This is a genomic window from Stenotrophomonas testudinis, assembly GCF_024499815.1.
Classification (GTDB): Bacteria; Pseudomonadota; Gammaproteobacteria; order Xanthomonadales; family Xanthomonadaceae; genus Stenotrophomonas.
This window is the reverse complement of record NZ_JAMOKY010000004.1, coordinates 113300-170242: the sequence shown is the minus strand read 5'-3', so window position 1 is coordinate 170242 and position 56943 is coordinate 113300. Positions and strand designations below refer to the sequence as shown.

Here is a 56943-nt window from a genome sequence, read left to right as displayed (position 1 = left end):
TCCTCGATTACTCGCGCATGGAAGCCGGTGCGCTGCGCCTGGCACCGGTGCCCATGCCGCTGCGGCCGCTGTTGGAAAGCGTGTGCCGGCTGCTGTCGGCGCAGGCCACCGCGCGTGGTCTGGACCTGCAGGTGGAGATCGATCCGCGGCTGGCGCAGGCGCATGAGTTTGATGGCGTGCGCGTACGGCAGATCATCTTCAACCTGCTCAGCAACGCCATCAAGTTCACCGCGCAGGGCAGCGTGCGCCTGCAGGTGGATGTGCTCGGTGCCACCACCGAAGAGGGCAGCCAGCCGCTGCGGTTGACCGTCTCGGACACCGGCATCGGCATCGCGGACGAGCAAATTCCGCACCTGTTCGCACCGTTTGCGCAGGCCGGCGCACACATCCATCGCGAGCACGGCGGTACCGGCCTTGGCCTGAGCATCTGCCACCGGCTGGTGCAGAAAATGGGCGGCGAGATTTCCCTGCACAGCGTGCTGGGCCAGGGCACGCGGGTGGAGGTGCTGCTGTCGCTGGTGGAGGCGCGTGCCGATGACGTGCAGGCGCTGCTGTCCGAGCAGGAACAGACCGCGCTGCTGCCGCCGGCGCTGCGCGAGGCCCGCGTGCTGGTGGTGGAGGACCATCCCACCAACCAGGCGATGATGGCTTGGCGCCTGCAGCAGCTGGGCGTGCCGCATGTGCTGGTGGACGACGGCCAGCAGGCGCTGGACCGCCTGTCGGTGGAGACGTTCGACCTGGTGATCACCGACTGCCGCATGCCGGTGCTGGATGGCTTTGCCTTCGCCCGCCTGCTGCGCGAACGCGAAAGCCGCAACGGCCAGCCGCGCCTGCCGATCCTGGCGCTGACCGCCAGCGTACTCAACGATGATGCGCGGCGCTGCCGCGATGCCGGAATGGACGACGTGCTGTCCAAGCCGCTGTCGCTGGCTACGCTGCGGCAGGCCTTGCTGCGCTGGCTGCCGCAGGCGGCGGCACTGGAGGCCGAGCCGACGGCTGAGGCACCGGTACGGGCCAGCGAAGATGCGCCCGCGCTGGAACTGCCAGACCTGGCGGCCCTGCAGCAGCGCTTCGGCTCACTGCAGGTGGCCACCCAGCTGCGCGACAGCCTGCTGCAGGCCAGCGCGGCGGACATCGCGCAGCTGCAGCGGGCGATGGGTGAAGGTGACCGCGCCAGTGCGATCCAGCAGCTGCACCGCATGGGCGGCGCGTTGGGGTCGGTGGGGGCGCGTGGCCTGGCAGAGCGTGCGGCGGCGCTGGAACACCAGCTGCAGCAGGCCAGCGATGCCGATGCGGCGCCGGTACTGCAGCAGGTCGGCCAGTTCGTGCAGCACCTGCAGCAGCAGCTGCAACGGCTGGCAGGCTGAGTGGCCGGCTACTGCGAGGCCTGCTCCTGCAGGTAGGCGATCACCAGGGCGCGGCGTTCGGCACTGGGGAAGGCGTTGTACATGCGCGTGCCCGGCACCACGTGGGTGGGCGACTGCAGGAAGGTGTCCAAGGTCTGCGCGCTCCACACGAAGCCGGCGCGGCGCATGCCATCCAAGTAGGCGTAGTCGGGCAGGCTGCCGGCGCGGCGGCCGATCACCCCGTGCAGGTTGGGGCCGAAGCGGTGGATGCCACCGGCCTTGACCGTGTGGCAGCCGGCGCAGATCTCGAAGGCCTGTTGCTGGGCCTGCAGGCGCGCCTGTGCGGGCGTCAGCGGTTCCGATGGCGTGCGCTGGCAGGCGCTGGCCACCAGGGCGAACGTCAGCAGCAGGGGCAGTCGAAGGGCGCGCATGGGCGGGCAGGATAACGGCGTGCCGCCGGCAGCGGGCTGCGACATGCGGTCGCAGCCCGGCGCCATCACATGCCCGAGTAGTTCGGGCCGCCGCCGCCCTGCGGGGTCACCCAGACGATGTTCTGGGTGGGGTCCTTGATGTCGCAGGTCTTGCAGTGCACGCAGTTCTGCGCGTTGATCTGCAGGCGCGCACTGTCACCTTCGCCGACGAACTCGTAGACACCGGCCGGGCAGTAGCGCGCTTCCGGGCCGGCGTACTCGGCCAGGTTCACCTGCACCGGCACGCTGGCGTCCTTCAGCGTCAGGTGGCTGGGCTGGTTTTCGTCGTGGTTGGTGCTGCTCAGGAACACCGAGCTGAGACGATCGAAGGTCAGCACGCCGTCGGGCTTGGGGTAGGCGATGCGCGTGTGCTTGGCCGCCGGTTCCAAGCAGGCGTGGTCCGGCGTGCTGTGGCGCAGGGTCCACGGCGGGTTGCGCACGCCCAGCTTGGGCAGCAGCCACTGCTCGATGCCGGTCATCAGCGTGGCCACGGTCTGGCCCTTCTTGAACCACTGCTTGAAGTTCTTGGCCTGCTGCAGCTCGGTGAACAGCCAGCTGGCTTCGAAGGCCTTCGGGTAGGCGTCCAGTTCATCGTGCTGGCGGTCGGCAGCCAGTGCATCGAAGGCTGCATCGGCACACAGCATGCCGGTCTTGATTGCGGCGTGGCTGCCCTTGATGCGGCTGACGTTGAGGTAGCCGGCCTCGCAGCCGACCAGCGCGCCACCGGGGAACACCGTCTTCGGCAGCGACATCAGGCCACCGGCGGTGATGGCGCGGGCGCCGTAGCCGATGCGGGTGCCGCCTTCCAGGTGCTTGCGGATGGACGGGTGGGTCTTGAAGCGCTGGAATTCCTCGAACGGGCTCAGCCACGGGTTCTTGTAGTCCAGGCCGACCACGTAGCCGATGGCGACCTTGCCGCCGTCGGCGTGGTACAGGAACGCGCCGCCGTAGGTGTCGTTGTCCAGCGGCCAGCCGGCGGCGTGCACCACCAGGCCCGGCTCGTGCTTGGCCGGGTCGATCTGCCACAGCTCCTTGATGCCGATGCCGTAGGCCTGCGGGTCCTTGCCTTCATCCAGCTTGTAGCGGGCGATCAGCTGGCGACCGAGGTGGCCGCGCGCGCCTTCGCCGAAGATCGTGTACTTGGCATGCAGGGCCATGCCACGCTCGAAGGCGGGGCCGATGCTTCCGTCCTTCTCGATGCCCATGTCGCCGGTGGCCACGCCGACCACTTCACCGTTGTCGCCGTACAGCACCTCGGCGGCGGCGAAGCCGGGGAAGATCGCCACTTCCAGTGCTTCGGCCTGCTGCGCCAGCCAGCGGGTCACTTCACCCAGGCTGATGATGTAGTTGCCTTCGTTGTGGAAGCACTCCGGCAGCAGCGCGTTGGGCGTGCTGCGCGCGCCGGTCTCGCTGAGGAACAGGAACTCGTCGCGGGTGACCTTCTGCTTCAGCGGTGCGCCGCGATCGGCCCAGTCCGGGAACAGCTCGGTCAGGGCGCGCGGGTCCATCACCGCGCCAGACAGCACGTGCGCGCCGGGTTCGGAGCCCTTTTCCAGCACGCACACCGACAACTCGCGGCCGGCTTCCACCGCGCGCTGGCGCAGGCGGATCGCGGTGGCCAGGCCGGCCGGGCCGGCACCGACGATCACCACGTCGAATTCCATTACTTCACGCGGGGGCAGGGCGTTGGCTTCAGCGCTCATCGATTGCATGACTCGTGGGTAGGGCCGGCATCGGGGCCACCGGCGGTGCCTGGGAATCGCGCGTGCGGCCACGAGCGAAACGGTTGTTTGAATGTGTCAGGGTACCGGGCCGCGCGTGATCGAGCTAGATAGACGCCGTTCACCGCACGATTGCTGCAGCGCAGCGTAATGTCCCGGCCCCGAATGACCGACAATGGACCGGTCCTGACTGCGCGTGAGTGCCATGGCTTTGCATCCGTACGATCTGTTCGATGTCCGTTCCCTGCTCAGCGAGGAAGAGCGCGCGGTGCAGGACAGCGTGGCCCGGTTCACCAATGAGCGTGTGCTGCCGATCATCGGCGATGCCTTCGACCAGGCCCGCTTCCCCGAGGAGCTGGTGCCGGAAGTGGCCGCACTCGGCCTGCTCGGCGCGACCCTGCCGGCCGAATACGGTGGCGGCGACCTCGGTGCGGTCAGCTACGGCCTGATCTGCCAGGAGCTGGAGCGCGGCGATTCGGGCCTGCGCAGCTTCGTGTCGGTGCAGAGCTCGCTGTGCATGTACCCCATCTACGCCTACGGCAGCGAGGAACAGCGCCGCCAGTGGCTGCCGGCGATGGCCCGCGGCGAACTGATCGGCTGCTTCGGCCTGACCGAGGCGCACGGCGGCTCCGACCCGGCCAGCATGAAGACCCGCGCGGTGCGCGACGGCAGCGACTGGCGCATCAACGGCAGCAAGATGTGGATCACCAGCGGCCCGGTGGCCGACCTGGCCATCGTCTGGGCGCAGACCGAGGACGGCATCCAGGGCTTCGTGCTGGAAAAGGGCATGGCCGGTTTCACCACGCAGGAGATCAAGCACAAGATGAGCCTGCGCGCCTCGCTGACCGGTGCGCTGTACTTCGATGACGTGCGCGTGCCCGACAGCCACCGCCTGCCGAACGTGAAGGGGCTGAAGGGCCCGCTGGGCTGCCTGACCCAGGCCCGCTTCGGCATCAGCTGGGGCCCGATCGGTTCGGCCATCGCCTGCCTCGATGAGGCGCTGGGCTATGCCAAGGAACGCGTGCTGTTCGGCCGACCGCTGGCCGCCACCCAGAGCGCGCAGATCAAGCTGGCCGAGATGGCCCGCCGCATCACCACCGCACAGCTGCTGGCCCTGCAGCTGGGCCGCCTGAAGGAAGCCGGACAGCTGCAGCCGCAGCAGGTCAGCCTGGCCAAGTGGAACAACTGCCGCATGGCGATCGATATCGCCCGCGAATGCCGCGACCTGCTCGGCGGCGCGGGCATCACCACCGAGCATGTGGCGATCCGGCATGCGCTGAACCTGGAATCGGTGATCACCTATGAAGGCACCGAGACCGTGCACCAGCTGGTGATTGGCCGGGAGCTGACCGGGATCAGCGCGTTCTGACGGTCTCCGGTTTCCTGGCGCGATACGGGGGAGCCGAGCGCGGGCTCGGCTCTACAGGAGCGTACGTGTAGAGCCGAGCCCATGCTCGGCTGCTTCCTTTCACGCGCCGCCGGCAAACCCGTGCTGGCGCCAGGCCTCGTACATCACCACGGCCACGGTGTTGGACAGATTGAGGCTGCGGTTGTCCGGGCGCATCGGCAGGCGCAGGCGGCGGCCTTCGGGCAGGGCATCGAGCAGGTCCTGCGGCAGGCCGCGGCTTTCCGGCCCGAACAGGAAGGCATCGCCTTCTTCGAACGCCACGCTGTCATAGCGCACGCTGGCCCGGGTACTCAGGGCGAACAGCCGCTTGGGCGCGATGCGCGCCAGCGCGGTGTCCAGGTCGGGGTGCACCTGCAGGCGCGAATACTCGTGGTAGTCCAGCCCGGCGCGCTTGAGCTGCTTGTCTTCCAGTGCGAACCCGAGCGGTTCGACCAGGTGCAGCTGCGCGCCGGTGTTGGCGCAGAGCCGGATCACATTGCCCGTGTTGGGCGGAATTTCCGGTTGGAACAGGATCACGTGGAACAGGGGCGCGGCATTCATCGCTGCAGTGTACCTGCGACCGATGCCGCCATTACGGCGCACGCCCTGCGCGGGGCAGGGCGGACGCCGCTTACGGGCGCAGCAGGACCTGGGCGGTTTCGGTGGCCAGGGCCTGCAGATCGGCAGAACTCGGGCGCACCTGCAGGGCCGGCAGGTTGGTGATGACCTGGTTGGCGACGCTGGTGGCGGCGGCGGCCAAGGTGGCGGCGTAGCGCTGGGCTTCCAGCTCGGCGGCCAGGGCCACGCGCTGTTCCAGGCTCGGGCGCACTTCGACGGCGGCCAAGGTGGTGATCGGCAGGGCAGCGGCGACCGGGGCGGCGATGAATCCGTCGCGCTCGGCCAGCTGGTCGGCGCTGGGGCGCACTTCCACGGTGGCGAGGGTGACGATGCCGCTGGCCTGTTCCCAGGCCTGCTGGGCCAGCTGGTCGGCGGCCGGGCGGACCTGCACGGTGGACAGGGTCTTGATGGATTCGGAGGCCTGCACCGACGAAACAACCGCGGTGCCGGCAATCAGGGCGATGGCGATGGCAATGGTCTTGGTGTTCATGACGGGGCCTGTTTAGTGTTGGTGAGCGGTGGTGTGGTAGTAAGGTAGAACACCAATTATGGGCATGCAAGGAAAATCTTCAATTTCCTGCTTTTGTTCAGCATCCAGTCATTTTTTATCTGAAGCCCTTCCTGGCACGGGAACTACAGAGCAATCCCCGTGCCAACTACAGGCAATTGATTTGAAAGGGTTTTGAGGCGGACGAAGAGTGTCCGCAGGGCGGACACCTGTCCGATCGAACGGCGGTGGACACTGTCCGGACGATGAACCGGGCGGCCCGTGACCGCCCCGAAGCGGGCCCGGGAGGCGCTCGGCGGCAAACACCCCCAGTGACTGGTGGCGGATACCGGCCCCCGCGCCCGCGCGCTAGGATCGCGATTCACCAACGTGACCAAGGATCCGGAAATGTCTCTCGCCCTGCGCCCGCGCACCGCGCTGCTGGCCGTCGCCCTCAGTAGTGCCCTCGGCACGCTTGCGCCGACCGCCGCACTGGCGGCCAAGCCGGCCGCCGCCACCAAGGTCGATATCCCGTTCGAGCAGTTCACCCTGCCCAACGGCCTGCGCGTGATCGTGCATACCGACCGCAAGGCGCCGATCGTGGCGGTCAACATCTGGTACCACGTGGGCAGCAAGGACGAGCCGGCCGGCCGTACCGGTTTCGCGCACCTGTTCGAACACCTGATGTTCCAGAGCAGCGAGAACCACGACGGCGAGTACTTCGAGCCCTTCAAGCAGGTCGGTGCCACGGGCCAGAACGGCACCACCAACACCGACCGCACCAACTACTTCGAGAACGTGCCGACCACCGCGCTGGACATGGCGCTGTGGATGGAATCGGACCGCATGGGCCACCTCGTCGGTGCGATCGACCAGGCGGCGCTGGATGAGCAGCGCGGCGTGGTGCAGAACGAGAAGCGCCAGGGCGAGAACCAGCCCTATGGCCAGGTGTGGGAGAAGATCAACCGTTCGCTGTACCCGGTCGGCCACCCGTACCACCACAGCGTCATCGGTTCGATGAACGACCTCAACGCTGCCTCGCTGGATGACGTCAAGACCTGGTTCCGTACCTGGTACGGCCCCAACAACGCGGTGCTGGTGCTGGCCGGCGACATCGACCTGGCCACCGCCAAGGAAAAGGCCGCCAAGTACTTCGGCAGCATCCCGGCCGGCCCGACCATGGCGCAGCCGAAGGTGGACGTCGCCAAGCGCGATGCCGACACCCGTGAAGTAATGAACGACAAGGTGCCGCAGGCGCGCATCTACCGCGCCTGGAACGTGGCCCAGGTCGGCACCACCGACATCGACCAGCTGCAGCTGCTGGGGCAGATCCTCGGTGGCGCCAAGTCCTCGCGCCTGAGCCAGCGCCTGCAGCACCAGGACAAGCTGGTGGACAACATCAGCGCCGGTGCCTACGGCTCGCAGCTGGGCTCCAACTTCATGGTCATGGCGACCGTGAAGCAGGGCCAGGACCCGGCCCAGGTCGAGAAGATCATCGACGAGGAGATCGAGCGCCTGCTGAAGGACGGCCCGACCGCCGACGAGCTGTCGCGCGCCAAGACCGGCTTCCGCGCCGGCTTCATCCGGGGCATCGAGCGCATCGGTGGCTTCGGCGGCAAGGCCGACGCGCTGGCCGAGTGCGCGGTCTACACCGGCGACCCGGGCTGCTTCCGCACCTCGCTGGCCAACATCGACAAGGCCACCGCCGCCGACCTCAAGCGAGTGGGCGCGCAGTGGCTGGACAAGGGCAGCCACACCCTGGTGGTCGAGCCGGGTGAGCGCGTCGCGCTGCAGGAAGAAGCCTCGGCCACGCCGAAGCCGTTCAACGTGCCGGCCGTGGACAGCAAGTACAGCACCCTGCCGGAACAGGTCGACCGCAAGGCCGGCGTGCCGCAGACCCGCGAGTTCCCGCAGCTGAAGTTCCCGGCGCTGCAGCGCGCCACCCTGAAGAACGGCACCACCGTGGTGCTGGCCGAGCGCCACGAGATTCCGGTGGTGCAGTTCAGCTACCAGTTCCCGGGCGGCTTCACCGCCGACCAGGGCCGCAAGCCGGGCACCGCCAACTTCACCATGAACCTGATGACCGAAGGTGCCGGCAAGCTGGGTTCGCTGGCCTTCGCCGATGCGGCCGACGCGCTGGGCGCCAGCCTGGACGCGGGCGCCGGCCTGGATTCGGTGACCGTCGACCTGTCTGCGCTGAAGGAGAACCTGGTGCCGTCGCTGGCGCTGTACCGCGACCTGCTGCGCGAGCCGCGCTTCGAGCAGGGCGAGATCGACCGGGTCAAGGCCTCGTGGATCGCCGGCATCAAGCAGGAGAAGGTCAACCCGAACGCGGTGGCCATGCGCGTGCTGCCGCCGCTGCTGTACGGCAAGGGCCACCCGTACGCCATTCCGTTCACCGGCAGCGGTGACGAAGCGGCGATCACCAGCCTGGGCCGCGAAGACCTGGTCGACTTCCACCGCGATTGGCTGCGCCCGCAGGACGGCACCCTGATCGTGGTCGGTGACACTACCCTGGCCGAGATCGTGCCGCTGCTGGACAAGCAGCTGGGCGACTGGAAGGCCAGCGGCGATGCGCCGGTCATCAAGGCCAGCACCGCCGTGGCCGTGCCGACCGCTCCGCGCGTGTTCCTCATCGACCAGCCGGGTGCGGTGCAGGCCAACCTGTTCGCCGGCCAGGTGGTGGCGCCGTCCAGCGACACCGGCTCGACCCGCTTCGACATCGCCAACGGCGTGCTCGGCGGTGACTTCACCTCGCGCCTGAACATGAACCTGCGCGAGGACAAGCACTGGTCCTACGGTGCCCGCAGCAGCGCCAGCAGCACCGTGGGCCAGCGCCCGTGGATGGCGATGGCGCCGGTGCAGATCGACAAGACCGGTCCGGCCCTGGCGGAGATGCGCAAGGAGATCGCCGAGTTCGCCGATGGCAGCAAGCCGGCCACCGAGGCCGAGGTCAACCGCATCCGCAACATCCAGACCCTGAGCCTGCCGGGCGCCTATGAGACCGCCGCTGCGGTGGCCTCGACCATCGGCAGCATCGTGCAGTTCAAGCGTCCGGACGATTACGTCGTGCGCCGCAAGGCCGAGATCGAGGCGATGACCCCGGCGCAGGTGCAGCAGGCCGCCGCCGCGATCAAGCCGCAGGGCCTGACCTGGGTGGTGGTGGGTGACCTCAAGCAGACCGAAGCGGCCGTGCGCGCGCTGAAGCTGGGCGAAGTGACCGTGATCGACGCCGAAGGCAACCCGGTCAAGAAGTAAGGGATGTGCCTGCCCGCCCCGGCGGGCAGGCCTCCTGTGGTAGCGCCGGGCCATGCCCGGCGAGCGCGTAGCGCGGGATCTGGACGTCTTCGAAGAACCGCCGGGCATGGCCCGGCGCCACCGCCCCCCACCCCCGGCTACCCCCGATTCAGGCTGTTCAGGCAGAATCGCCCCATACCCTTCCAGGATCTGCCCATGCGCTTTCTGCTGCTGTCGTCCCTGCTGCTCACCGTCACGGCCTGCACCTGGGTGCCGATGGAACCGGCCGGCAAGACCGTGCGCGTGCTCCCGGCGGGCCCGCTGCCGGCGGGCTGCATCACCAAGGGTGAGGTCGTGGTGACCGTGAAGAGCAAGGTCGGCTTCTACAACCGCAACCCGCTGCGCGTGCAGGAAGAGCTGGAAACCCTGGCCCGCAACGAGGCCCCCAGTGCCGGCGCCAACGCCGTGCAGGCCGCTGCGGCCCCGGCCGATGGCAGCCAGCGCTTCGCCGCGTTCCAGTGCCCGCCGCGCTGAGCGCACACCATACGGCCAAGGCTGAATCCGTAAAGATGCGGTTAAAGCCCCGGAGTTATAGAATAGCGCCCCCTTTTGCCTGAGCCTTGGCGCTAACCTCGATGCTCTTCAAGAATGTCTCGATCGCCGGCCTGGCACACGTGGACGCGCCGCATACGCTGACCACCAAGGAAATCAACGAACGGTTGCAGCCGACGTTGGATCGCCTCGGCATCCGCACCGACGTGCTCGGCGATATCGCCGGCATCCACGCCCGCCGCCTGTGGGACCACGGCGTCCTCGCCTCCGACGCCGCCACCATGGCCGGCCGCAAGGCGCTGGAAGATGCCGGCATCACCGCCGGCCAGGTCGGCCTGCTGGTCAACACCTCGGTCAGCCGCGATTACCTGGAACCGTCCACGGCCTCCATCGTCTCCGGCAACCTCGGTGTCAGCGACGAGTGCATGACCTTCGATGTCGCCAATGCCTGCCTGGCGTTCATCAACGGCATGGACATCGCCGCACGCATGCTTGAGCGCGGTGACATTGACTACGCGCTGGTGGTGGATGGCGAGACCGCCAACCTGGTGTACGAAAAGACCCTGGAACGGATGACCGCCCCGGACGTCACCGCCGACGACTTCCGCAACGAGCTGGCCGCCCTGACCACCGGTTCGGGTGCCGCCGCCATGGTGATGGCGCGCTCGGAGCTGGTGCCCGACGCCCCGCGCTACAAGGGTGGCGTGACCCGCTCGGCCACCGAATGGAACCAGCTGTGCCTGGGCAACCTGGACCGCATGGTCACCGACACCCGCCTGCTGCTGATCGAAGGCATCAAGCTGGCGCAGAAGACCTTTGCCGCCGCCAAGATCGCCCTCGGCTGGGCCGTGGAGGAACTGGACCAGTTCGTCATCCACCAGGTCAGCCAGCCGCACACCGCCGCGTTCATCAAGAACTTCGGCATCGACCCGAAGAAGGTCATGACCATCTTCGGCGAGCACGGCAACATCGGCCCGGCCTCGGTGCCGATCGTGCTGAGCAAGCTCAAGCAGCTGGGCAAGCTGAAGAAGGGCGATCGCATCGCACTGCTCGGCATCGGCTCGGGCCTGAACTGTTCGATGGCTGAAGTGGTCTGGTAAGACCCCCTGTAGAGCCAAGCCCATGCTCGGCTCACGCGCCCAGCGCGGTTCCACCGCGGCCTGACCGGAGAGCAGCCGAGCATCGGCTCGGCTCTACACTGCGCCGCGATTCACACTAGGTGCTCCGCATGCGCGATCTTCCCGGTTACCCCGCCCACCCGCAGCGTTTCGAGGTCCGTCCCGGCCTGTCGATGAGCTATCTCGACGAAGGCCCGCGCGACGGCGAGGTGGTGGTGATGGTGCACGGCAACCCGTCGTGGAGCTATTACTGGCGCACGCTCGTGGCCGGCCTGTCGGACAAGTACCGCTGCATCGTGCCGGACCACATCGGCATGGGCCTGTCGGACAAGCCCGACGACCAGCGCTACGAATACACCCTGCAGTCGCGCGTGGATGACCTGGAGGCGTTGCTGAAGCACCTGGGCATCACCGGCCCGGTCACCCTGGCCGTGCACGACTGGGGCGGCATGATCGGCTTCGGCTGGGCGCTGTCGCACCACGCGCAGGTGAAGCGCCTGGTGGTGCTCAACACTGCCGCCTTCCCGATGCCGGCGGCCAAGAAGATGCCGTGGCAGATCGGGCTGGGCCGCCACTGGAAGATCGGCGAGTGGATCATCCGCACCTTCAATGCGTTCTCGTCCGGTGCCTCGTGGCTGGGCGTGGAACGGAAGATGCCGGCCGACGTGCGCCGCGCCTACGTGTCGCCGTACAACAGCTACGCCAACCGCATCAGCACCATCCGCTTCATGCAGGACATCCCGCTGTCGCCGGCCGACAAGGCCTGGTCGCTGCTGGAGCGCGCCGGCCAGGCGCTGCCGTCCTTCGCCGACCGCCCGGCCTTCATCGGCTGGGGCCTGCGCGACTTCGTGTTCGATCATCACTTCCTGGAAGGCTTCCAGGCTGCGCTGCCGAAGGCCCAGGTGCACGCCTTCGAGGACGCCGGGCATTACGTGCTGGAAGACAGGCACGAAGTGCTGGTGCCGGAAATCCGCGCTTTCCTGGACGCGAACCCGCTCTGAGGGTTGTGCGGGGTCGGATCCCTCTCGCAGAGAGGGCTCTGACCCCATCCAGGCAATCCGGGGTCAGAGCCCTCTCTGCGAAACGGATCCGACCCCAGGCCTCAGGCCGCGATCGGGCTGTTGTCGTTGCCTTCCCAGTCCGCCGCGGTCAGCGGGTCCAGGCCATAGGCGATGCGTGCCTTGTCGCACTGCGGGCTGGCCTTGCCGTATTCCCACGACGCATCCACCTCGCGGCACACGCTGGGACGGTTGGGGTGGATGGTGCAGCGCGAATACACGCCGATCTGCGCGTCCAGCGCCACGCACCGCACCGGCTTGGAGTGCGTGCCGCGCATGCACAGGCGGTGCGGGTCCAGCACTTCGGTCAGCTGGTGCGGCACGCCGCCGGGGGTGACCTCGTCCGATTCCATCCAGTGGAAGGCCACGCGGTATTGGGTGCAGCAGGCGCCGCAGGTCATGCAGGGATGTTGCATGGGCAAGCCGCCTCGGGCGGCAGTGGGAATCGGGACGAGGCAGCGGATTTTCCACGAAGCGGGCGGCCGCGCAAGAAATTCCGTAAGCGGCGACAATGAACGGATGAACGGACCCTGCAATATCGCGGCGCGGCTGCCTGAACTGGCCCGCGAACGCCCTGACCAGATCGCCATCCGTTGCCCCGGCCGGCGTGGGGCCGGCAACGGCATGGCCGCCTACGACGTGACCCTGGACTACCGCCAACTGGACGCCCGCAGCGACGCCATGGCCGCCGGCCTGGCCGGTTACGGCATAGGCCGCGGCGTGCGCACGGTGGTGATGGTGCGGCCCTCGCCGGAGTTCTTCCTGCTGATGTTCGCCCTGTTCAAGCTGGGCGCGGTGCCGGTGCTGGTCGACCCGGGCATCGACAAGCGCGCGCTGAAGCAGTGCCTGGACGAAGCACAGCCGGAGGCCTTCATCGGCATCCCGTTGGCCCACGTGGCGCGGCTGGCGCTGCGCTGGGCGCCGTCGGCCACCCGCCTGGTCACCGTCGGTCGCCGCCTGGGCTGGGGCGGAACCACCCTGGCCGCGCTGGAACGCGCCGGTGCCACCCGCGGCCCGATGCTGGCCGCCACCGATGGCGAGGATATGGCCGCCATCCTGTTCACCAGCGGCTCCACCGGCGTGCCCAAGGGCGTGGTCTACCGCCACCGCCACTTCGTCGGCCAGATCCAGCTGCTGGGCAGCGCCTTCGGCATGGAGGCCGGTGGCGTGGACCTGCCGACCTTCCCGCCGTTCGCCCTGTTCGACCCGGCGTTGGGGCTGACCTCGGTCATCCCGGACATGGACCCGACCCGGCCGGCGCAGGCCGACCCGGCGCGCCTGCACGATGCCATCCAGCGCTTCGGGGTGACCCAGCTGTTCGGTTCGCCGGCCCTGATGCGGGTGCTCGCCAGGCAGGGTCGGCCGCTGCCGACGGTGCGCCGGGTGACCTCGGCCGGTGCGCCGGTACCGCCGGACGTGGTAGCCACCATCCGCCGCCTGCTGCCCGACGACGCGCAGTTCTGGACGCCCTACGGCGCCACCGAGTGCCTGCCGGTGGCCGTGGTCGAAGGCCGCGAACTGGAGCGCACCCGCGCCGCCACCGAGGCCGGTGCCGGTACCTGCGTGGGCAGCGTGGTCGCGCCCAACGAGGTGCGCATCATCGCCATCGATGATGCGCCGCTGCCCGAGTGGTCGCAGGCGCGCGTGCTGGCCAAGGGCGAAGTGGGCGAGATCACCGTGGCCGGGCCCACCGCCACCGATACCTACTTCAACCGCCCGCAGGCCACCGCCGCGGCGAAGATCCGCGAAACCCTGGCCGATGGCAGCACCCGCGTGGTGCACCGCATGGGCGACGTCGGCTACTTCGACGCGCAGGGCCGCCTGTGGTTCTGCGGGCGCAAGACCCAGCGCGTGGAAACCGCGCGCGGGCCGCTGTACACCGAACAGCTCGAGCCGGTGTTCAACACCGTGCCCGGCGTGGCCCGCACCGCGCTGGTGGGCGTCGGCGCTGCCGGCGCGCAGATCCCGGTGCTGTGCGTGGAACTGCAGCGTGGGCAGTCCGACAGCCCGGCGCTGCAGGAGACCCTGCGCGCGCATGCGGCCACCCACGCTGCCGAGGCCGGCCTGCAGCACTTCCTGGTGCATCCGGCCTTCCCCGTCGATATCCGTCACAACGCCAAGATCGGCCGCGAGAAGCTCGCCGTCTGGGCCCGCGCCCAACTGGAGAAGCGCGCATGAAAATCCTGGTCACCGGTGGTGGTGGTTTCCTTGGCCAGGCGCTGTGCCGCGGGCTGCTTGAACGTGGCCACCAGGTGCTGGCCTTCAACCGCAGCCACTACCCGGAACTGCAGGCTATGGGCGTGGGCCAGATCCGCGGCGACCTGGCCGATGCGCAAGCGGTGCTGCATGCCGTGGCCGGCGTCGACGCGGTGCTGCACAACGGCGCCAAGGCCGGCGCCTGGGGCAGCTATGACAGCTACCACCAGGCCAACGTGGTCGGCACCGACAACGTCATCGCCGCCTGCCGCACGCACGGCATCGGCAAGCTGGTCTACACCTCCACGCCCAGCGTGACCCACCGCGCCACCCATCCGGTGGAAGGGCTGGGCGCGGATGAAGTGCCTTACGGCGAGAACTTCCAGGCGCCTTATGCGGCGACCAAGGCGATTGCCGAACAGCGCGTGCTGGCGGCCAACGACGCCACGCTGGCCACCGTGGCGCTGCGCCCGCGCCTGATCTGGGGCCCGGGCGACCTGCAGCTGGTGCCACGCCTGGCCCAGCGCGCCCGCCAGGGCCGCCTGCGCCTGGTCGGTGATGGCAGCAACAAGGTCGACACCACCTACATCGACAACGCCGCGCTGGCGCACTTCCTCGCGCTGGATGCGCTGGTGCCGGGTGCGGCCTGTGCCGGCAAGGCCTACTTCATTTCCAACGGCGAACCGCTGCCGATGCGCGAGCTGCTCAACAAGCTGCTGGCGGCCGTCGGCGCACCGGCCGTGGAGAAGACCCTCAGCTTCAAGACCGCCTATCGCATCGGCGCGATCAGTGAACGCCTGTGGCCGCTGCTGCGGCTGCCGGGCGAACCGCCGCTGACCCGCTTCCTTGCCGAACAGCTGTGCACGCCGCACTGGTACAGCATGGAACCGGCGCGCCGCGATTTCGGCTACGTGCCGCAGGTGAGCATCGAAGAAGGGCTGCGCCGCCTGAAGGCTGCGTCGTGACGGCAGCGTCACGGCGCTGAAGGCTTCATCAGCCGAAGAGATCGCCGTCACCGGTTGCACACCGGCAGATCTGCAGGATGGACCCAACGCCACACCGGCCGGACCACCCGCGAGGAACGCCATGCTGCATTACGCAATCATCTTCTTTGTCATCGCCATCATCGCCGCCGTGCTCGGCTTCTCCGGCATCGCCGGTGCCGCCACCAACATCGCCTGGATCCTGTTCGTCGTGTTCCTGATCCTTGCGGTGATCTCGATGTTCCGCAAGCGCGGGTAGTCGATTTCGCTTTCTGTAGAGTCGAGCCGTGCTCGACTGATCACAACGCAGTCGAGCATGGCTCGACTCTACAGAAGGCCGTTACACCAGCGCCCGATCGGCCGCGTGCCGTTCCAGCGCCAGTTCAATCAACCGCGTGATCAGCGCGGTGTAGCCCAACCCGCTGGCGCCCCACAGCTTGGGGTACATGCTGATGCGGGTGAAGCCGGGCAGGGTGTTGATCTCGTTGATGACGATCTGCCCATCCGCGGTGAGGAACACATCCACCCGCGCCATGCTCGCACACTCCAGCACCTGGTAAGCCTGCAGCGCGATCTGCTGGATCCGCGCCTGCGCATCGCCATCGATCGCCGCCGGCACCACCACGTCCGCCCCATCGGGGTTGATGTACTTGGTGTCGTAGGCATAGAACTCGTCGTGCACCACCACCTCGCCGCAGACACTGGCCTGCGGCATATCGTTACCGAGCACCGCGCACTCGATCTCGCGGCCGACCACGGCCGATTCCACCAGCACCTTGTGGTCATGCCGCAGCGCCAGCTGCAGCGCCTCGGCGAACTCGCCAGCCTGCTTGACCTTGTTGACCCCCACCGACGAGCCCTAGTTGGCCGGTTTGACGAACAGCGGCAGCCCCAGTCGTGCGATCAGCGCCTGCACGTCCACGTCCGCCGCTTCATGGCGACGGATGCACACCCACGGCGCCACCGGCAGCCCCGCATCGCGCAGCAAGCTGCTTGGCCACGTCCTTGTCCATCGCCGCCGCCGAGCCCAGCACCGGCGAACCGACGAAGGGCAGGTTGGCCATGCGCAGCAATGCCTGCAGCGCGCCATCCTCACCCAGCGGCCCGTGCACGATGGGCAGCACCACATCGATCTGGCCCAGCGCGGTGGACGCATCCACCGGCTGCAGCTGCGCCTGCCCGGCACCGGGCCGCACCGCCAGCGCCGTGCCCGAAGGGTGCAGCGCGATGCGTGCCGGGTCATCGGCATTGATCAGGAAGGTATCGGGCTGGCTGAGGTGCCACTGGCCCTGCTTGTCGATGCCCACCAGCACCGGCTCGAAGCGCTCGCGATCGAGCGCATCGAGGATGTTCTTCGCCGACTGCAGCGACACTTCGTGCTCGGAGGACATGCCCCCGAAAATGATCCCGACCCGGGTCCGTGCCATGCGGGTTGTCCTGTGTAACAAGGCCACACAGCATGAACCTCTCACGGCCCACCAGGTGAGGCACGCATGAATCACCCGTGGGGTCAGAGCCCGTTGCATCGCAACGGGATCCGACAGCTCACGGGAAACTGCCGAAGGCGGGGTGGGTCCGGTTGCGGGGGCGTGAGCCGCATGGATGCGGCGACCGAGCTTACATGGACGTACTTGCAGCGTCCCCCGCAACCGGACCCACCCCGCCATCCCAAGGACAGCCCGCTTTTGACGTTGATCTTGCCGGCCAGAGGCCGGTGCCTCTGCAGGTGCCGGGCGGCAGCCCGGCCCAAGCCCCCCACCCACGCAGGTAGAATGCACACATGGCTCTCTCCCTGCTCTCGTCCCTCAAGCCAGTCGCCGGCCGTGCCCTGCAGACCGCACTGAACCGCGCACTGGCGCTGGATCCGGATACCCGGCACGCCCTGGCCAGCCTCGACGGCCGCCACATCGACCTGACCCTGGACGCACCGTCGCTGGCGATGCGCATCAGCGTCGATGGCGACATGCTGCGTGTCGGCCCGGTGGATGCACAGGAAGCCGACCTGGCCGTGCGCAGCAGCCTGGCCGGCGTGCTTGCCCAGCTGCCGCTGCTGGCCAACGCCCGCCGCGGCAACGACAACGGCAAGGGCCGCGTGCGCGTGGCCGGCGATGCCGAACTGGCGCGCCGCCTGCAGCAGCTGGCCAAGGGCTTCGACCCCGACTGGCAGCAGCCCTTCGTCAGCGTGTTCGGCGAAGTACTCGGCGTGCAGGTCGCCAACACCCTGCGCAGCGCCCTGCAGCACGTGCGCCAGGGCGCCATCGATCTGGCCCACAGCGCCGCCGAATTCATTACCGAGGAGTCGCGCGACGTGGTGCCACGTGCCGAACTGGATGCTTTCCACGACGACGTGGACGTGTTGCGTGACGATGTCGAGCGCCTCGGCGCACGCGTGCAGCGCCTGCGGGGTGCCGCATGAAGGCGCTGCTGCGGGCCAACCGCATCGGCCGCGTCATCCTGCGCTACCGCCTCGACGACCTGCTGCAGGGCACCCCGGCCGAGCGCTGGCTGCGCCTGGCCAAGCCCTTCGTACCGCGTGCCTCGGCCGACATCGCCTCGCAGTCGCGTGGTGCGCGCCTTCGCCTGGCGCTGCAGGACCTCGGCCCGATCTTCGTCAAGTTCGGGCAGATCCTGTCCACCCGCCGCGACCTGGTGCCGCCGGACGTGGCCAGCGAACTGACCCTGCTGCAGGACCGGGTCAAGCCCTTCGATGGCGACACCGCGCGCCGCATCGTCGAGGAAGCGCTTGGCCTGCCGGTCAGCGAGGCCTTTGCCAGCTTCGACACCGAGCCGCTGGCCTCGGCCTCGATCGCGCAGGTTCATGCCGCGACCCTCGGCGATGGCCGCCAGGTGGTGGTGAAGGTGCTGCGCCCGGGCATCGAGAAGCAGATCGACGCCGACATCGCCCTGCTCAATTCGCTGGCCGCGCTGGTCGAGCGTACCCACCCGCGCGCCGACAAGATCCGCCCGCGCGAAGTGGTGGCCGAGGTCGAGAACACCCTGGCCGCCGAACTGGACCTGCAGCGCGAAGGCGCCAATGCCAGCGTGCTGCGCCGCTTCTGGGAAAACAGCGACGACCTGTACGTGCCGGAAGTGATCTGGAGCCACACCGCCGAGCGCGCGCTGACCCTGGAGCGGGTGTGGGGCATTCCCTCCGATGACATCGTCGCGCTGGACAAGGCCGGCATCGACCGCAAGGCGCTGGCCGCCAAGGGCGTGCGGGTGTTCTACACCCAGGTGTTCCGCGACAACTTCTTCCACGCCGATGCGCACGCCGGCAACATCTGGGTCGACACCGATCCGGCGCGCCGCGACAACCCGCGCTTCATCGCACTGGATTTCGGCATCATGGGCCAGCTCTCGCAGGAAGATCAGTACTACCTGGCCGAGAACTTCATGGCCATCTTCAACCGCGATTACCGCCGCATCGCCGAACTGCACGTGCAGGCGCGCTGGATGCCGGACAACGTGCGCATCGACGACCTGGAAGCGGCGGTGCGTTCGGTGTGCGAACCGTACTTCACCCGCCCGCTCTCGCAGATTTCGCTGGCCGAGGTGCTGCTGAAGCTGTTCCGGGTGGCCCAGCGCTACCAGCTGACCCTGCAGCCGCAGCTGATCCTGCTGCAGAAGACCCTGCTGAACATCGAAGGCGTGGGCCGCCAGCTGGACCCGCAGATCGACATCTGGGCGGTGGCCAAGCCGGTGCTGGCGAAGATCCTGCGCGAGCGCTACAGCCCGCGCCGGGTCGTGCGCGAGATCGGCAAGCGCCTGCCGGAAATCATGACCCACGCGCCGGACATGCCGCGCCTGGTGCACGCCTGGCTGACCCAGCAGGTGGAAGGCCGCCACGAACTGGCGATGCGCTCGCGTGACCTGGTCACCCTCGATGCCAGCCTGCAGCGCCTGCAGAAGCGCGCGGTCGGTGCCATCACCGGCGTCGGCCTGCTGGCCATCGCCACGCTGATGTACGTGCTGCAGCCGCCGGGCTGGTACTGGGGCGACCTGCCGGTGCTGAGCCTGGGTGCCGCCGCGGTGGGGGCCTTCGCCCTGGCCCGCGCGTGGTGGCGGTGAGCAACGCGCGTCATCCGCTCTGGTAGGTGACGACCGTTGGTCGTCACGCTCTCCCATCAGCCATCAAGCAGACAGTCGGCCCGACACAGGTGACGACCAACGGTCGTCATCCACCGGATTCGCGTGCCGTGTACGCACGGTCCCCCATCACCGATAATCCACCGGTGAGCACCGAACCTGACACCCTCGCCGCGGTCGAGATCGAAACCGCCCCCCTGCAGCTGCTTCATCTGGACGAGCGCCTGGCCGTGGTCAACAAGCCGGCCGGGCTGATGGTCCATGACAGCAAGCTGGCCCGTGGCGAAGACGATTTCCTCGCCGACCGCCTGCGCGAGCAGCTGGGTCGGCCGATCTTCCTGGTGCACCGCCTGGACCGCGCCACCAGTGGCTGCCTGCTGCTGGCCTTCGACCGCGACACCGCCAGCGTGCTGGGCAAGGCGCTGATGGGCGGCGAGGTCAGCAAGGATTACCTGGCCATCTGCCGTGGCTGGCCGGCCGAGGAGGCCTGGCAGGTCGACCACGACCTGGACGGCGGCCCCGGCAAGCCGGTGAAGAAGCCGGCGGTGACCGATTTCCAGCGCCTGGCCACCGGCGAGCTGTCAGTGCCGGTGGGCGACTTCGCCAGTTCGCGCTATGCGCTGCTGCGCTGCCAGCCGCAGACCGGCCGCTTCCGGCAGATCCGCCGCCACCTCAAGCACCTCTCGCATCACCTGATCGGCGATACCAGCCACGGTGACGGGCGCCACAACCGCAATTTCCGCATGCAGGGCGTACACCGCATGCTGCTGCACGCCGAACGCCTGCGTTTCCCGCACCCCGATGGCGGCACGGTGGACGTGCGCGCGCCGGTGGACGGTGAATTCCAGAAGGCGCTGGACCTGTTCGGCTGGCAGGTGCCGTAACCGATCCGGGGTCGGATCCCTTTCCCGCAGGGAAAGGGCTCTGACCCCATTCAACTGAAGCGGCCGCGCTTCTCGCTCGCCGGGCATGGCCCGGCGCTACCGCTTCACTTGGTTTCCGGCTCGTTGAGGATCGCCTGCATGTCCTTCTCCAGGTCGGCCATCAGCGGCTTCATCTTTTCCTGGATGGCGATCATCACGTTCTGCATCAGCAGCGGGGTCTTGTCCAGCAGGCTCTGCCCGGCCGAGCTCTCGTAGAACTCGGCCATCGCCAGCACGTCTTCCTTGCTGAAGCTCTTCTTGTAGAGATCCACGTACATCGGCCGCAGCTGCTGCCAGGACAGCGCCTTGGTCAGGGTGGCGGTGGTGCGCTGCTGCATGCGCTGCAGCTGTTCGGTCTGCTGCGGGGTCAGCTGGCGCTGCCGGGCGATGTCTTCGAACTGCTGGCGCTGCATCGTCTCCAGCTGCGGCAGCATGCCGTCCAGCAGGCTCTGCGCACGCGAGGCGGCCAGCAGGCGGTTGATGTCGGCATCGGTGGGTGCCGCGGCCAGGGCCGGCGTGCTGGCCGCTGCCAGTGCCAGCAGCAGCACGGTACGGCGCAGGCCGGTGGACAGGGCGGGAATGAAGCGGGTCATGCGAAGCTTCCTGCGGTACATGGGATGGCCAGCATACCCGCTGCACAGGCGAAGGCGACGTGTTCGGTGCCTGATCGGCGGCATACGGTGCGCGATGGCAGCCACGGCAACGCGGCTGCCGCTACAATGCGCGGATGGGCAGTGGACCGGTCACCATCAGCGCGCAGCTTGAAATCCCCGACGGCGAGATCGTCGAGCGGTTCGTGCGTGCCAGTGGTGCCGGCGGGCAGAACGTCAACAAGGTTTCCACCGCAGTGGAACTGCGTTTCGACGTGGCCAACTCGCCCTCGTTGCCCGACCCGTTGCGTGAGCGCTTGCTGGCGCGGCGTGACCGGCGGATGACCGGCGAAGGCGTGCTGGTCATCGACGCGCAACGGTTCCGGACCCAGGATCGCAATCGCGAGGATGCGCGCGAGCGGCTGGCGGCCTTCATCCAGGCCGGGTTGAGCGTGCCCAAACCACGCAAGGCCACCAAGCCGACCCACGGGTCGAAACTGCGTCGTCTGGACGCCAAACGCGGGCGCGCGCAGATCAAGCGCGGTCGCTCATCACGTGACTGGGAGTGATTGCTTGAACAAGCCGAATTCATTGCTGCCGGCCGTGCCGCCGCAGATGCCGCAGGTCAAACCCAACGCCTTCCTGCGCTGGCTGGCACGCTGCACCCTGCGTGTGGGCGGCTGGAAGGTGGTCGGCACCCTGCCCAACGTTCCCAGGGTGGTCTTCATCATCGCTCCGCATTCGTCCAACTGGGACGGCCTGTGGGGGATGGCGGCCAAGATCGCGCTGGGCATGAAGGTGAAGGTGCTGGGCAAGGCCTCGCTGTTCTGGTGGCCGCTGGGCCCGCTGCTGCACAAGCTGGGCGTGATCCCGCTGGACCGCAGCGCGCCGCAGGGCACCGTCGGCCAGGCCGTGGACCTGCTGCGCAACAACGAGAAGATGTGGTTCGCCATCACCCCCGAAGGCACCCGCAAGGCCGTGAAGGACTGGAAGGCCGGCTTCCTGAAGATCGCCCGGATGGCCGACGTGCCGATCCTGGCCGCCTATTTCCACTACCCGGAAAAGACCATCGGCATCGGCCCGCTGTTCCAGCCGACCGGCGATGATGCCGCCGACATGGCCGCCATCCGTGAGTTCTACCGGCCCTGGATGGGCAAGACCCGCGGCACGGTCTGAGCCGGCCACGGCCGGCAACCGAGGCGCCACGTCCGGCACATGCCGGGCGAGCGCGACAGGAGTAGGGTGGAGGGCTGGTATCCCATACCGTCCGCCCAAGGAGCGTTTTTACATGTCGCGTACCGTAGTCCTGGCCGCCGCCATCAGCCTGGCGCTGGCGGCCTGTTCCGGCAAGGAGTCCACCCCCGTGTCCGATGCACAGCAAGCCCCGGCCCAGCAGCCGGCCGAAGCCTCCACCAACCCGCTGCTCAGCGCCAGCACACTGCCGTTCCAGGCGCCGCAGTTCGACAAGATCAAGGACAGCGACTACACGCCGGCCTTCGAAGAAGGCATGCGCCAGCATCTGGCCGAAGTCCGCAAGATCGCCGACAACGCCGAGCCGGCCACCTTCGACAACACCATCGTGGCGATGGAGCGCAGCGGCGAGACCCTGAACCGCGTGTCGCGCATCTTCTTCGGCCTGGTCCAGGCCGATGGCACCGAAGCGCGCCAGAAGATCCAGGAAGACATCGCCCCGAAGCTGGCCGCGCACCAGGACGAGATCAACCTCGACCCGAAGCTGTTCGCCCGCGTGAAGTCGCTGTACGACCAGCGTGACACGCTGGAGCTGGACCCGGTGCAGAAGCGCCTGGTCGAGCACTACTACGACGGTCTGGTGCGCGCTGGCGCGCAGCTGTCCGACGCCGACAAGGCGAGCCTGCGCAAGCTCAACGTGGAAGAGACCACCCTCTCCACCCAGTTCCACACCCGTCTGGTGGCCGCCACCGCTGCGGCGGCCGTGGTCGTCGACGACAAGGCCAAGCTGGCCGGCCTGGACGAGAACGCGATCAACAACGCGGCCAACGCCGCCAAGGATCGCAAGCTCGATGGCAAGTTCGTGCTGCCGCTGCAGAACACCACGCAGCAGCCGGTGCTCGGTTCGCTGAGCGACCGTGACCAGCGCGCTGCCGTGCTGAAGGCCTCGGAAACCCGTGCCGAGCGTGGCGACAAGAACGACACCCGCGAGACCGTGCAGCGCCTGGCGCAGCTGCGTGCGCAGAAGGCCAAGCTGCTTGGCTTCGAGACCTTCGCCGACTACCAGCTGGGCGACCAGATGGCCAAGACCCCGGCCGCGGCGCTGAAGCTGCTGACCGACACCGTGCCGGCCGCCACCGCCAAGGCCCGTGCCGAAGCCGGTGAGATCCAGAAGGTGATCGACGCCCAGAAGGGTGGCTTCCAGGTTGCCGCCTCGGATTGGGACTTCTACGCCGAGCAGGTCCGCAAGGCCAAGTACGACCTGGACGAATCGCAGGTCAAGCCGTACTTCGAACTGGACAACGTGCTGCAGAACGGCGTCTTCTACGCCGCCACCCAGCTGTACGGCATCACCTTCAAGCAGCGCACCGACATTCCGACCTACAACCCGGACATGAAGGTGTACGAAGTGTTCGACAAGGACGGCACCTCGCTGGCCCTGTTCTACACCGACTACTTCAAGCGTGACACCAAGTCCGGCGGCGCCTGGATGGACGTGTTCGTCGAGCAGGACGGCCTGACCGGTGCCAAGCCGGTGGTCTACAACGTCTGCAACTTCACCAAGCCGGCCGATGGCCAGCCTGCGCTGATCAGCTTCGACGACGTCACCACCATGTTCCATGAGTTCGGCCACGCCCTGCATGGCATGTTCTCGAACGTGAAGTACCCGTCGATCGCCGGCACCGCCACCTCGCGCGATTTCGTCGAGTTCCCCTCGCAGTTCAACGAGCACTGGGCGCTGGACCCGAAGGTCTTCGCCCACTACGCCAAGCACTACAAGACCGGCGAAGCGATGCCGCAGGAACTGGTCGACAAGATCCTCAAGGCACGCAGCTTCAACCAGGGCTATGCGACCACCGAGTACCTGTCGGCCGCACTGCTTGACCTGGCCTGGCACACGCAGAAGGCCGATGCCCCGCTGCAGGATGTGGGCGCCTTCGAAGCCAGCGCGCTGAAGAAGTTCAAGGTCGACCTGCCGCAGGTCCCGCCGCGTTACCGCACCACCTACTTCGACCACATCTGGGGCGGCGGCTACTCGGCCGGTTACTACGCCTACTTCTGGGCCGAAGTGCTGGACCATGACGCCTACCAGTGGTTCACCGAACACGGTGGCCTGACGGCGGCCAACGGCCAGGAGTTCCGCGACAAGATCCTCTCGCGCGGCAACAGCGTGGAACTGTCGACCCTGTACCGCGATTTCCGCGGCAAGGACCCGTCGGTGGAACCGCTGCTGAAGTTCCGCGGGCTGAAATAAGAAACAGAAAACGGCGGGGGCAACCCCGCCGTTTTTCTTTATGTAGAGTCGAGCCATGCTCGACTCTACAGAAGCAGTTACGCACCTTTTACGCGCCACGCCCTCCCCCGGCATCGCACCTTTACGGCCTGCACGCGCATCGTGTGCCTACCGCGCCGCAGGGCGCTTTGTGCAAGGTGGTGTATGACCCTCCTGGTGATCCGGCACGCGCCGTCGTCGGCGCCGCGCCCGCAGCTTCCGCTGGAACTGTGTGGCCATCGCGTGCTGTGCAACGACTGCGCCAGCCTGTCCGATGTGCGCCAATGCCTGTGCCAGGCACAGGCCGATGACTGGGTGCTGCTGGACGTAGGCGTGGTCGACGACGCGCAGTGGCAGGCCGAGGGCGGCGCCCTGCAGGCGGCACTGGAGCGCATGCCTGCCTCGTACATCGAACTGCAGGCCCCGCACGCACCGGGCCTGGATGCACGCCTGCGCCTGCAGCACGGCCCGGCCGCGGTGGTGGTCGACCAGCGCAGCCAGCAGGCCGGCTACCCGCTGTCGCTGGCCATCGTCGGCCGTCGCCTGGCGCAGGAGGACTGAGCCATGTCGATCTTCATCATCCGTGGCCCGGAGGCCGCCGGCACGCTGATCCGCACAGCCCTGCCGCTGCCCGCCCCAGTGCTGAAATCGCTGGTGCACCGCGCGATCGATGCCGGCACCAGCGTGGCGATCCGCGCCTGCGGTTCGGAACAGGAGCTGCTGGACGCGCTGCGCGTAGCCGACCACAGCCGTGGCGAAGTAACCCTGCTCGACCCCGGTGCCTGTGCCGGCAGCCTGCGCCTGCAACGCCTGCTGCCGTACCTGCACAACGCCTACGTGGAAGTGCACGACGATGGCGCCGTGGCCGAGCCGTGCCTGCCGGCCGGTGTCGGCCAGCGACTGGGCATCGCCGCCGGCTACGGCGCGCAGAGCTACGTGCTGGCGCTGGACATCGCCCTGGACCACCTCGGCCTGGCCGAGCACGCCAACCGCGTGCACGTCGGCACCTGACGAGCGCCAGGGCCGGATCCCTCGTTTACGTGCCGGGTAGCGCCGGGCCATGCCCGGCGGATGGCAGGAGTGACCGCGCTGCGCGCTCGCCGGGCATGGCCCGGCGCTACCGGGAACCTCCCGCGCCTGCCGCAGGTCTGACCCAGCTTCCACCCACCGGAACCTGTCATGGACGCCGCCGCCCGCCCCCCGTTTGCCGAACGCGCGCTCACCTGGCTGAAGAAGGAAGCGCTGCCGCTGCTGGTCATGCTCGGCCTGCTCGCCGCCGCCCGCGACACCCTGGCCAACCACTACGTGGTGCCCAGCGGCTCGATGCAGCCGACCCTGCAGCCCGGCGACCGCGTGGTGGTGGACATGCGCGCCTACGGACTGCGCCTGCCGTTCACCAGCCAGCAGCTGCTGGCCACCGGTACCCCCCAGCGTGGCGAAGTGGCCGTGTTCGATTCGCCGGCCGATGGCACCCGCCTGATCAAGCGCGTGGTGGCCGTGGCCGGTGACCACGTGCAGCTGCATGGCGGCCACCTGGCCATCAACGGCCAGCCCCTGCAGATCGCCGACCTGCGCGACACCGAAGCCTTCGGCGAGCGCCAGGCCCAGCTCGACCTCGACATGGGCGGTGGCCCCGACATCGCCGACCTGGTGGTGCCCGACGGCAAGCTGCTGGTGCTGGGCGACCACCGCGGCAACAGCTTCGATGGCCGCTTCTTCGGCTTCGTCGACGCCGGCAAGGTCTACGGCCGCGCCGTGGCCATCTACTACCGTCGCGGCGATGGCTTCAAGTGGAAGCACCTCTAAGCTGAAGTGATACGTTCTGCATATCGATCCTGACTTATCAGGTTATGGATCGACTGGATCGAGGGGCCTACGCTGGTCCCCGTATCCCCCACGTCGGCCGCCCCCACGGCCCTTCGATCCCATGACTGGCGAAACTGCGGCGTCCCTCAGCGGCCGCCCCCGCACCTCCGATTCCGTTGTCGATACCCGCATCCAGCAGGGCACCCCGGCGTTCCGGCGCACGGCGGTCGCGCTGTTCCTGGCGGGGTTCTCGACCTTCGGCCTGCTGTACACGGTGCAGCCGCTGCTGCCCGAGTTCAGCCGCCACTTCGGGGTGTCCGCCGCCGGCAGCGCGATGTCGCTGTCGCTGAGCACCGGCACCCTGGCCGTGGCCATGCTGCTGGCCGGCCTGCTGTCCGATGCGATCGGCCGCCGGCCGATGATGATCGCCGCGCTGATGGCCTCGGCCCTGCTGTCGCTGTGCACCGCGCTGGTCGATGACTGGACCACGATGCTGGTGCTGCGCACGCTGCTGGGCCTGGCCCTGAGCGGGGTGCCGGCGGTGGCGATGACCTACCTGGTGGAGGAAATGGACAGCCGCGCGCTTGGGCTGGCGATGGGCCTGTACATCGGTGGCAACGCCATCGGTGGCATGAGCGGGCGCCTGCTGGCCGGCATCATCGCCGACCACTGGGGCTGGCGCTGGGGCATCGGCGCGGTCTCGATCATCGCCGTGGCCAGCACCGTGCTGCTGTGGCTGCAGCTGCCGCCGTCGCGGCACTTCCAGGCCCGCCGTGGTGGCCTGCGCCAGTTGCCCTCGCGCTGGCGCACGCTGTTCGCCGATCCGGGCCTGCCGTGGCTGTTCGCCACCTCGTTCGTGCTGATGGGCGTGTTCGTCACTCTCTACAACTACTTGGGCTACCACCTGCTGGCGCCGCCGTACCACCTCAGCCAGACCGTGGTCGGGCTGATCTTCAGCGTGTACCTGGTCGGCACCTTCAGCTCGGCCTGGATGGGCCAGCAGGCCACGCGCTACGGCCGCGGCCGCGTGCTGACCATTGCCTTCGGCCTGATCGGTGCCGGCATCGTGCTGCTGTCGATGCCGTGGCTGACCACGATGGCGCTGGGTATTGCCCTGGTCACCTTCGGTTTCTTCGGCGGCCACTCGGTGGCCAGCAGCTGGGTCGGCAGCCGCGCCGGTTCGATGCGTGCCGAAGCCTCGGCGCTATACCTGTTCGCCTACTACCTGGGCAGCAGCGTGCTCGGCGCCGTCGGTGGCCTGGCCTATGCCGCGTGGGATTGGCTGGGCGTGTGCGTGTTCACCGGCGTGCTGACCCTGCTCGGCGGCGGCATCATCTGGGCCCTGCAGCAGCGCGCCCCGCAGCCGGTTACCGCTTGAGGTCCGCCGGGCATGGCCCGGCGTTATCTGTGTCGATGGGTCGGCGGTAGCGCCGGGCCATGCCCGGCGAGCGCGCAGCGCGGCGCATCACCCGCCCGCGAACGCCCCGCGCAGCAATCCGGCGAAATTGCGGATCAACGGCGTCACCCCTTCGCGGCGCCAGGCCAGCTGCACTTCCGAATGTGCCCCGGCGTCGGCCAGCGGCACGAAGCGCGCGCCTTCCACCCGGATGTGGTCGCACGACGACGGCAGGATCGCCGCACCCAGACCGGCCGCCGCCAGGCTGATCAGCGTCGATGCCTCGCCCGCCTCCTGCACGATGCGCGGGGTGAACCCCGCCGCCGCGCACAGCGCGATCATGTGGTCGTGGATGCCGGCCCCGGCACTGCGGCGGAACGCCACGAACGGCTCCTGGGCGAAATCACGCAGCGCCAGCGTGCCCTGCTTCGACAGCCGGCGCAGGGCAGGGTGGTCGGCGTGCACGATCAACGCCAGCGGATCGACGAACAGGCTGTGCGCCACCAGTTCCGGCGGCAGCGCACGCTTGCGGATGATGCCCACGTCCAGGCTGCCATCGAGCAGCGCATCGATCTGCTGCAGGGTGTTCATCTCGCTCAGCTGCAGCCGTACCTGCGGGTATTGCTGCCGGTACTGCAGGATCGACCGCGGAATCTGCGGCGACAGCGGCGTAGCCCGGGTCAGGCCGATATGCAGCTCGCCCTGCTCACCGCGCTGCGCGCGCTGCACCTCATCGACCGCCGTTTCCACCTGCTGCACGATGGCCCGCGCCCGCTCCTGCAGCAGTTCACCTGCGGCCGTCAGCTGCACCCGGCGATGGCTGCGCACGAACAGGCGCGCCCCGATCAGTTCCTCGAGCTGGCGGATCTGCTGGCTGAGCGGCGGCTGCGACATGCCCAACCGCTCCGCCGCCTGGCCGAAGTGCAGCGTATCGGCGACAGCGAGGAAGTAGCGCAGGTGACGGAGTTCGATGGACATGGGGCCATTTTATTCATCGTCAGCCGGAAATGAATCAGAGATGGGATCCGATCCCGTGCCGACCAACGGTCGGCACCCACCAACAGCAGCTGGCACCAACAGCAGCGACCAACTGTCGAAGGCGGGGTGGGTCCGGTTGCGGGGGTGTGAGCGGCATGGATGCCGCGACCAAGCCCCCATGGACGGGTTTACGGCGTCCCCCGCAACCGGACCCATCCCGCCATCCCACGGAATGCCCGCTGTTGCTGTTGACGTTGCCGTTGCTTCGGCCTCTGCAGGTGCAGGGCGGCAGCCCTGCAACCCAGAACACCCTCACCGCTCCGAATGCCCGCTCTGGTCGTAATCGCGCGGGCTGAACAGCTCCGGCTGGATCAGCTCGATGAACGCCCGCGCCTGCGCCGACAACGCCTTGCCCCGCCGCACGATCACTCCGTAACTGCGCTCCGGGAACCAGCGCTTCATCGACCGCGCCGCCAACCGCGCGTGATCGCTCTCGTGCAGGCACAGCGCCGGCACGATCGAAATGCCCATGCCCATCGCCACGTACTGCTTGATCACCTCCCAGCCGCCCACCTCCAGCGCCACCGTGTAGGCGATGCGGTGGCGCTGGAACACCTGGTCCACCAGCCGGTAGGTGATCTGCCGCTTCGGCGGCAGCACCAGCGGGTAGCGCGCAATGTCGGCCAGTTCCAGTTCGCCACTGCTGGCCAGCGGATGGTCGTGCGGCGCGATCAGCACCTGCTCGAAGCGATAGGCGGGCGCATAGGTCAGGTCGGCCGGCACGTCGGTCATCGACCCGATCGCCAGGTCGGCCGCGTCCTCGCGTAGCAGGTCGGTGCCATCGGCGCTGATCGCGTTGTGCAGGGTCAGGCGTACGTCCGGATGGTGCAGGCGGAAGCGTTCGACGATCTTCGGCAGCAGGTAGAGGATGGTCGAACTGTTGGCCGCGATGTTCAGCTCGCCCGCATCCAGCCCGCGCACCTTGTCGCGGAAGCGCGCTTCCAGCCCGTCCAGGCTTTCCACCAGCGGCTGAGCCATTTCGTACAGCACCTGGCCCTCGCGGCTGGGCACCAGGCGACGCCCGCTGCGCTCGAACAGCGGCACACCCAGCTCACGTTCCAGTGCCTGCAGCTGCAGGCTGATCGCCGGCTGGCTGACGAACAGCGCCTCAGCCGCTCGTGAGACCGAGCCCAGCCGCACCGTCTGGCAGAACGCCCGCAGCGGCTTCAGCCTGTCGGATTTGTAGGAAAAACGAGGACTTGGCGGGCTGCGCGTGGTCATGGCGTCATAAGTATTAGCACAACTTATGTAAAGCATTGCAAAAACTGTTTTGCCAAATACTCCGTGTGGGCGGCACTTTGGGGGCGTTCCCCCACCGCTGGAGTCGCCCCATGTCCGCCGTTGCCTCCGCCGTTTCCTCCACCTCTGCCAAGGCCACCCCCGGTATCGCCCTGGCGACCCGCGTGGCTGGTCAGGAGACCGTGCTGCCGGCACCGCTGCTGGCCCTGCTGGTCTCGCTGCACCGGGCGGTGGAACCGGGCCGGCAGGCGCGGCTGCAGGCCCGCCGCGAGCGCCAAGCGTTCTTCGACCAGGGCGGCCTGCCGGACTTCCGCGGCGACACCGCCGCGATCCGCAGCGGCGACTGGCGCGTGGCGCCGTTGCCGGCCGCGCTGCAGGACCGCCGCGTCGAGATCACCGGCCCGACCGATCCGAAGATGGTCATCAATGCGCTGAACTCCGGTGCCAAGGTGTTCATGGCCGACTTCGAGGATTCCACCTCGCCGACCTGGCGCAATCTGCTGGCCGGGCAGCAGGCGCTGGCGGCCGCCGTGCGTGGCGATCTGGAGTTCACCGCGCCGGCCGCCAACGGCAAGCCGGGCAAGCACTACACCCTGCGCCCCTTTGAGGAGCAGGCGGTGCTGATCGTGCGCCCGCGCGGCTGGCACCTGGACGAGAAGCACGTGCGCGTCGATGGCCAGTTCATCGCCGGCGGCCTGTTCGATGCGGCGGTGTTCGCCTTCCACAATGCCCGCGCGCTGCAGGCCAGGGACCGCGGTCCGTACTTCTACCTGCCCAAGCTGCAGAGCATGGAAGAGGCCGCGCTGTGGGAGACCGCGCTGTCGCACATCGAAGGCATGCTCGGCCTGCCGCACGGCCAGATCAAGGTGACGGTGCTGATCGAAACGCTGCCGGCGGTGTTCGAGATGGACGAGATCCTGCACGCCCTGCGCGAGCGCATCGTCGGCCTCAACTGCGGCCGCTGGGATTACATCTTTTCCTACCTGAAAACCTTCCGCCGCCACGCCGACCGCGTGCTGCCCGAGCGTGGCCAGGTGACCATGACCCAGCCGTTCCTGAAGGCCTATTCGGAACTGCTGATCCAGACCTGCCACCGCCGTGGCGCGCATGCGATGGGCGGCATGGCCGCGCAGATCCCGATCAACAGTGATGCCGCCGCCAACGAACAGGCCATGGCTCGCGTGCGCGCCGACAAGCTGCGCGAAGTCAGTGCCGGCCACGATGGCACCTGGGTCGCGCACCCGGCGCTGATCCCGGTGGCGATGGCCATCTTCGACGAACACATGCCCACCGCGAACCAGCACCAGGTGCTGCGCCAGGACGTGCGGGTGGGCCGCGATGAACTGATCGCGCGGCCGCCGGGCAGCATCACCCGCGCCGGTTTCGAGGGCAACGTCGAAGTCTGCGTGCGCTACCTGGCCGCGTGGCTGGATGGCAACGGCTGCGTGCCCATCCACCACCTGATGGAAGACGCGGCCACCGCCGAGATCAGCCGCAGCCAGCTGTGGCAGTGGCTGCACACGCCGGGCCAGCAGCTGGACGACGGCACCGCCATCGACCTGGCCCTGCTCGACACCGCCCTGGCCCAGCTGCCGGCACGGCTGGGCGATACCCGCGCGCTGCCCGGTGGCGCCCGCATCGGCGAGGCCATCGCGCTGCTGGGCGAACTGAGCCGCAGCGACGAACTGACCGATTTCCTGACCCTGCCGGCCTACGCGCGCATCGACTGACGGCCTGCTTCCCCGAATCCATCCCAGCCGGGCAGCGCCCGGCTCTACAACACCGAACTGGAGAAAGACATGAGCACCCTGCCCACTGCCGAACAGATCCAGCACGACTGGGACACCCACCCGCGCTGGGAAGGCATCCAGCGCAACTACAGCGCCGCCGACGTGGTGCGCCTGCGTGGCACCGTCCATATCGAGCATTCGCTGGCCCGGCTGGGTGCGGAAAAGTTGTGGAAATCGCTGCATGAGCGCGACTTCGTCAACGCGCTCGGCGCGCTGACCGGCAATCAGGCCATGCAGCAGGTGAAGGCTGGGCTGAAGGCGATCTATCTGTCCGGTTGGCAGGTGGCGGCCGATGCAAACCTGGCCGGGCAGATGTACCCGGACCAGTCGCTGTATCCGGCCGATTCGGTGCCAGCAGTGGTCAAGCGCATCAACAACACGCTGCTGCGTGCCGACCAGCTGCACCATGCCGAAGGCAAGGATGACATCGACTTCCTGCAGCCGATCGTGGCCGATGCCGAGGCCGGCTTCGGCGGCGTGCTCAACGCCTTCGAGCTGATGAAGGCGATGATCGAAGCCGGTGCCGCCGGCGTGCACTTCGAGGACCAGCTGGCCTCGGTGAAGAAGTGCGGGCACATGGGCGGCAAGGTGCTGGTGCCAACCCGCGAGGCCATCGAGAAGCTCAACGCCGCGCGCCTGGCTGCCGACGTTCTGGGCGTGCCGACCCTGCTGGTGGCGCGCACCGATGCCGAAGCGGCCGACCTGCTGACCAGTGACATCGACGACAACGACCAGCCGTTCACCACCGGCGAGCGCACCGTGGAAGGCTTCTACAAGACCCGCAACGGCCTGGACCAGGCGATCAGCCGCGGCCTGGCCTACGCCCCTTACGCCGACCTGGTGTGGTGCGAGACCGGCAAGCCGGACCTGGAATTCGCACGGAAATTCGCCGAGGCGATCCACGCGAAGTTTCCCGGCAAGCTGCTGGCCTACAACTGCTCGCCCAGCTTCAACTGGAAGAAGAACCTGGACGACGCCACCATCGCCAAATTCCAGCGCGAGCTGGGCAGCTACGGCTACAAGTTCCAGTTCATCACCCTGGCCGGCTTCCATGCGCTGAACTACGGCATGTTCAACCTGGCCCACGGCTATGCACGCCGGCAGATGAGCGCCTTCGTGGAACTGCAGGAAGCCGAGTTCGAAGCGGCCGAGCGTGGCTTCACCGCGGTCAAGCACCAGCGCGAGGTCGGCACCGGCTACTTCGATGCGGTCACCCAGGCCATCCAGCAGGGCCAGTCGTCCACCACCGCGCTGACCGGCTCGACCGAGGAAGAACAGTTCCATGGCGGCCGCAGCGAGCGCGCCGCCTGACCCAACCTCGACTCTACCCGGGCCTTCGAACCCATCAGGGTGGCCAGGGAAGGGCCAGACGACGCCGGCAGGTCGGGGACCTGCCGGCGTTGTTGTCTCCGGGGGTGCCGCCGCCCCTGAGCTGCCCTCATGAATACGGGTTGCCCGCCTGTTCGGTCCCGATCGTGATGTCTTCATGAAAAATGAGAAGACGCGCACAGTTTGATTCACTGCTATGCTCCGCTTTCACCAGGGGACGCTGGCGGCGGGGAATGACCGGCAGGGGTGCGGCCGAGAACATCGACATGACAACCGGTATCGCCCAAGTGGCGATGGCCGAGATCGTGCACGCCCTGTTGTCGGACGCCGAAGTCGCCCTCTTTGCGCGCTTCGCGAGGCCGCTGAAGGTCGAGGCCGGGCAATGGCTGTTCCACCGCGGCTACCGCGGCGATGGCATGTACGTCATCGTGGAAGGATTGATCGAACTGGATTTCGGCGACGACCTGGTGACCAAGACGCTGGGACGATATGAGTTCTTCGGTGAACTCGGCCTGCTGGTGGGCGACCACCTGCGCAGTGCCGGCGCCCGTGCCATCGACGATTGCCACGTGCTTGAACTGGGCCCGGCCGATTTCCATTGCCTGGTCGAATCCGATCCAGGGATGGTGGCCTACTTCCTGCGCCGCACGATCATGCGCGTGCTGACCAACGAACAGGCCCTGATCAGCCAGCTGCGCCGGCGCAACCACGATCTGGAAACCGCGCTGGACAACCTCTACATCACCACCCATCAGCTGACCCACACGCGCGAGCTGGTGCGTACCGATGAACTGACCGGCCTGCACAACCGCCGCGGCCTGACCCTGTACCTGCAGGAATGCCGCAGCCAGCCGCAGGGCGCGCCGCAGGCGCTGCTGCTGATCGACTGCGACCGCTTCAAGCTGGTCAACGACCGCCACGGCCACCAGGCCGGTGACCGCGTGCTGCAGAGCATGGGCAACATCCTGCGCTCGATGGCCGGCGAGCACGACCTGGCTTGCCGCCTGGGCGGTGATGAGTTCTGCCTGATCCTGCGCCATGCCGATCGCGAGGCGGCCCAGCACGCGGCTGAGTTCATCCTCAGCGCGGTGCACGGCCTGCTCGAGCGCAGCCATGGCACACCGCACGTCACCCCGGCCAGCATCGGCGTCAGCCTGCTGGCGGCCGATGCGGACTGGAGTGAATGGTATGCAGGCGCGGACCGTGCGCTGTACCGGGCCAAGCGCGCCGGCGGCAACTGCCTGCATTGGGCCGACCCTACGGACGGACAGTGAGCGGAGACTGTGGCGATGAACGGCGATTCCGGAACATCGACTCCGCATACCACGCAGCTGCGTGCCCTGCTGTTCACCGATCTGTGCGATTCCACCCTGCTGGTGGAACGGATGGGAGACGCTGCTGCGGCTGAGCTGTTCCAGGACCATGACCGCCTGGTGATGGCCCTGCAGCAGCGCTGGAACGGCCAGCAGATCGACCGCTCCGATGGTCTGTTCATGCTGTTCGAACGCCCGGTGGATGCCCTCGGTTTCGGCCTGGATTACCAGCGCGGCCTGCAGGCGCTGGGCGGCAAGCGCAACATCCTGCTGCGCGCACGCATCGGCCTGCACGTGGGTGAAGTGCTGCTGTGGAACAACAGCGCCGAGTCGATCGCGCTGGGTGCCAAGCCGGTGGAAGTGGAAGGCCTGGCCAAGCCGATGGCCGCGCGCCTGATGCAGCTGGCGCAGCCCGGCCAGTTCCTGGTGTCGGCCACCGCCGAATCGATGGTGCGCCGCGCCGCTGGTGATCTGGGCGAGGCGACGCAGGGCCTGAAGTGGAAGTCCTTCGGGCGCTGGCGCTTCAAGGGCGTGGCGCAGTCGATGGAAGTGTTCGGCCTGCACGACCCGGCGACGCGCGGTCTGGGGCGCCCGCGACAGACCGCGAAGGCATCGCGTGACATCCCGGTCTGGCGGCGGCCGCTGGTGATGACGGCCGAAGTCACCCTGGCCGCGGCGCTGCTGGTCGGCGGCTGGCTGCTGACCCGGCCGCAACCGGCCATCGCCTTCGCCGAGCGCGACTGGGTGGTGGTCGGCGATCTGCGCAACCTGACCGGTGAGACCCTGCTGGATGGTTCCACCCAGCAGGCTCTGCGCATCAGCCTGGAACAGTCGCGCTACGTCAACGTGATCAGCGACCTGAAAGCGCGCAGCGTGCTGCAGCAGATGCGCGCCTCGCTGGATGCGCCGCTGGACGCGAACAATGCATCCGAGATCGCCCAGCGCGTGGGCGCGCGGGTGGTGTTGATGCCAACGCTGTCCGAAGCCGGCGGTCGCCTGCGCCTGAGCGTGGGCGTGGTGGATCCGGCCAGCCGTGCCACGCTTGCCGTCGAATCTGCCGATGGCCGTGGCCTGGAATCCCTGCTCGCTTCCACCGATGACGTGGTGGCGCGACTGCGCAGCCGCCTGGGCGAGACCCTGGACCAGGTCGAGCAGGATTCTGCGCCGCTGCCTGCGGTCACCACCGGCAGCCTGGATGCGTTGCGCGCCTATTCGCTCGGGCAGAAGCTTTACGCCCGCAACGACTACCAGGGTGCGCTGGCCATGTTCCAGCAGGCGGTGGAGCTGGATCCGGAATTTGCCCTGGCCTGGATGGCGCAGGTCCGTGCGCGCTTCGCGGTGGATGATCTTTCCGGAGCGATGCAGGCGGTGGACACCGCCAAGAGCCTCAAGCGCCGCCTGCCCACACGCGAGGCACTCTATCTGGATGCGTGGGCGGCAACGCTGCGCGACCGCGGGCAGGCCTCCGATGCATGGCGGCGCCTGTCCAGCCTGTATCCGGACTACTTCGCCGCGCAGTACAACGCAGCCCTGTGGCTCTATGCGGAAAACCGGTTCGAGGAATCGCTGCCCTACGCGCGGCAGGCAGCGGATCCGCGGTTTGAACTCAGCAACGTGGCGCACGATCTCCTGGGGCGCATCCTGGTGGCGCGTGGCGATGTCACCGGCGCCCGCCAGGCCTTCAAGCGCGCCATCGATGGCGGGCGCACCGCCAGCAACCGCTACCTGGGGTCGGCCGAGGCCAGCCTGCGCAACTATGCGGCTGCAGAATCGCTGCTCGATCGCGCGGCACCGTCCCGCCACGTGGTCATCGAACGCACCAGCATCGCTGTCGACCGCAAGCAGTGGACGCACGCGGTGCAGATCGCCCGCGATGGCAACTCGCAGTTCGCCAGCGCGTCAGGGTTCGACCATCAGGTGATGCTGGTGCCTCTGGCAACCGCGCTGTTGGGCGCCGGCGATGATGACGCAACGCGTGCACAGCTGCGCCACAACGTGGACAGCGCTCTGCGACGGGTCGACAACCGGGCCCCGGCCGACGGTGGCGATGACGCGATGGTGGCACTGGCGTCGGCCCTGTTGTCGGTGCGGATGGGTGACACCGCGCTGGTGGAGCGGGTGCTTGCCCGCTTGTCCTCGATCAATGAGGTGTTGGGTCAGCCGCCGGTTGCGGAAACGATGGCCGTGGTACGCGCCAGCCTGGCCACGCACCAGAAAAAGCCGGATGAGGCGCTGGCGATGCTGGCGCCTTGGTTGACCGGGCAGGCCAGCTTCCAGACCCGCGTGGCCGCGATGGATGCGTACCTGGCCAAGGGCGCCAACGCGCAGGCACTCGCGCAGGCGGACTACCTGGCCGGCAACCGCGGCCGTGCCTATGCCGAGCTGGACTGCGCGTACTGCCTGCAGCCGCTCAACGTCCTCGACAGCAACCGCGCCGCAGGCGTGGCTGCCACGCTGCGCCGCCGGCCGGAGCCGACGGCGGCCGCGATTACGGTCCCTTGAGGGTCCAGCCCGGGCCCGGGCTGGCATCCAGCGCCGGAACCAGCTGACCGAGCTCCCGGGTCAGCATTGTCTGCAGTTCCTGCTTGGCATCGTGGATGGCTTCCTTGGAGGCCAGCTGGTTGACGTGGCAGCACACTTTCAGCAGTTCCGCATCAGCGGCGGGCAGGCCAAGGCTGACCAGGGCAGAGGCAGGGTTGGAAGCGAACAGCGCGCGGAACGCATCGTCTTCAGCGAGCGCGCAGATCAGCGCCATGGCGATCGGCGCGGGCAGGGTAGGCAGGGACACGAAGAACCTCGGGAACGGCGACGGAAGAAGTGGACAAGCGCTGTTAGATCGGCCCACGCAGCCCGCACTTGAGTGCGCGATGAAGTTCCGTCGGCGGCGGCCGCTAGTGAACTGCGCCCTTTCGAATCCGATGTCATGTCCGTAGATTCTGCCGTGTCTTCCGCCCGCATCCGACGTTGCGAGATCCTGCTGCTGGAACCGCGCGAGAGCGCCGACTTCGATCTGCAGGACCTGCTCTCCGGCGGCAACGGCATCCGCCGCCAGATGCGCTGGGTGGCACTGGCGCCCCATCTGGGCGAGCCGGTGGACGTGGATGCCGCACAGCGCGAGCTGCTGGGCCGTATCGGCCCCACCCAGTGGCAGGACCTGCCCACGGACGAGGACGAACTTGCCGCGTGCGAGGCGCTGCTGCGCCAGGGCCTGCTGGTCAGTGCATCACCCGCCGATGACGCGGCGCTGCAGGTCCGCCAGGCCGATGATCGTCAGCGCGAGGCGTACTGGCATCCGCTGGCGGCGGTGCTGCATGCGTTCACGCGGTGGGATGGCGTCGATGCCGTGAAGAACACGCGCGACTCCGGTACCGATACGGCCGTGGGCATGCGTGACGTACTGGGGCCGCCGCCGGCACCGACGGCGGTGGCGGTGGATGCCGAAAGCCAGGTGCTGCCGCTGCAGGACGATACCGCTTTCGATGCGCTGCTGGCGCGGCGCGCGACCTGCCGCAACTTCGATGAGCACCGGCCACTGCCGATGGCGCTGTTCTCCACCATGCTGGCGCGTGTGTTCGGTGCACGCGCCCATGTGCAGGTCAGCGATGACCTGCGTTTCCAGAAGAAGAGCAGCCCCTCCGGCGGCGGCCTGCATCCCACCGAGGCGTACCTGGTGGTGCAGAACGTGGACGGTGTGGCGCCGGGTGTGTATCGCTACCTGCTGGACGGGCACCGCCTGCTGCGCCTGCCGGATCCGCCGATGGGACTGCGTGCGTTCGCCATGGAAGCACTGGGCCAGCAGCACTGGTTTGCCAATGCGCACTGCCTGGTGACCCTGGTGCCGCGCTTCGACCGCACGTTCTGGAAGTACCGCCGCCACGCCAAGGGCTACCGCGTGGTCGCGCTCGAGGCGGGGCACCTGTCGCAGACGATGTACCTGTCGGCCACCGACCTGGGCCTGGGCGCCTTCATCACCGGCGCGATCAACGAGCGCTGCCTGGAACCGGTGCTGCAGCTGGACCCGGTCCAGCAGGGCGCATTGGCGATGTGTGGTTTCGGCTGGCGCGCGGCAAGCATGGAAACGGCCGAGCTGGACCCGGCCGGCGAGGTCTGGACGCGCGCCGGCTGAGCGCGCGTCCGTCCTTTCCACGTCTCAAGCGGCTTCAAAGTTCACCAGTACGGCGCCGTCGCCCACTTGGTCGCCTGCCTTGGCGCGATAGCCCTTCACCGTGCCGTCGGCCGGGGCCTGCAGGGTGTGCTCCATCTTCATCGCTTCCAGCACCACCAGCGGCGTGCCGCGCTTCACCTGCGTACCGGCCTCGACCAGGGTGGCCACGATCCTGCCCGGCATCGGTGCCAGCAGGCTGCCGGCATCGGCGGTGGCGTTGTCTGATTCACCGACCGGATCGTGCAGGGTGAAGCGGTGCTGGCCATCGGCGCCGAACAGATACAGCTGGTCGCCTTCGCGCAGCAGCTGCAGCTGCCAGCGGCGACCGTCCAGCTGCACGCTCAGGCGCTGGCCATCGGCGCTGCCGAGCACCATGGCCGGTGCAGCATCATCGCGCTGCACGCGCCAGCCCTCGGCCTGCGCCCATACCTTCAGCGTGTGCCTGCGCTCGCCCTGCTGCAGCGGCAGCACACGCGGTGCCGAAGCACCCAGGCGCCAACCGTCCTGCGCCTGCCACGGCGAATGCGGATCGCGTGCATCGCTGCCCGCACGCGCGGTGCTGGCCACGGCGGCGATGGCCGCCAGCTGCCACAGCGCATCGTCGCTATCGCCCACGGCGCTCAGCGCGGCCTGTTCGCGTTCGATCAGCGCGGTGTCGAGCTCCGCGTGAGCGAACGAATCGGTGTTCACCAAGCGACGCAGGAAACCGGCATTGGTGGTCACGCCCACCACCTGGCAGTCGGCCAGGGCCTGGCTCATGCGGCGCAGCGCGGCCTCGCGGTCCACGTCCCAGACGATCAGCTTGGCGATCATCGGATCGTAGTACGGGGTGATGCTGTCGCCTTCTTCCACCCCGGTATCCACGCGCACGTTCGCCGAGGGCATCGGCAGGCGCAGGCGGCGCAGGGTGCCGGTGGACGGCAGGAAACCACGGTCGGCGTCCTCCGCATACAGGCGTGCTTCGATGGCATGGCCGTGGATGGCCAGCTGTTCCTGGCGCAGCGGCATCGACTGTCCAGCGGCTACGCGCAGCTGCCACTCCACCAGGTCGGTGCCGGTGATGTACTCGGTCACGGGGTGTTCGACCTGCAGGCGGGTGTTCATTTCCATGAAGTAGAAATCGCCGTCCGGGCCGGCGATGAACTCCACCGTGCCCGCCCCGACATAGCCCACGGCGCGCGCGGCATCGACCGCGGCCTTGCCCATCGCTGCACGGCGCTCGGCGCTCATGCCCGGTGCCGGGGCTTCTTCCAGCACCTTCTGGTGGCGGCGCTGCACCGAGCAGTCGCGCTCGAACAGGTAGACCGCATCCCCGTGGGAATCGCCGAACACCTGGATCTCGATGTGGCGCGGGCGCTCGACGTACTTTTCCACCAGCACGTGGTCGTTGCCGAAGGCCGAGGCGGCCTCGCGCTGGCAGCTGGCCAGCGCATCGACGAAGTCTTCGCTGCGTTCGACCTTGCGCATGCCCTTGCCACCGCCGCCGGCGCTGGCCTTGATCAGCACCGGGTAGCCGATGGCATCGGCCTGCGCGCGCAGGAACGCGGGCTCCTGCTGGTCACCGTGGTAGCCGGGCGTCAGTGGCACGCCGGCCTTGGCCATCAGCGCCTTGGCCGCGCTCTTGTCACCCATCGCGCGGATGGCGCTGGCCGGCGGGCCGATGAAGGTGATGCCGGCGGCGGCACAGGCATCGGCGAAATCGGCGTTCTCGGACAGGAAGCCGTAACCGGGGTGGATCGCCTGCGCGCCGGCCAGGCGTGCGGCCTCCAGCAGCATGTCGCCGCGCAGGTAGCTTTCGCGCGCGGCAGCCGCGCCGATGTGGATGGCCTCGTCGGCCAGGCGCACGTGGCGCGCGTTGCGGTCGGCATCGGAATACACCGCCACGGTGGCGATGCCCAGGCGGCGGCAGGTGGCGATGACGCGGCAGGCGATCTCGCCACGGTTGGCGATGAGGATTTTGCTGAACATGGCGACGGGCTTCATGGGAGCTTGCTCGGTCATGGCACGGGTCACATGCGGAACACGCCGAAGCGCGTCTGCTGCGGGGCGGCGTTGAGGCTGGCCGACAGGGCCAGGGCCAGGACACGGCGGGTGTCGACCGGATCGATCACGCCGTCATCCCACAGGCGCGCACTGGCGTAGTAGGGGTGGCCCTGCTGTTCGAACTGGTCGCGGATCGGCGCCTTGAAGGCGTCTTCTTCCGCCGCCAGCCACTGCCCGCCCTTGGCTTCGATGCCATCGCGCTTGACCGTGGCCAGCACGCTGGCGGCCTGCTCGCCACCCATCACGCCGATGCGGGCGTTGGGCCACATCCACAGGAAGTTGGGCGAATAGGCGCGGCCGCACATGCCGTAGTTGCCGGCACCGAACGAGCCGCCGATGACCACGGTGAACTTGGGCACCTTGGCGCAGGCCACGGCCATCACCAGCTTGGCCCCGTCCTTGGCGATGCCGCCCTGTTCGTACCTGCGGCCGACCATGAAGCCGGTGATGTTCTGCAGGAACACCAGCGGGATGTTGCGCTGGGTGCAGAGCTCGATGAAGTGCGCGCCCTTCAGCGCCGACTCGGAGAACAGGATGCCGTTGTTGGCGATGATGCCGATCGGGTAGCCGTTCAGGTGCGCGAAGCCGGTGACCAGCGTGGCGCCATAGCGCGGCTTGAACTCATCGAAACGCGAGCCATCGACCAGGCGTGCGATCACTTCGCGCACATCGTAGGGCTTGCGCGTATCGGCCGGGATCACCCCGTACAGCTCGTGCGCCGGCAGCAGCGGTTCCTCGCTGGGCTGCACCGCCATCGCCGGTTCCGGCTTGCGCCAGTTCAGCTGGGCGATGATCGCCCGCACTCGCGCCAGCGCCTGCAGGTCGTTGTCGGCCATGTGGTCGGCCACGCCGGAAATGCGCGTGTGCACGTCGGCACCGCCCAGCTCCTCGGCCGTCACCACTTCACCGGTGGCGGCCTTCACCAGCGGGGGGCCGCCGAGGAAGATCGTGCCCTGCTCGCGCACGATCACCGTCTCATCGCTCATCGCCGGCACGTAGGCGCCACCGGCAGTGCAGCTGCCCATCACGCAGGCGATCTGCGGGATGCCCTGCGCGGACAGGTTGGCCTGGTTGTAGAAGATGCGGCCGAAATGATCGCGGTCGGGGAACACCTCGTCCTGCAGCGGCAGGAACGCACCACCGGAGTCGACCAGGTAGATGCAGGGCAGGTGGTTCTGCTCGGCGATCTCCTGCGCGCGCAGGTGCTTCTTCACCGTCATCGGGTAGTAGGTGCCGCCCTTGACCGTGGCGTCGTTGGCCACGATCACGCATTCCACGCCGCTGACGCGGCCGATGCCGGCCACCACGCCTGCGGCGGGCACGGCGTCTTCGTACATGCCGTGCGCGGCCAGCGGCGCGATTTCCAGGAAGGCGCTGCCGGGGTCGAGCAGGGCGTCGATGCGGTCGCGCACCAGCAGCTTGCCGCGCGCGGTGTGCTTGGCACGCGCGGCCTCGTTGCCGCCCAGCGCGGTGCGCGCCAGCGTGGCGTGCAGGTCATCGACCACGGCCTGCATGGCGGCGCGGTTGCTTTCGAAGGTGTCGCTGCCCGGTTGCAGCTGGCTGTTGAGGACGGTCATCGCAGTGGCCTTACAGGGTGCGCTGGAACAGTTCGCGGCCGATCAGCATGCGGCGGATCTCCGAGGTGCCGGCGCCGATTTCATACAGCTTGGCGTCGCGCCACAGGCGGCCGGTCGGGTATTCGTTGATGTAGCCGTTGCCGCCCAGGATCTGGATCGCCTGGCCGGTCAGCCAGGTGGCCTTCTCGGCGGCATACAGGATGGCGCCGGCGGCGTCCTGGCGGGTGGTGCGGCCCTGGTCGCAGGCGCGCGCCACGGCGTAGACGTAGGCGCGGCAGGCGCCCAGGCCCACATACATATCGGCGATCTTGGCCTGGATCAGCTGGAAGCTGCCGATCGCCTCGCCGAACTGGTGGCGCTCGTGCACATACGGCATCACCACGTCCATGGCCGCGGCCATCAGGCCCAGCGGGCCACCGGAGAGGACCACGCGCTCGTAGTCCAGGCCGGACATCAGCACGCGCACGCCGCCGCCGACCTGGCCCAGCACGTTCTCTTCCGGCACTTCGCAGTCCTGGAACACCAGCTCACAGGTGGGCGAGGAGCGCATGCCCAGCTTGTCCAGCTTCTGCGCGGTGCTGAAGCCCTTCATGCCCTTCTCGACCAGAAAGGCGGTGATGCCCTTGGCACCGGCGTCCATGTCGGTCTTTGCATAGACCACCAGCACGTCGGCATCGGGGCCGTTGGTGATCCACATCTTGTTGCCGTTGAGCACGTAGCGGTCGCCGCGCTTGTCCGCGCGCAGCTTCATCGACACCACGTCCGAACCGGCGCCCGGCTCGCTCATCGCCAGCGCACCGACCAGGGCGCCGCTGCACAGGCCGGGCAGGAAGCGCTGCTTCTGCTCCTCGTTGCCGTTCTTGCGCAGCTGGTTCATGCACAGGTTGGAGTGCGCGCCGTAGGACAGGCCGATGCCGCCGGAGGCGCGCGAAATCTCTTCCATCGCCACCACGTGGGCCAGGTAACCCATGCCGGTGCCGCCGTATTCTTCTTCCACGGTGAGGCCGAGCAGGCCCTGTTCGCCCAGCTTCGGCCACAGGGCCAGCGGGAACTGATTGGTGGCATCGGCCTCGGCGGCCAGCGGAGCGACCTCGGCAGCGGCAAAATGGGCCACGCTCTGGCGCAGCAGGTCGATCTCTTCGCCAAGATCGAAGTTCAGGGATGGCACGTGCATTGCGGCGGCTCCACGAGGAAGGTGGGGGAATGGACGCACCCGTCAGGGGGATGCTGAAGGCTGTTGAAAGCAGCGGCCAGCACGGGCGATGGGCCCAGCGTAGCGGGGTTCGGGAAAGAAGTGAATACAAATTCAAAAATTGAAAATAGAATCAGGATATGGCCTACAAACGCTCTGCATTGATGGAAGAACGGCTGGCCGGCGCCCGTGAACGGATCCTGCTGGCGACCCGCGAGCTGGTCGCTGCCGGCGGCTGGCGCAACGCCCCGGTGACCGCCGTGGCGACCCAGGCGGGGGTGTCCACCGGGCTGATCTACCGGCACTTCCCGTCCAAGGCCGAGCTGTTCGTGGAGGTGCTCAACGCCGCCGTGGCCCACGAGGTGGAGATCATGGAGCGCATCGCCAGCGGGCCCGAGGTGGCCAGCGAGCGCCTGCGCCTGGCGATCACCGCCTTCGTCCGCCGCGCCCTGGCCGGGCCGGGGTTGGCCCATGCCTTCATCGTCGAGCCGGTGGACCCGGACGTGGAGGCCGAGCGCATGCGCGGGCGCCGGGCCTTCGGTGATGTGTTCCTGCGCCTGGTGGAAGAGGGCGTGGCCGCCGGCGAACTGCCCGCGCAGGACGCGCATGCCACCGCCGCCTGCCTGGTCGGTGCCTTCACCGAAGCGATGGTCGGCCCGACCGCGCCCAGCCGCGAAGTACACCGCGACGAAGGCGCGCTGGTGGATGCGATCTGCAGCTTCTGCCTGCGCGCGATCGGCACCCCCGCAAAACGGTAGCGCCGGGCCATGCCCGGCGGCTGTTGCCGCGCTGCCTGGCGAAAGCAGTCGAGCATGGCTCGACTCTACAAAGGCGAGGCGGCCACGGCCGCATGCTGCGCCGCACCAGCATCGACGCCTGTTGTCGCACGCGAAGCGCGTTCTATACTCGGCCCATCACGCAGTCGCTCAGCCGTGGTCCAACGACTATCAGCCAGGGGTAACGAAGAGTGCGGAATTACGATCTGGAGTTCCTGAAACGCTTCTCCATGGTGATCGCGCTGCTGGCGGCCATCACCCTCGGCCTCATCCTCCTGGCGGCATACATCCACACCCGGATACCGCCCGAGGTGTCGCCCACGGCGGCCAAACGCACCGAGCAGCGCATCTCGCCCACCGGCGCGGTGTATGCCGGCAGCACCGGCGCCGCTGCGCAGGCCGCAGCCAAGGCGGCCGCACTGGCCAAGGCCGCTTCGCAGGTCGCCTACGGCGGCACCAGGGACGGCAAGGTCATCTTCGACAACCTCTGTACCGCTTGCCACACCACCGGCGTCGGCCAGGCCCCGACCCTCGACCACGCGCACTGGGACCAGCGCCTGGCGCAGGGCAAGGACACCCTCTACAAGCACGCCATCGAGGGCTACACCGGCCCGGATGGCGGCATCATGCCGCCCAAGGGTGGCAACCCGGCGCTCACCGAGGAGCAGATCCACGCCACCGTGGACTGGATGCTGGGCAACCTGAAGTAAGCGCCGGAACACGCCGCCTTCTGTGGAGCCGAGGCCACGCTCGGCTGCTCTGCGCGCGGGCTGGCCAAGCGCAGCCGAGCGTGGGCTCGGCTCTGCGACACCCCCTGCCACCACCCCGGCTTTGCCTACCAAGGCCGAAACCTGGCCTGCAAGCGGGCCTGCACATTTCGGGGTTAGTCTGTGCGCCCATTTCGTGGAGTCGCCCGTCGATGCGCCGCCGTTCCCTCGCCCTTGCCCTGTCCCTGCTGCTGCCGGCCACCGCCTTTGCCCAGGCCCAGCCACAGGCCGCGCCGACCCCGACCTCCACCACCGCTCGCAGCAAGGCCCCGGTCGTGCTGACCACGGCCCCGGCCGACTGGCGCGCGCTGGACGGCCAGCACGTGCGCATCGCCGCTCCGCTCACCTTGGCCGGCACCGATGGCCTGGAGCGCTTCGGCCAGCTCACCGTGGCCTTCGATGGCCGCCTCTGGCAGCCCACCGAAGTGGCCGCGCCGGGCACCGCCGGCATCGAGCAGGTAATGGCCGACAACCAGCGCCGCCGCCTGGTGCTCGATGACGGCAGCGATGCCCGCGACCCGGGCAGCGTGCCGTACCTGCCTGGCAACCCGGTGCTGCGCACTGGCATGCAGCTGCGCAACGTGGAAGGCATCGTGCGGGTGGATGCACAGGGCCGCCCCAGCCTGCAGGTGCAGGGCACGCTGAAGCTGCCGGACCTGCAGCGCCCGGCGGTGCCGAAGGTGGCCGGCGACCTGCACATCGCCGCCTTCAACCTGGAGAACTTCTTCAACGGTGATGGCCAGGGCGGTGGTTTCCCGACCCTGCGCGGCGCGCGGACGCTGGACGAACACAAGGCCCAGGTGGCCAAGCTGGTCACCACCGTCAACTCGCTCGGCGCCGACGTCGCCGCGCTGATGGAACTGGAAAACGACGGCTACGGCCCGCAGTCGGCCATTGCCGAACTGGTCGATGCGCTCAACCGCGACCGCGGTGCGCAGGGCGACTGGCGCTTCGTCGACGCCGGCAACGGCCCGGGCGACAATCCGATCCGCGTCGGCATCATCTACCGCAGCAGCCGCCTGCAGCCGCTGGGCAAGCCGGCCACGCTGACCGGCGGCCCGTTCGTCGAGCACAGCCGCGTGCCGCTGGCGCAGGCGTTCCAGGCCAAGCAGGGCGCGCCGTTCGTGGTGGTCGCCAACCACTTCAAGTCCAAGGGCTGCCGCGAGGCTGCAGGCGCCGATGCCGACCGCAACGACGGCCAGGGCTGCTGGAACGCCACCCGCGTCACCTCGGCCCAGCAGTTGAACGACTGGCTGCAGACCAACCCGACCGGCACCGGTGCCCAGGACGCAGTGCTGCTGGGCGACTTCAACGCCTATGCGCAGGAAGACCCGATCCGCACCCTGCATGACCTCGGCTGGCAGGACGCCTTCAAGGTGGCCAAGGTCGAGCACCCCTACAGCTACGTCTACAACGGCTATACCGGCCGCCTCGACCACGCGCTGCTGAGCCCGGGCATGGCCAAGCGCCTGCGCGCGGCCGCCGAATGGCACAGCAACGCCGACGAACAGGACGCCAGCGGCTACCAGGGCCGCAGCGTGCCGGGCCCGTGGCGCAGCTCCGACCACGACCCGCTGCTGCTGGGTTTCGGTAAATAAGGATTTGCCGGGGCACGCCCGGCGCGTTGAACGGGTAGCGCCGGGCCATGCCCGGCGGCCTCACCCCCAGGCGATCAACCCGATCGCCAGTACCGCCAGCGCCAGGCCGGCGCGGTTCCACTTGGTGGTGGCCTCGCCGAAGGCGAACACGCCCACCAGCGCGCCCAGCACCACCACGCCGATGTTCATGCCGGCGAACACCGTGGCCGGGCTGTCCGGCATCGACTGGTGCGCATGCACATAGAAGAGGATGTTGCCGCCGTTGAGCAGGCCCAGCAGCGCGCCGGCCCCCAGGTTGCGCCAGGCCAGCCGGCTGCGCCCGCTGGCATGCCGCCACAGCTGCAGCACCAGCATCAGCACGAAGGCCACGCTGAAGCTGGCCAGCACCGCCGCCATCGACGGCGTGCCCGACAGCGCCACCTGCTTGAGCAGCACGTCCACCACGGCAAAGCCGCCCCACACGCCCAGCAGCCAGCCCCAGCCACCCGGCGAGGCCGCCACTGCCGGCCCACGCGGGCGCAGGCTGATAGCCACCATCGCCAGCACGCCCAGACCCAGACCGGCCAGCTTCCACGGCGTGGCGGTCTGGCCGAAGAACAGGAAGGCCGCGGCCAGTGACAGCAGCAGCGACAGGCGCTGGGCCACGTCGGTGCGGACGATGCCGGCCACTGCCACCGCGCGGCCCAGCACCAGGAAGATCGACGGCAGCACCACCGCCAGCGCCAGCAGTGACAGCCACGGTGCATGCGGCGCGCGCAGCGCCTCCAGCGGTGGCTGCAGCACCACGGCAGTCAGGGTGGCGGCGACCAGATAGTTCCAGGTCACCATCTGTGGCACGTCCAGCGCGCGGCGGTTGGCCAGCTTCAACACCACCGAAACCAGCACACTGCAGATCACGGCCAGGGACAGGTAGAGCATGGGGCAGGGCACAGGGCAGGGGCGGGGGACGGTATCATGGTGCCATGCACAAGCCCTCGTTCCCCGTCGCCCCCGGCGAAACCGCCTGCCTCGTACTGGACGGCCCGGCCGGCCCGCTGGAAGTGGTCGTCGACCTGCCCAAGGCCGATGTGCCGGTGCAGCCGATCGTGGCCGTCATCTGCCACCCGCTGTCCACCGAAGGCGGCACCCTGCACAACAAGGTGGTCACCATGACCGCCACCACCCTGCGCGAGCTGGGCATCGCCACGGTGCGCTTCAACTTCCGCAGCGTCGGCGGCTCGGCCGGCCGCTTCGACCACGGCGTGGGCGAACAGGACGACCTCAAGGCGGTCACCGCCTGGGTGCGCAGCCAGCGCCCGGACGACCGCCTGTGGCTGGCCGGTTTCAGCTTCGGCTCCTTCGTTTCGCTGAAAGCCGCAGGCGAACTGCAGCCGGAAGCGCTGATCTCGATCGCGCCGCCGGCCGGCCGCTGGGATTTCAGCGGCGTGCAGCCACCGGCCCGCTGGCTGGTCATCCAGGGTGAGCAGGACGAGATCGTCGACCCGCAGGCCGTCTACCAGTGGCTGGAGACGCTCGATTTCCCGCATGAGCTTGTGCGCATGCCCGAAACCAGCCACTTCTTCCACCGCAAGCTGATCGACCTGCGCGGCGCGCTCACCCATGGCGTCAAGCACTGGCTGGGCGCGGCGGCATGAGCGAGCAGGCGTTAACCCCGTCGCAGCGGTACGCGGCCGGGGTTGCCAGCGGCGACTGGCAGGACGACCCGGCCCAGCACGCGGCCCTGGCCGAGCTGGACCGCATCCACCTGGGCCTGGTCGACAGCGCCGAGGATGGCTGGCTGGACCGCCTGTCCTCGTTCTGGAAGAAGCCCGAGCCGGTCAAGGGCCTGTACTTCTGGGGCGGCGTCGGCCGTGGCAAGACCTTCCTGGTCGACCTGTTCTACGACGGCCTGCCGATCAAGCAGAAGTACCGCACGCACTTCCACCGCTTCATGCGCAGCGTCCACGAGCGCCTGCGCGAGCACCAGGGGCAGAGCGACCCGCTGGCGAAGATCGCCCAGGAATGGCGCAGCAACCTGCGCGTGCTGGTGCTGGACGAGTTCTTCGTCACCGACATCGGCGATGCGATGCTGCTGGCGCGCCTGCTTGAGCGCCTGTTCGCCGAGGGCGTGACCCTGGTCACCACCTCCAATACGGCGGTCGAGAACCTGTATCTGAACGGCCTGCAGCGCGAGAGCTTCATGCCGGCCATCGGCCTGCTGCAGCGCTACTGCGTGGAGCTGTACGCCGAGGGAACCGAGGATTACCGCATGCGCGCGCTGACCCGTTCGCCGGTGTACCGCGCGCCGCTGGCTGCCGACAGCGATGGCTGGCTGGCCAGCCGCTGGGGCAAACTGAGTGGCGGGCAGCCGGCCAAGGCCGGCAACATCGAGATCGAGGGCCGCAAGATTCCGGTGCGGGGCCGCGGCAAGAGCATCGCCTGGTTCGATTTCGCCGCGCTTTGCGAAGGCCCGCGCGGCCCGTCGGATTACATCGAGATCGCGCACGAGTTCAACACGGTGCTGCTGGGCGGCATTCCCGCCTTCGACCGCCTGAACGAAGATGCCGCGCGCCGCTTCGTGAACCTGATCGATGAGCTGTACGACCGTCACGTCAACCTGGTCTGCACGGCAAGCACCTCGCCGGTGGAACTGTATGCCGGCGAACGCCTGCAGGGCGCCTTCGAGCGCACCGCCTCGCGCCTGATCGAAATGCAGAGCGCCGAGTACCTGGGCACCCCGCACCGGGCGTGAGGGGGCCGCTGGCTGTAGAGCCGAGCCCATGCTCGGCCGCTTCTGCATGATGCGCCGAAGGCAGCCGAGCGCGGCTCGGCTCTACAACAGCGCGGCGCGCTTACCGGCTCGGGGCCACCGCATCATCCTGCGGCTGCTCACGCGTGCTGGCCGCCACCTGCACGCCCTCACTGCGCTGGATCAGCCGCAGCGGCTGCCCCTGGTAGCGCACCTCCAGCGCGTCGTGGGCCTCGGCCACGGCGGCCACCAGCGGGCACAGCGCCCGCGCGCGGGCCTCGATGCGCTCGGCGCGGCCTTCCAGCTGCTGTTCCATCTGCGCGTCCAGGCGGTCGGCGCGCTCCTCCATCGCATCGCTGCGGCCGGTGACCATCTGCCACAGCATGCTGCGGACGATGGACGCGGACAGCGACTCGGCCATGTCCTGCACCTTGGTCTCGAAGCCCGGCCCGAACACCGCCTGTTCCCAGTAGCCCTTGCCCAGCGTGCCGCCGATCCAGTCATCGGCCTGCCGGCGCAGGCGCCGGACCTTGCGGCTGTTGGCGGTGCCGGTGAGGCTCTCATAGACCCCGTCGAGCACGTCGAAGCTCAGGCCGCTCACTTCGTGGGCCAGCGCCGTGGCCGCCGGCATCAGCTGCCGCGCCCCGGCCTCCATCTGCCGCAGGCGGGCGGCGTCGGCCTCGCTGACCGGCACGACCGTGTCGTCCAGGCTCAGCACGCCATCGTGGAACACCACCTCGTGCGGCGCCTGCGGGCCATGCCGCAGCCAGATGCCACCGCTGTCCACCAGCACGTCGTAGTCGGTGCGCATGCCGCACTGGTCCGAGCGCAGCTTCGGGGCGTCGGCGGCCATCGCGGGTGCGGTGGCCAGGCAGGCCAGCAGGGCAACGGGGGGCAGGGGCAGGCGCATGGTGGAATCCTTTCCGGTCAGTGCAGGACCACAGCATCCCGCGCCCGCACGGTGCCGTCACCGGCCGGAAGTCACTGCCCGATGGCCATCGCTCCGGCCATACCGGCTTTCCCACCGGCTGCCCACCACCTATCCACAGGGTTGTCCCTAGCCAGCTTCATCACTGTCATGTGAAGCTGTCATTGTTCCGTTTCCGCAGCACGTTGTACCGCCGATGTGACGCCTTCCGGGCTTGACTGCGCAGCCCGTTCCGGCAGGTCCAAAGCGTCCAGACGCGGCGCCGATGGCATGATCCTTGCGCCGCAAGGGATTACCAAATTTCACTACATTTGGCGTTGACGGCCCCCATTACCCCCACTATCTTGTGGCCGTCGGTCGCAACGACCCCATGGCTTGGGGTCCGCAACGGGGCACTACCGCGGTACCCGCCAGCGATCGCCAACCGGCAGTGGAAGGCGCAGGGTCTCACCTCCTGCGACGCCGTCCTGCCACCCTGGGCTGTCATGTCCCAGGTCGAGCAACCCTGATGCATACAGCACCCCCAATCACGCCAAGAGGACACACGCCGTGACCACCGAATCCAGCGCCACCATCGAGAAGGAAAGCGAATTCCTGCTGACGTCGCCGCCGACGGCCAACGCGATGAGCGTGACCAAGCGCAACGGCACGACCGAGCTGGTGGATCTGAACAAGATCGTGCGCGCGGTGCAGCGTTCCTCCGAAGGCCTGCACGCCGTCGATCCGATGCGCGTGGCCACCCGTACCATCTCCGGCCTGTACAACGGCGCCACCACCCGTGAACTGGACGAACTGTCCATCCGCACCGCCGCCCTGCTGATCGGTGAAGAGCCCGAGTACGGCCGCCTTGCCGCGCGCCTGCTGGCCAACTACATCGCCAAGGAAGTGTCGGGCCAGGAAATCTACGCCTTCTCGCAGTCGGTCAGCCGTGGCCACGAAGTCGGCCTGATCAACGACCGCCTGCTGAACTTCGTGCAGACCAACGCACGCAAGCTCAACGATGCCATCGACATCTCGCTGGACCTCAACTTCGATTACTTCGGCCTGCGTACCCTGTACGACCGCTACCTGCTGCGCCACCCGCACACCCGCAAGGTGATCGAGACCCCGCAGCAGTTCTTCCTGCGCATCGCCAGCGCACTCAGCGAGGACGTGGCCGAGGCCCTGGCGCTGTACAAGCGCATGGGCAACCTGGACTACCTGCCGTCCAGCCCGACCCTGTTCAACTCCGGCACCACCCACGAGCAGCTGTCCTCGTGCTTCCTGCTGGATTCGCCGCAGGATTCGCTGGAGTCGATCTACTCCAAGTACGGCGACATCGCCCAGCTGTCCAAGTTCTCCGGCGGCATCGGCGTCAGCTACACCCGCGTGCGTTCGCGTGGTTCGCTCATCAAGTCCACCAACGGCCACTCCAACGGCATCGTGCCGTGGCTGAAGACCATGGATTCGTCCGTGGCTGCGGTGAACCAGGGCGGCAAGCGCAAGGGCGCGGCCTGCGTCTACCTGGAAACCTGGCACGCCGACATCGAGGATTTCCTCGAACTGCGTGACAACACCGGCGACGAATCGCGCCGTGCGCACAACCTGAACCTGGCCAACTGGATCCCGGACCTGTTCATGAAGCGCGTCGAAGCCGACCAGGAATGGTCGCTGTTCGATCCGCGCGTCGTGCCGGAGTTCACCGACCTGTTCGGCGAAGCCTTCGAGGCCGCGTACCTGCAGGCCGAAGCACAGGGCAAGGCCAACCGCACCATCTCCGCGCGCAAGCTGTACTCGCGGATGATGCGTACCCTGGCCGAGACCGGCAACGGCTGGATGACCTTCAAGGACAAGTGCAACCGCGCCAGCAACCAGACCCTGCGCGCCGGCAACGTCATCCACCTGTCCAACCTGTGCACCGAAATCCTGGAAGTCACCTCGGCGGAAGAGACCGCAGTATGCAACCTGGGTTCGATCAACCTGGGCAACCACTTCGACGGCAACGGCGAGTTCGATTTCGACAAGCTGGCCGACACCGTGCGCCTGGCCGTGCGCCAGCTCGACCGCGTGATCGACCTGAACTTCTACCCGATCGAATCGGCGCGCCGTGGCAACCTGCGCTGGCGTCCGGTCGGCCTGGGCTGCATGGGCCTGCAGGACGTGTTCTTCCGCAAGCGCCTGCCGTTCGACGGCGCCGAAGCACGCGCGCTGTCGAAGAAGATCGCCGAAACGATCTACTTCCACGCGCTGGAAACCTCGGTTGAGCTGGCCCAGGAACGCGGCAAGCACCCGTCCTTCGCCGACACCCGTGCGGCCAGCGGCGAGCTGCAGTTCGATGCCTGGAACGTGGTGCCGGAAGATGCCGAGCGTTGGGACACCCTGCGTGAGCGCATCAAGGAACACGGCCTGCGCAACTCGCTGATGATCGCCATTGCCCCGACCGCGACCATCGCCTCGATTGCCGGCTGCTACGAGTGCGTCGAACCGCAGGTGTCCAACCTGTTCAAGCGCGAAACCCTGTCCGGTGACTTCCTGCAGGTCAACCGCTACCTGGTGAATGAGCTGAAGAAGCTGGGCCATTGGACCCCGGAAATGCGCGACGCCATCAAGCTGGCCGAAGGCTCGATCCAGGGCATCACGCAGATTCCGGAAACGCTGCGCCACGTCTACCGCACCGCGTGGGAACTGCCGATGCGTTCGCTGATCGACATGGCGGCCGACCGTGGCGCCTTCATCGACCAGTCCGCCTCGCTCAACCTGTTCATGGAAAGCCCGAACATCGGCGCGATGTCCTCCATGTACATGTACGCCTGGAAGCAGGGCATCAAGACCACCTACTACCTGCGTTCGCGCCCGGCCACCAAGATCGCCAAGACCACGGTCAGCCACACCGCCACTGCAGCGCCGGAGAAGGTGTTCAGCCCGGAAGAGGCCATCGCCTGCTCGCTGGAAAACCCGGAAGCCTGCGAGGCCTGCCAATAAGACGCGCCGTGCCGGCCCCGCCGGCACCTCGCACCTGTAGAGCCGAGCCATGCTCGGCTGCGCAAATGACAAGGCAGCGCCGGGCCAAGCCCGGCGTTTTGACCCGAGAAGATAAGGAAACACCCATGGCCGACACGCCCAAGCAGATGCTGCTCGATCCCGGTTTTGAACTGACCCTGCGCCCGATGCGCTACCCGCAGTTCTATGACATGTACCGGAACGCGATCAAGAACACCTGGACGGTGGAAGAGATCAACTTCCAGATCGACATCAGCGACCTGCACAGCAAGATGTCGCCGGGTGAGCGCCACCTGATCCACCGTCTGGTCGCGTTCTTCGCCACCGGCGATTCGATCGTGTCCAACAACCTGGTGCTGAACCTGTACCAGCACCTCAACGCGCCCGAAGCCCGCATGTACCTGTCGCGCCAGCTGTATGAAGAGGCGCTGCACGTGCAGTTCTACCTGACCCTGCTCGACAACTACCTGCCGGATCCGGACGAGCGCGCCAAAGCCTTCGACGCGGTGGAGAACATCGACTCGATCAAGAAGAAGGCTGATTTCTGCTTCAAGTGGATCGACTCGATCCAGAACCTGAAGCGCATCGAGACCCGCGAAGAGCGTCGCCAGTTCCTGCTGAACCAGATCTGCTTCGCCGCGTGCATCGAAGGCCTGTTCTTCTTCGCTGCGTTCGCCTACGTCTACTACTTCCGTTCGCGTGGCCTGCTCAATGGCCTGGCCTCGGGCACCAACTGGGTGTTCCGCGACGAAAGCGCGCACATGGACTTCGCCTTCGAGTGCGTGGACGTGATCCGCGAGGAAGAGCCGGACCTGTTCGACGACAAGATGAAGCAGGACGTCTACGAAATGCTGGCCGAAGCCATCGAGTGCGAAGTGCAGTTCGCCGAGGACGTGCTGTCCGGTGGCGTGGCGGGCATCTCCACCCGTGACATGCGCCAGTACCTGCAGCACTGCGCCGACAACCATTTCCATCGCCTGGGCATGGAGCGCAAGTACAACGTGCGCAACCCGCTGAGCTTCATGGAACTGCAGGACGTGCAGGAACTGACCAACTTCTTCGAACGCCGCGCCTCGGCCTACCAGGTCGGCGTGCAGGGCGAAGTCGCCTTCGACATGAACTTCTGATCGAACCGGTCAGGTTTGTCGCAACGGAAAACCCCGGCCATGCCGGGGTTTTTTTGTTTCTGTAGAGTCGAGCCATGCTCGACTCACGCGCGCAGCGCGCAATGACGCAAACCGCATCGACGGTCGATCACGACCCAACGCGTCGGCTCTGCCCACAAGATGTCTGCATGTCGCGTAAGCCTCTGGAATCACGCGGATTCCGCTGCGCATCATGGCGCGCTGCTGGCGAACCAGCAGCCGGGACTGCAATCCCGAATCCTATCGACTGATACGCTCGTCAACCGTCGTCGGCAACTGTCCGGCGGCGGTTGGCGACCCGTCGTACTTCTGCGGCGGGCGGTGCGTGGAGGCCTTGTGCCTTCCGGTTTTTCAGTCGATAGACCGGGATTGCAGCCACGCATCGTCCGCCACCCTCACCGGTGGCCTGATCCGTAATGGAGGCACCACCATGAGTACCGATCCGACGAACGCGCACGAACTCAATCACCAACTGCTGCGCCTGCGCCGCCTGATGCAGGGCATCGAAGGCACCGAGCTGCTGCTCTGCGACCACCAGCTTGCCCAGGCCAACGGCAGCACCTCACCACTGCAGGGCAAGCAACCGGCGGAAGCCACCCACGCCATGCTGTGCCTGGCCATCAACGGCCGCCGCTGCGCGGAAACCGTGGAGCGGCTGGTTGCCGGACCGACCCACCATTGAAGGTAGCGCCGGGCCACGCCCGGCGGAATCCATCCGGCGCGGCGGGAAACATCGACCGCGCTGCGCGCTCGCCGGGCATGGCCCGGCGCTACCGCTACCAACGGTCTTACCGCCGCCCTTCCACCGCCATCCGCACGGCCAGCCCGGCCAGCACCGTGCCCATCAGCCAGCGCTGCGCGGCCTGCCAGCTCGGCCGCGCGGCCAGGAGCGCCGCAATGCTGCCGGCCATCAGCACGATTACCGTGTTCACCGCCAGGCTGACCGCGATCTGGGTGAAGCCCAGCACCACCGACTGGGCCAGCACGCTGCCGTGGCCGTCCGGGTGCAGGAACTGCGGCAGCAGGGACAGGTACATCACCGCGATCTTCGGGTTCAGCAGGTTGGTCAGGAAGCCCATCGCGAAAAGCCGGCGCGGGCTGTCCACGGGCAATGCATGCACCGCGAAGGGCGAGCGGCCGCCCGGCTTCACCGCCTGCCAAGCCAAGTACAGCAGGTACAACGCGCCGCCGATGCGCAGCGTGTCGTAGGCGAAGGGCACGGTCATCAGCAGGGCGGTGATGCCCAGCGCCGCGCACAGCATGTAGAACAGAAAGCCCAGTGCCACCCCGCCCAGCGACACCAGCCCGGCGCGACGGCCCTGGCAGATCGAGCGTGAGACCAGGTAGACCATGTTCGGCCCAGGCGTGAGCACCATGCCCAGCGACAGCAGGGCGAAGGCCAGCAGGTCGGTGGCGGCGGGCATGGCGGCGTTCCGTGCGGTGGGCGTGGCGCAGTGTAGCGCCGCCTGCACCGGGCCTGGCTTAAAATTGCCGCACCCCACACCGATGGCCCCGCCATGACCCCCATCCCCGAAACCGTGCCGCCCATCGAAGTGCGCATGGCTGAAATCGTCTTCCCCAACCACACCAACCACATGGGCACCCTGTTCGGTGGCCAGGCGCTTGCGTGGATGGACAAGGCCGCCTTCCTCGCCGCCGCCCGCTATTCGCGCCGCACGGTGGTGACCGCGCGCAGCGACCAGGTCGATTTCAAGCTGCCCATCCGCATCGGCCAGATGGTGGAAACCGTGGGTCGCATCGTCGAAGTGGGCCGCAGCTCGATGAAGGTCGAGGTGGAGCTGATTGCCGAAGACCTGCACAGCGGCGAGCGCAAGCTGTGCACCCGCGGCCACTTCGTGATGATCGCGCTGGGCGAGGATGGCCAGCCGACCGCCGTGCCGCGCCTGCCGGGCGCCGCGGCGGCCGACCCGGCCAGCTGACCACGCGCTTGCGGGGGCGCCCGCGCGCCCCCATTTCGCTGCCATGACCCCGCCGCTGACCGACTTCATCGACCGCGCCCAACGCCTGTTCGTGCTGACCGGCGCCGGCTGCAGTACCGCCTCGGGCATCCCCGATTACCGCGATACCGACGGCCAGTGGAAACGCACGCCGCCGGTGACCTACCAGGCCTTCATGGGCGAGGCGGCCACCCGCCAGCGCTACTGGGCGCGCAGCCTGCTGGGCTGGCCGCGCTTCGGCCTCGCCCTGCCCAACGGTACCCACCAGGCGCTGGCCGCGCTGGAAGCCCGCGGCACCCTGCAGGTGCTGCTGACGCAGAACGTGGACGGCCTGCACCAGCGCGCCGGCAGCCAGAACGTGATCGATCTGCACGGGCGGCTGGATCGGGTGCGCTGCATGGGCTGCGAGCGCCGCAGCGGGCGCGGGGATTTCCAGCAGCGGCTGCTCGAAGCCAACCCGGGCTGGGACGCGCTGGAAGCGGGCATCGCTCCGGACGGTGACGCCGACCTGGAAACCGACTTCTCCGCCTTCGTGGTGCCGGATTGCCCGTACTGCGGCGGCCTGCTGAAGCCGGATGTGGTGTTCTTCGGCGAAAACGTGCCGCGCGAGCGCGTGGCGGCCGTGCAGGAGCACCTGCAGCAGGCCGATGCCGTGCTGGTGGTGGGTTCCTCGCTGATGGTCTATTCCGGCTTCCGCTTCGTGCAGGCTGCGGCCAGGGCCGGGTTGCCGGTGGCGGCGCTGAACCGCGGCCGCACCCGTGCCGATGACCTGCTGCAGTTCAAGGATGAACGGGACTGCGCCGAGGCGTTGGCGGGCTGGGCCATGCTCTGAGCCGAGCGTGGGCTCGGCTCTACAAGGGATGCCTGCTTCTGTAGAGCCGAGCCCACGCTCGGCTGCACCAGGTCGCGCGAAACAGCGATCCATCCAGATGGTTGATCCG

General features: G+C 68.1%; 49 protein-coding genes and 1 pseudogene (1 of these 50 running past the window's edge). 34 read left to right on the top strand and 16 right to left on the bottom strand.

Annotation, left to right across the window (positions count from 1 at the left end; translation table 11 throughout):
* Window positions 1-1367, top strand: the 3' end of a protein-coding gene (locus NQ204_RS04515; protein ID WP_305888279.1) for an ATP-binding protein. Its footprint begins 2242 nt before the window's first position; only the last 1367 of its 3609 coding nucleotides appear in the window; its start codon lies off the left edge, out of view; its stop codon occupies window positions 1365-1367.
* 8 nt (window positions 1368-1375) lie between these two features.
* Here NQ204_RS04515 and NQ204_RS04510 read toward each other — a convergent pair whose 3' ends face one another.
* Complete coding sequence (locus NQ204_RS04510; RefSeq protein ID WP_256643191.1) at window positions 1376-1777, bottom strand: c-type cytochrome; 402 nt, start codon at window positions 1775-1777, stop codon at window positions 1376-1378.
* 65 nt (window positions 1778-1842) lie between these two features.
* Window positions 1843-3519 carry an electron transfer flavoprotein-ubiquinone oxidoreductase gene (locus NQ204_RS04505; protein ID WP_256643190.1) on the bottom strand — a complete coding sequence of 559 codons (1677 nt, stop codon included), beginning with the start codon at window positions 3517-3519 and terminating at the stop codon, window positions 1843-1845.
* Window positions 3520-3742: 223 nt separating this feature from the next.
* Here NQ204_RS04505 and NQ204_RS04500 point away from each other — a divergent pair, with 223 nt between their 5' ends.
* Window positions 3743-4906: an acyl-CoA dehydrogenase family protein gene (locus NQ204_RS04500; RefSeq protein ID WP_108767318.1), complete on the top strand. Its 1164-nt coding sequence runs from the start codon at window positions 3743-3745 to the stop codon at window positions 4904-4906.
* Between the two features lie 99 nt (window positions 4907-5005).
* On the opposite strand, the gene NQ204_RS04495 is transcribed toward NQ204_RS04500, so the two are convergent.
* Together NQ204_RS04495 and NQ204_RS04490 are read right to left on the bottom strand one after the other, a co-directional pair.
* Entirely contained in the window at window positions 5006-5485 is a 480-nt protein-coding gene (locus tag NQ204_RS04495) for a tRNA (cytidine(34)-2'-O)-methyltransferase (RefSeq protein ID WP_079224780.1), read from the bottom strand.
* Window positions 5486-5555: 70 nt separating this feature from the next.
* Complete coding sequence (locus NQ204_RS04490) at window positions 5556-6032, bottom strand: XAC0231 family protein (RefSeq protein WP_108767320.1); 477 nt, start codon at window positions 6030-6032, stop codon at window positions 5556-5558.
* 405 nt (window positions 6033-6437) lie between these two features.
* On the opposite strand from NQ204_RS04490, the gene NQ204_RS04485 reads away from it, so the two are divergent.
* The 4 genes from NQ204_RS04485 (at window position 6438) to NQ204_RS04470 (ending at window position 11937) form a co-directional block, all read left to right on the top strand.
* Window positions 6438-9287: a M16 family metallopeptidase gene (locus NQ204_RS04485; RefSeq protein WP_116864766.1), complete on the top strand. Its 2850-nt coding sequence runs from the start codon at window positions 6438-6440 to the stop codon at window positions 9285-9287.
* 195 nt (window positions 9288-9482) lie between these two features.
* Entirely contained in the window at window positions 9483-9800 is a 318-nt protein-coding gene (locus NQ204_RS04480) for a DUF4156 domain-containing protein (RefSeq protein ID WP_256643189.1), read from the top strand.
* A gap of 101 nt (window positions 9801-9901) precedes the next feature.
* Window positions 9902-10918, top strand: a complete 1017-nt coding sequence (locus tag NQ204_RS04475) for a 3-oxoacyl-ACP synthase III (RefSeq protein ID WP_116865279.1) — start codon at window positions 9902-9904, stop codon at window positions 10916-10918.
* A 128-nt stretch (window positions 10919-11046) separates the two neighbouring features.
* The gene (locus NQ204_RS04470; RefSeq protein ID WP_256643188.1) at window positions 11047-11937 is read left to right on the top strand and encodes an alpha/beta fold hydrolase; all 891 of its coding nucleotides are present in this window, start codon (window positions 11047-11049) and stop codon (window positions 11935-11937) included.
* 101 nt (window positions 11938-12038) lie between these two features.
* Here NQ204_RS04470 and NQ204_RS04465 read toward each other — a convergent pair whose 3' ends face one another.
* The gene (locus NQ204_RS04465) at window positions 12039-12410 is read right to left on the bottom strand and encodes a YkgJ family cysteine cluster protein (protein ID WP_116865281.1); all 372 of its coding nucleotides are present in this window, start codon (window positions 12408-12410) and stop codon (window positions 12039-12041) included.
* 103 nt (window positions 12411-12513) lie between these two features.
* Between NQ204_RS04465 and oleC the strand changes: the two genes are divergently transcribed.
* The 3 genes from oleC (at window position 12514) to NQ204_RS04450 (ending at window position 15432) form a co-directional block, all read left to right on the top strand.
* Window positions 12514-14172: an olefin beta-lactone synthetase gene (oleC, locus tag NQ204_RS04460; RefSeq protein ID WP_116865282.1), complete on the top strand. Its 1659-nt coding sequence runs from the start codon at window positions 12514-12516 to the stop codon at window positions 14170-14172.
* Window positions 14169-15155, top strand: a complete 987-nt coding sequence (gene oleD / locus NQ204_RS04455) for a 2-alkyl-3-oxoalkanoate reductase (protein ID WP_116865283.1) — start codon at window positions 14169-14171, stop codon at window positions 15153-15155. Before oleC ends, oleD begins: the two co-directional genes overlap by 4 nt.
* Before the next feature lie 121 nt (window positions 15156-15276).
* The gene (locus NQ204_RS04450; RefSeq protein ID WP_005407633.1) at window positions 15277-15432 is read left to right on the top strand and encodes a DUF1328 domain-containing protein; all 156 of its coding nucleotides are present in this window, start codon (window positions 15277-15279) and stop codon (window positions 15430-15432) included.
* A gap of 81 nt (window positions 15433-15513) precedes the next feature.
* Here the strand turns inward: NQ204_RS04450 and ddlA are convergent.
* Window positions 15514-16600, bottom strand: a pseudogene (gene ddlA, locus NQ204_RS04445) (D-alanine--D-alanine ligase).
* Between the two features lie 353 nt (window positions 16601-16953).
* On the opposite strand from ddlA, the gene NQ204_RS04440 reads away from it, so the two are divergent.
* From NQ204_RS04440 to NQ204_RS04430, 3 genes are all read left to right on the top strand, one after another.
* Window positions 16954-17589 (top strand): ubiquinone biosynthesis accessory factor UbiJ, encoded by a 636-nt coding sequence (locus tag NQ204_RS04440; RefSeq protein ID WP_256643187.1) that lies wholly within the window; start codon window positions 16954-16956, stop codon window positions 17587-17589.
* On the top strand, window positions 17586-19241 hold the full coding sequence (gene ubiB / locus NQ204_RS04435; RefSeq protein WP_116865272.1) for a ubiquinone biosynthesis regulatory protein kinase UbiB: 1656 nt from the start codon (window positions 17586-17588) through the stop codon (window positions 19239-19241). The genes NQ204_RS04440 and ubiB overlap by 4 nt, the downstream gene beginning before the upstream one ends.
* A gap of 164 nt (window positions 19242-19405) precedes the next feature.
* Complete coding sequence (locus tag NQ204_RS04430; protein WP_116865273.1) at window positions 19406-20143, top strand: pseudouridine synthase; 738 nt, start codon at window positions 19406-19408, stop codon at window positions 20141-20143.
* Window positions 20144-20247: 104 nt separating this feature from the next.
* On the opposite strand, the gene NQ204_RS04425 is transcribed toward NQ204_RS04430, so the two are convergent.
* On the bottom strand, window positions 20248-20775 hold the full coding sequence (locus tag NQ204_RS04425; protein WP_116865274.1) for a DUF2059 domain-containing protein: 528 nt from the start codon (window positions 20773-20775) through the stop codon (window positions 20248-20250).
* A gap of 134 nt (window positions 20776-20909) precedes the next feature.
* On the opposite strand from NQ204_RS04425, the gene arfB reads away from it, so the two are divergent.
* The 7 genes from arfB (at window position 20910) to NQ204_RS04390 (ending at window position 27419) form a co-directional block, all read left to right on the top strand.
* A complete protein-coding gene (gene arfB / locus NQ204_RS04420) occupies window positions 20910-21341 on the top strand; it encodes an alternative ribosome rescue aminoacyl-tRNA hydrolase ArfB (RefSeq protein WP_108767332.1) in 432 nt (143 codons plus the stop codon).
* 4 nt (window positions 21342-21345) lie between these two features.
* The gene (locus NQ204_RS04415) at window positions 21346-21948 is read left to right on the top strand and encodes a lysophospholipid acyltransferase family protein (RefSeq protein ID WP_116865276.1); all 603 of its coding nucleotides are present in this window, start codon (window positions 21346-21348) and stop codon (window positions 21946-21948) included.
* A 112-nt stretch (window positions 21949-22060) separates the two neighbouring features.
* Window positions 22061-24217: a peptidyl-dipeptidase Dcp gene (gene dcp / locus NQ204_RS04410; protein WP_116865277.1), complete on the top strand. Its 2157-nt coding sequence runs from the start codon at window positions 22061-22063 to the stop codon at window positions 24215-24217.
* 183 nt (window positions 24218-24400) lie between these two features.
* Window positions 24401-24796, top strand: coding sequence for a hypothetical protein (locus tag NQ204_RS04405; RefSeq protein WP_256643186.1), 396 nt, complete (start codon window positions 24401-24403; stop codon window positions 24794-24796).
* A 3-nt stretch (window positions 24797-24799) separates the two neighbouring features.
* On the top strand, window positions 24800-25246 hold the full coding sequence (locus NQ204_RS04400; protein WP_049467841.1) for a hypothetical protein: 447 nt from the start codon (window positions 24800-24802) through the stop codon (window positions 25244-25246).
* Between the two features lie 168 nt (window positions 25247-25414).
* Window positions 25415-26041 (top strand): signal peptidase I, encoded by a 627-nt coding sequence (gene lepB / locus NQ204_RS04395; RefSeq protein WP_116865400.1) that lies wholly within the window; start codon window positions 25415-25417, stop codon window positions 26039-26041.
* Between the two features lie 121 nt (window positions 26042-26162).
* Window positions 26163-27419 (top strand): MFS transporter, encoded by a 1257-nt coding sequence (locus NQ204_RS04390; protein WP_256643185.1) that lies wholly within the window; start codon window positions 26163-26165, stop codon window positions 27417-27419.
* 87 nt (window positions 27420-27506) lie between these two features.
* On the opposite strand, the gene NQ204_RS04385 is transcribed toward NQ204_RS04390, so the two are convergent.
* Window positions 27507-28415: a LysR family transcriptional regulator gene (locus NQ204_RS04385; RefSeq protein ID WP_108767338.1), complete on the bottom strand. Its 909-nt coding sequence runs from the start codon at window positions 28413-28415 to the stop codon at window positions 27507-27509.
* 312 nt (window positions 28416-28727) lie between these two features.
* Window positions 28728-29696: a LysR family transcriptional regulator gene (locus tag NQ204_RS04380; protein ID WP_116864850.1), complete on the bottom strand. Its 969-nt coding sequence runs from the start codon at window positions 29694-29696 to the stop codon at window positions 28728-28730.
* A 110-nt stretch (window positions 29697-29806) separates the two neighbouring features.
* On the opposite strand from NQ204_RS04380, the gene aceB reads away from it, so the two are divergent.
* From aceB to NQ204_RS04360, 4 genes are all read left to right on the top strand, one after another.
* A complete protein-coding gene (gene aceB, locus NQ204_RS04375; RefSeq protein ID WP_256643184.1) occupies window positions 29807-31444 on the top strand; it encodes a malate synthase A in 1638 nt (545 codons plus the stop codon).
* A gap of 69 nt (window positions 31445-31513) precedes the next feature.
* Window positions 31514-32815, top strand: coding sequence for an isocitrate lyase (gene aceA / locus NQ204_RS04370; RefSeq protein WP_256643183.1), 1302 nt, complete (start codon window positions 31514-31516; stop codon window positions 32813-32815).
* A gap of 251 nt (window positions 32816-33066) precedes the next feature.
* Window positions 33067-34107, top strand: a complete 1041-nt coding sequence (locus NQ204_RS04365; protein ID WP_256643182.1) for a GGDEF domain-containing protein — start codon at window positions 33067-33069, stop codon at window positions 34105-34107.
* A gap of 15 nt (window positions 34108-34122) precedes the next feature.
* The gene (locus tag NQ204_RS04360) at window positions 34123-36648 is read left to right on the top strand and encodes a putative peptide modification system cyclase (protein ID WP_256643181.1); all 2526 of its coding nucleotides are present in this window, start codon (window positions 34123-34125) and stop codon (window positions 36646-36648) included.
* On the opposite strand, the gene NQ204_RS04355 is transcribed toward NQ204_RS04360, so the two are convergent.
* Window positions 36635-36934 (bottom strand): NHLP-related RiPP peptide, encoded by a 300-nt coding sequence (locus tag NQ204_RS04355; RefSeq protein WP_108767344.1) that lies wholly within the window; start codon window positions 36932-36934, stop codon window positions 36635-36637. The genes NQ204_RS04360 and NQ204_RS04355 overlap by 14 nt on opposite strands.
* Window positions 36935-37069: 135 nt before the next feature.
* On the opposite strand from NQ204_RS04355, the gene NQ204_RS04350 reads away from it, so the two are divergent.
* Window positions 37070-38272: a putative peptide maturation dehydrogenase gene (locus NQ204_RS04350; protein ID WP_116864844.1), complete on the top strand. Its 1203-nt coding sequence runs from the start codon at window positions 37070-37072 to the stop codon at window positions 38270-38272.
* A gap of 24 nt (window positions 38273-38296) precedes the next feature.
* Here the strand turns inward: NQ204_RS04350 and NQ204_RS04345 are convergent, their stop codons facing one another.
* Genes NQ204_RS04345 through NQ204_RS04335 form a run of 3 tightly spaced genes read right to left on the bottom strand, consistent with a single transcriptional unit; the run spans window position 38297 to window position 43105 of the window.
* A complete protein-coding gene (locus tag NQ204_RS04345) occupies window positions 38297-40312 on the bottom strand; it encodes an acetyl/propionyl/methylcrotonyl-CoA carboxylase subunit alpha (protein WP_488192340.1) in 2016 nt (671 codons plus the stop codon).
* A gap of 8 nt (window positions 40313-40320) precedes the next feature.
* The gene (locus NQ204_RS04340; RefSeq protein WP_256643179.1) at window positions 40321-41931 is read right to left on the bottom strand and encodes a carboxyl transferase domain-containing protein; all 1611 of its coding nucleotides are present in this window, start codon (window positions 41929-41931) and stop codon (window positions 40321-40323) included.
* A 10-nt stretch (window positions 41932-41941) separates the two neighbouring features.
* On the bottom strand, window positions 41942-43105 hold the full coding sequence (locus tag NQ204_RS04335; RefSeq protein WP_256643178.1) for an isovaleryl-CoA dehydrogenase: 1164 nt from the start codon (window positions 43103-43105) through the stop codon (window positions 41942-41944).
* A 158-nt stretch (window positions 43106-43263) separates the two neighbouring features.
* Between NQ204_RS04335 and NQ204_RS04330 the strand changes: the two genes are divergently transcribed.
* The 3 genes from NQ204_RS04330 (at window position 43264) to NQ204_RS04320 (ending at window position 46264) form a co-directional block, all read left to right on the top strand.
* A complete protein-coding gene (locus NQ204_RS04330; protein WP_256643177.1) occupies window positions 43264-43881 on the top strand; it encodes a TetR/AcrR family transcriptional regulator in 618 nt (205 codons plus the stop codon).
* A 209-nt stretch (window positions 43882-44090) separates the two neighbouring features.
* Window positions 44091-44609, top strand: a complete 519-nt coding sequence (locus NQ204_RS04325; protein ID WP_116864840.1) for a c-type cytochrome — start codon at window positions 44091-44093, stop codon at window positions 44607-44609.
* Between the two features lie 209 nt (window positions 44610-44818).
* Window positions 44819-46264 carry an ExeM/NucH family extracellular endonuclease gene (locus tag NQ204_RS04320; protein ID WP_256643176.1) on the top strand — a complete coding sequence of 482 codons (1446 nt, stop codon included), beginning with the start codon at window positions 44819-44821 and terminating at the stop codon, window positions 46262-46264.
* Between the two features lie 60 nt (window positions 46265-46324).
* Here NQ204_RS04320 and NQ204_RS04315 read toward each other — a convergent pair whose 3' ends face one another.
* Complete coding sequence (locus NQ204_RS04315; RefSeq protein WP_256643175.1) at window positions 46325-47182, bottom strand: EamA family transporter; 858 nt, start codon at window positions 47180-47182, stop codon at window positions 46325-46327.
* Between the two features lie 44 nt (window positions 47183-47226).
* Between NQ204_RS04315 and NQ204_RS04310 the strand changes: the two genes are divergently transcribed.
* Both NQ204_RS04310 and zapE read left to right on the top strand, forming a co-directional pair.
* Complete coding sequence (locus NQ204_RS04310; RefSeq protein ID WP_256643174.1) at window positions 47227-47898, top strand: alpha/beta hydrolase; 672 nt, start codon at window positions 47227-47229, stop codon at window positions 47896-47898.
* Entirely contained in the window at window positions 47895-48995 is a 1101-nt protein-coding gene (gene zapE / locus NQ204_RS04305) for a cell division protein ZapE (RefSeq protein ID WP_256643173.1), read from the top strand. The genes NQ204_RS04310 and zapE overlap by 4 nt, the downstream gene beginning before the upstream one ends.
* 100 nt (window positions 48996-49095) lie before the next feature.
* Here zapE and NQ204_RS04300 read toward each other — a convergent pair whose 3' ends face one another.
* Window positions 49096-49902 (bottom strand): DUF2884 family protein, encoded by an 807-nt coding sequence (locus NQ204_RS04300; RefSeq protein ID WP_116864352.1) that lies wholly within the window; start codon window positions 49900-49902, stop codon window positions 49096-49098.
* 567 nt (window positions 49903-50469) lie between these two features.
* Here NQ204_RS04300 and NQ204_RS04295 point away from each other — a divergent pair.
* The 3 genes from NQ204_RS04295 (at window position 50470) to NQ204_RS04285 (ending at window position 54726) form a co-directional block, all read left to right on the top strand.
* Complete coding sequence (locus NQ204_RS04295) at window positions 50470-52881, top strand: ribonucleoside-diphosphate reductase subunit alpha (RefSeq protein WP_116864351.1); 2412 nt, start codon at window positions 50470-50472, stop codon at window positions 52879-52881.
* Between the two features lie 125 nt (window positions 52882-53006).
* The gene (locus NQ204_RS04290; RefSeq protein ID WP_116864350.1) at window positions 53007-54026 is read left to right on the top strand and encodes a ribonucleotide-diphosphate reductase subunit beta; all 1020 of its coding nucleotides are present in this window, start codon (window positions 53007-53009) and stop codon (window positions 54024-54026) included.
* 448 nt (window positions 54027-54474) lie between these two features.
* Complete coding sequence (locus NQ204_RS04285) at window positions 54475-54726, top strand: hypothetical protein (RefSeq protein WP_116864349.1); 252 nt, start codon at window positions 54475-54477, stop codon at window positions 54724-54726.
* Window positions 54727-54832: 106 nt separating this feature from the next.
* Here NQ204_RS04285 and NQ204_RS04280 read toward each other — a convergent pair whose 3' ends face one another.
* A complete protein-coding gene (locus tag NQ204_RS04280) occupies window positions 54833-55468 on the bottom strand; it encodes a LysE family translocator (RefSeq protein ID WP_256643172.1) in 636 nt (211 codons plus the stop codon).
* A gap of 93 nt (window positions 55469-55561) precedes the next feature.
* Here NQ204_RS04280 and NQ204_RS04275 point away from each other — a divergent pair, with 93 nt between their 5' ends.
* Window positions 55562-55984, top strand: coding sequence for an acyl-CoA thioesterase (locus NQ204_RS04275; RefSeq protein WP_116864347.1), 423 nt, complete (start codon window positions 55562-55564; stop codon window positions 55982-55984).
* A gap of 43 nt (window positions 55985-56027) precedes the next feature.
* Complete coding sequence (locus NQ204_RS04270; protein WP_116864346.1) at window positions 56028-56834, top strand: NAD-dependent protein deacetylase; 807 nt, start codon at window positions 56028-56030, stop codon at window positions 56832-56834.
* The last annotated feature ends 109 nt before the right edge of the window (window positions 56835-56943 follow it).

Bases quoted from the DNA above. Each gene is read 5' to 3' on its own strand.
- NQ204_RS04510 (WP_256643191.1), bottom strand. From the start codon at position 1,777: ATGCGCGCCCTTCGACTGCCCCTGCTGCTGACGTTCGCCCTGGTGGCC.
- NQ204_RS04505 (WP_256643190.1), bottom strand. From the start codon at position 3,519: ATGAGCGCTGAAGCCAACGCCCTGCCCCCGCGTGAAGTAATGGAATTC.
- NQ204_RS04500 (WP_108767318.1), top strand. From the start codon at position 3,743: ATGGCTTTGCATCCGTACGATCTGTTCGATGTCCGTTCCCTGCTCAGC.
- NQ204_RS04495 (WP_079224780.1), bottom strand. From the start codon at position 5,485: ATGAATGCCGCGCCCCTGTTCCACGTGATCCTGTTCCAACCGGAAATT.
- NQ204_RS04490 (WP_108767320.1), bottom strand. From the start codon at position 6,032: ATGAACACCAAGACCATTGCCATCGCCATCGCCCTGATTGCCGGCACC.
- NQ204_RS04485 (WP_116864766.1), top strand. From the start codon at position 6,438: ATGTCTCTCGCCCTGCGCCCGCGCACCGCGCTGCTGGCCGTCGCCCTC.
- NQ204_RS04480 (WP_256643189.1), top strand. From the start codon at position 9,483: ATGCGCTTTCTGCTGCTGTCGTCCCTGCTGCTCACCGTCACGGCCTGC.
- NQ204_RS04475 (WP_116865279.1), top strand. From the start codon at position 9,902: ATGCTCTTCAAGAATGTCTCGATCGCCGGCCTGGCACACGTGGACGCG.
- NQ204_RS04470 (WP_256643188.1), top strand. From the start codon at position 11,047: ATGCGCGATCTTCCCGGTTACCCCGCCCACCCGCAGCGTTTCGAGGTC.
- NQ204_RS04465 (WP_116865281.1), bottom strand. From the start codon at position 12,410: ATGCAACATCCCTGCATGACCTGCGGCGCCTGCTGCACCCAATACCGC.
- oleC (WP_116865282.1), top strand. From the start codon at position 12,514: ATGAACGGACCCTGCAATATCGCGGCGCGGCTGCCTGAACTGGCCCGC.
- oleD (WP_116865283.1), top strand. From the start codon at position 14,169: ATGAAAATCCTGGTCACCGGTGGTGGTGGTTTCCTTGGCCAGGCGCTG.
- NQ204_RS04450 (WP_005407633.1), top strand. From the start codon at position 15,277: ATGCTGCATTACGCAATCATCTTCTTTGTCATCGCCATCATCGCCGCC.
- NQ204_RS04440 (WP_256643187.1), top strand. From the start codon at position 16,954: ATGGCTCTCTCCCTGCTCTCGTCCCTCAAGCCAGTCGCCGGCCGTGCC.
- ubiB (WP_116865272.1), top strand. From the start codon at position 17,586: ATGAAGGCGCTGCTGCGGGCCAACCGCATCGGCCGCGTCATCCTGCGC.
- NQ204_RS04425 (WP_116865274.1), bottom strand. From the start codon at position 20,775: ATGACCCGCTTCATTCCCGCCCTGTCCACCGGCCTGCGCCGTACCGTG.
- arfB (WP_108767332.1), top strand. From the start codon at position 20,910: ATGGGCAGTGGACCGGTCACCATCAGCGCGCAGCTTGAAATCCCCGAC.
- dcp (WP_116865277.1), top strand. From the start codon at position 22,061: ATGTCGCGTACCGTAGTCCTGGCCGCCGCCATCAGCCTGGCGCTGGCG.
- NQ204_RS04405 (WP_256643186.1), top strand. From the start codon at position 24,401: ATGACCCTCCTGGTGATCCGGCACGCGCCGTCGTCGGCGCCGCGCCCG.
- NQ204_RS04400 (WP_049467841.1), top strand. From the start codon at position 24,800: ATGTCGATCTTCATCATCCGTGGCCCGGAGGCCGCCGGCACGCTGATC.
- lepB (WP_116865400.1), top strand. From the start codon at position 25,415: ATGGACGCCGCCGCCCGCCCCCCGTTTGCCGAACGCGCGCTCACCTGG.
- NQ204_RS04390 (WP_256643185.1), top strand. From the start codon at position 26,163: ATGACTGGCGAAACTGCGGCGTCCCTCAGCGGCCGCCCCCGCACCTCC.
- NQ204_RS04385 (WP_108767338.1), bottom strand. From the start codon at position 28,415: ATGTCCATCGAACTCCGTCACCTGCGCTACTTCCTCGCTGTCGCCGAT.
- NQ204_RS04380 (WP_116864850.1), bottom strand. From the start codon at position 29,696: ATGACCACGCGCAGCCCGCCAAGTCCTCGTTTTTCCTACAAATCCGAC.
- aceB (WP_256643184.1), top strand. From the start codon at position 29,807: ATGTCCGCCGTTGCCTCCGCCGTTTCCTCCACCTCTGCCAAGGCCACC.
- aceA (WP_256643183.1), top strand. From the start codon at position 31,514: ATGAGCACCCTGCCCACTGCCGAACAGATCCAGCACGACTGGGACACC.
- NQ204_RS04365 (WP_256643182.1), top strand. From the start codon at position 33,067: ATGACCGGCAGGGGTGCGGCCGAGAACATCGACATGACAACCGGTATC.
- NQ204_RS04360 (WP_256643181.1), top strand. From the start codon at position 34,123: ATGAACGGCGATTCCGGAACATCGACTCCGCATACCACGCAGCTGCGT.
- NQ204_RS04350 (WP_116864844.1), top strand. From the start codon at position 37,070: ATGTCCGTAGATTCTGCCGTGTCTTCCGCCCGCATCCGACGTTGCGAG.
- NQ204_RS04345 (WP_488192340.1), bottom strand. From the start codon at position 40,312: ATGACCGAGCAAGCTCCCATGAAGCCCGTCGCCATGTTCAGCAAAATC.
- NQ204_RS04340 (WP_256643179.1), bottom strand. From the start codon at position 41,931: ATGACCGTCCTCAACAGCCAGCTGCAACCGGGCAGCGACACCTTCGAA.
- NQ204_RS04335 (WP_256643178.1), bottom strand. From the start codon at position 43,105: ATGCACGTGCCATCCCTGAACTTCGATCTTGGCGAAGAGATCGACCTG.
- NQ204_RS04330 (WP_256643177.1), top strand. From the start codon at position 43,264: ATGGCCTACAAACGCTCTGCATTGATGGAAGAACGGCTGGCCGGCGCC.
- NQ204_RS04320 (WP_256643176.1), top strand. From the start codon at position 44,819: ATGCGCCGCCGTTCCCTCGCCCTTGCCCTGTCCCTGCTGCTGCCGGCC.
- NQ204_RS04315 (WP_256643175.1), bottom strand. From the start codon at position 47,182: ATGCTCTACCTGTCCCTGGCCGTGATCTGCAGTGTGCTGGTTTCGGTG.
- NQ204_RS04310 (WP_256643174.1), top strand. From the start codon at position 47,227: ATGCACAAGCCCTCGTTCCCCGTCGCCCCCGGCGAAACCGCCTGCCTC.
- zapE (WP_256643173.1), top strand. From the start codon at position 47,895: ATGAGCGAGCAGGCGTTAACCCCGTCGCAGCGGTACGCGGCCGGGGTT.
- NQ204_RS04300 (WP_116864352.1), bottom strand. From the start codon at position 49,902: ATGCGCCTGCCCCTGCCCCCCGTTGCCCTGCTGGCCTGCCTGGCCACC.
- NQ204_RS04290 (WP_116864350.1), top strand. From the start codon at position 53,007: ATGGCCGACACGCCCAAGCAGATGCTGCTCGATCCCGGTTTTGAACTG.
- NQ204_RS04285 (WP_116864349.1), top strand. From the start codon at position 54,475: ATGAGTACCGATCCGACGAACGCGCACGAACTCAATCACCAACTGCTG.
- NQ204_RS04280 (WP_256643172.1), bottom strand. From the start codon at position 55,468: ATGCCCGCCGCCACCGACCTGCTGGCCTTCGCCCTGCTGTCGCTGGGC.
- NQ204_RS04275 (WP_116864347.1), top strand. From the start codon at position 55,562: ATGACCCCCATCCCCGAAACCGTGCCGCCCATCGAAGTGCGCATGGCT.
- NQ204_RS04270 (WP_116864346.1), top strand. From the start codon at position 56,028: ATGACCCCGCCGCTGACCGACTTCATCGACCGCGCCCAACGCCTGTTC.